Genomic DNA, 50,886 nt, shown 5'->3' on the forward strand with positions numbered 1-50,886 from the left:
GATCGTTCGGGTCAAAACACCATTGCATGGTCTATATGGTGTCCGATGCATCCAGCGTTCCGGATGACACCGAACTACCAAGGCTCACATCAGATCTCCTCTTACGCCGGAGCGCAGGGGGCGAGACCCTCATGTCGGTGAATCGGCGTGGCCGATTCGGCGAAACCGGGCCGAGTTGAACGGCCCGAGTTCGCGGATGCGTTCTTCGCATTACCTCCGAACCCCGTTATACACTTAAGGGCGTCGGAACGGTTTCGCCGGCCCCGGTGGCCGGGCGTCGCCCCCCACGGTGGGAGGCACCTCGCATTTGGATCGAATCCCGGGATGTACTTAATCCCGTCGAACCATCGCCGCCACGTCACGGGGTTTCACGGACCGTGGTCGATCCGCTTCCATGGGGCCACCGTGGAACTCGTGGGTGGGTAGCTTCCGATATTCGTGGATCACAGCCGTAGCGCGTGGGTGAAAAAGCGTGAACGGTAGTGCGTTCGAGGACGGGTCGCGTCCCTGAGTGTATCGATGGCGCCTCCGGACGGGTCGGCGGTTATTCCTCGTCGAGGTACTCGATCCCCTGTTTCGAGACGTTTGCCTTGGTGATCGAGTCGAGATCGTTGAGCCAGAAGTCGTCGTCGGTCTCGTCAACCTCCGGCGCGTCGTCCTCCCACGCCCACGCCTCGTACTCGTGAACCTTCTTCGTCCCCTTCTCACGGAGTCGGATCGTCGTCCGGTCCGCCTCGTCCTCCGAGGATGCCGGGTCAAGCGTCCGGGCGGCTTTCAACGCGGCCTGTCGGGGCATGTTGCCGGAGAACTCGCTCGGTTCGGACCCGTCCTCCTCGCGGAGGGCGAAATTTCGTTTACCGTCTTCACGTACCATGGTTTTGCCTCCATGTCAATCCAACACATAATCCGTTATAAATATATCGGAGAAATGAAAGCTAACCGGGAGGTCGTTTATATACTACCCCGGAGTGGGCGTCCGGTTTTCACGGGTTTCGTCGACCGGTTCGGTGGATCACGCCCGAAAACGACCGGCTGACGCTCGCCGATCCGGCCCGCGCGCGGGGGGTTTCTCGTCCCCAAACGGAGCGGTCGAGCGTATTCTGGAGCACATCGATCCCCAACCCATTCGGTAAAGCCGATCGGAACCGGGCGAAACCGAGCGAGATCCACCCGGATACGACACACGCCGTTCCATCGAGTCGGTCGCGACATCAGCGATGGGAACCGGTAAACAACACTTATGTACCTCCTGCGGTCAAGTTCGACCCAGATACCGGCGATGGTCCGCAAGAAGAAGCTCAGCCCGAGTGGCGCCAAAGACGAGGACGGCGAATATCACAACGTCCACGTGAACCTCCACGAGGACGAACTCGCCGTCGCCGGCATGGAGATCGGCGACGAGGTGTTCGTACGGGTCCGTGACGGGAAGATCATCATCCAGAAGGCCCAGTCCGATCCCGAGGATCTGGAACACGACTTTTAAACACGTCCGCGGGCCGGGGCGGAAATTAGCTGATAGCAGGCGCTAAGCCCCCTCCCTCAAGGAGCCGCCAACGGCGGCGAGTAGGCAGGGGTAGTTCACTACTCCGGGGTGGAGGAATGGACGACATCGGGGTGGGCGGACGGACTACTCCGTGGTAGGCGGACGGACCGCACGTCGCCGGATTGATACACATCCGGAGCGTCGACCCGACGATGACCGTCTACGACCTGGTAAAACCGGCGCTGTTCTCGTTGCCGCCGGAGACCGCCCACGGCATGACCCACCGCCTGCTCCGTGCCGCACAGGGAACCCCCATCGAGGACCGGGTCCGGAACCGCTACGTCGTTTCGGATCCCCGATTGGCGGTGAACGCGTTCGGGCTGACGTTTCCGGGGCCGGTGGGCGTCGCCGCCGGGTTCGATAAGAACGCGGAGATCCCTCGAATGCTCGCGGCGCTCGGGTTCAGCCACGTCGAGATCGGCGGCGTTACCGCGGAAGCCCAACCGGGAAACCCCAAACCACGGCTTTTTCGCCTCCGTGACGATCGCGCGCTCATCAACCGCATGGGCTTCAACAACCACGGAGCCGACCGGATCGGCCGGCGACTGGAATCGGAGCCCCATCCCGGGGTCCCCCTCGGCGTGAACATCGGGAAATCGAAGTCGACGCCGCTCGCGGAGGCACCCGCCGACTATCGGTACACCTACGAACGGGTGGCCAATGCTGGCGACTACTTCGTCGTCAACGTGTCGAGCCCGAACACGCCGGGGCTTCGGGAGCTCCAGAACCGCGACGCGCTCGAACGGATCATCGACGAGCTCGTCGATGCCGGCGCAAGCCCGCTCCTTATCAAGCTCTCGCCGGACCTGCCGAAGCCGGCCATCGAGGACGCGCTGGGCGTCATCGACGAGTTCGACCTCGACGGCGTCATCGCAACGAACACGACCGTTTCACGCCCGGACACGCTGCAAAGCCCGGAGCGTGCCGAGCGGGGGGGCCTCTCCGGGGATCCGATCGAGGAGACCGCCACGGAACTCGTCCGATTCGTCGCCGAACGAACCGACGTGCCCGTGATCGGCGTCGGCGGCGTTTCGGATGCCAACGGGGCCTACGAGAAGATCCGTGCGGGCGCGTCGCTGGTCCAGCTGTACACCGGACTCGTCTACGAGGGACCGGGACTGGTCCATGACATCCACGAGGGGATACTCGACCGGCTCGACCGCGACGGATTCGATTCGGTGACCGACGCCGTCGGGGCCGATTTATAACTAATCAACCGCAACCGCCCGAAACCGATCTACGGCTCGTTCCGGACGATAACGACCACGTCGTCGGCTTCGAGGAACGCACCCTCGCCCTGATACCGACGCTCCTTTTCGACGGTGAACTCCTCGCCGCTCAGCGTCACGTCCGCGACGTGCAGGTCGTCGCCGTCGATCTCGTAGGCGCCCTCCGCGAGCGCACCCTCGATGGTCCCGACCTCGTTCCCGTATTTCGGGCCGACGGTCGCATAATCCAGATCGATCCCGGAGACGACGGTTTCGACCGGCGGCTCCGCGTCCGGATGGACCGTCAGATCCGAGACGTGCATCACCCCGGTGATGTCGGCTTCGAACCCGCGGACATCGGCGTACACCTCGACCGCATCGAGGTCGGCGTTGAGCGGGAGTTGGTGTTCGCTTTTATATCGGCGAAGCGCACCGACGACGGCGATTGCGGCCGCACCGCCCGCCCGATCCGCTTCAAGCCCGAGGGGCGTTGGCCAGTCGGCCAGGTGAACCGAGTCCGCTGCGTCGCCGTCGGCCCCCTCGGCGTACATCTCGTGCCAAAGCTCCTCGGTGACGTGTGCGAGGAGCGGCGCGAACAGTTTGAGGAACCGGCGGTGGGCGGTTCGCAGGGTGTAGGCGGCGGCGTCGTCCTCGCGCGCTTTGGCGATCTCGAGGTAGTCGTCACAGAACGTCCCCCAGAAGAACGACCGAAGCCCGTCACGAGCCTTCGAGAACTCCCGGTTTTCCAGTCTGGCCGTAACCCGTTCGATCTCGTGATCGAGTTCGGCGAGCAGCCAGCGATCGATCGCCTGCAGCTCGTCGGAGTCGGGCGCTTCCGGATACGGATCGGGTGCGAGCGACTCGACGAGTTTCGAGGCGTTCCAGAGCTTTCGTATCAGCTTCTCGCCCGCACGAAGCCCCTTCTCTTGATACGGAAGGTCGTCGCCGATGGCGGAGCCGGCCGCCCAGTATCGCGCGGCGTCGACGGGATACTTCTCCATGACTGCGTCCGGTTCGACGACGTTCCCCTTCGATTTCGACATCTTCTCGCGGTTCTCATCGAGCACCATCCCGTTGATCATCGTCGAGTCGAACGGGACCTCCCCGGTGTGTTCATAACACTTGATCACCGTGTGGAACAGCCAGAAGGAGATGATGTCGTGCCCCTGTGGCCGGACGTCCATCGGATAGATCTCCGGCCGTTCCATGGTGAACTCCTCGGCGGCGGCGTCCCAATCCCAGCCGGCGTTGATAAGCGGCGTCAGCGACGACGTCGCCCACGTGTCGAAGACGTCGTTCTCGGGGACGAATTCCTCGCTTCCGCAATCCGGACACGCGTCGACGGGCGGGTCATCCGAGAGCGGGTCGACCGGGAGGGCCTCCTTTTCGGCGAGTATTTCGCGATCGCAGTCCGCACAGTACCACACCGGGAAGGGGATCCCAGAGGACCGCTGTCGGGAGATGAGCCAGTCCCATTGGAGCCCCTCGACCCAGTGTTTATATCGTGTGAACATCTTCTCCGGGAACCACTCCATCTCGCGGCCGGCCTGCAGGTACTCCTCGCGCTTGTCGAGCACCTCGACGTACCACTGTTCGGTGACGAGGAACTCGACGCTCGTCCCGCACCGTTCGTGGACGTTGACGGCGTGTGAGATCGCCCGTCGGTCGGCGAGCGCGTCCGCGTCGTCGAGGTCCGCCACGATGGCCTCGCGTGCCTCGCCGGCGTGCAGTCCCTCGTATTCGTCGGCGACCGCGGTCATGTGTGCGGACTCGTCGATAGCGACCCGAAGATCGAGGTCGTGGATCTGGTACCACTCGATGTCGTTCTGGTCCCCGAATGTACAACACATCACGATGCCGGAGCCGGTGTCCATGTCGACACGCTCGTCGGCGAGGATGGGAACCTGGTGGCCGAAAAGCGGGATCTCCGCGTGGTTTCCGACCAGATCCTCGTTGGATTCGTCGTCCGGATGGACGAAGACGGCGACACACGCCGGAAGCAACTCGGGACGGGTGGTCGAGATGATGAACGGCTCCTCGGTCTCTGCGACCGTGAACTCGATGTCGTGGAAGTGTGAGTCCTGCTCGTCGTCCTCGGTTTCGACCTGCGAGATGGCGGTTTCACACTCCGGACACCAGATCGCGGGGGCCTCCTCGCGATACTCACGGCCCTGTTCGTAGAGGTCGATGAACGAGAGCTGTGAGACGCGTTGGACCTCCGGCGAGATCGTCCGGTAGGTGTTGTTCCAGTCGATGGAGAGGCCGACTCCCTGCATCTTCTCGGTGAACTCCGCCTCGTACGCCTCACACACCTCCCGGCACATCCGCTGGAACTCCCGGCGCTCGAAGTCCTGATGGCGGACGTCGAGTTCGCGCTCGGCGAGCCGTTCGGAGGCGATCCCGTTGTCGTCGTAGCCGAACGGGTAGAACACCTCGCCGTCGTGCATTCGGTGGAACCTGGCGACGACGTCCTGAAGGATGGAGCCGTAGACGTGTCCCCAGTGGAGGCTGCCGGAGACGGTCGGTGGCGGGGTGTCGATGGCGAAAGCGGTGTTCGGATCGACTGGCTCGTCGGGGTAGGCGTAGGTCTCCTCGTCGACCCAGCGACGCTGCCAGTACGGCTCTGCGGCGTCGGGGTCGTACTCTCCGCTGGGCATTATTGGATACGGCTTCCGGCGGTTCCCCCTTAACGGCCTCGGTTGTGTGGGGAAGCCGGTCGGTGATACCCAACGTTTCCAAACGGGTACCCCGTTCATTTCAAGTGGAGATCGGTTAGTGGGCAGTGGTCGCGAGGGCAGTTCGATGGATCGGACCCGTTACCCCCGGGAGAACTGGCGGACGGTCATCTCGAGCGTGTCGAGGTCGAGGATCGGCGCGAACCCGGCGTCGGGATCGATGTTGACGGATTTCTGGAAGTCGGTCTGTGCCTGCCAGCAGCCGGAGTTCACCGCGAGAACGTTGTGGTACTTCCGCCAGCCGAGTTTGTGGACGTGGCCGGCGTGGAAGACGTCGGGGACGTTTTCGATGACGAGGTAGTCGCGCTCCTCGGGCGCGACCCGGGTACGACCGCCGAACTGCGGCGCGACGTGGCGCTTTTTGAGCAGTTGGCACATCGCCTTCTCGGGTTCATCGTAGCTCGCCTTCTCCGCTGGAAGTTCGGCGATCACCTCATCGAGGGAGACGCCGTGGTACATCAGGATCTCCACCCCTTCGAGGCTGACCGTGGCCGGGTTCGAGACGATCCGGGCGTCGTGGACGTCCATGATCGACCGGAGTTCGTCGTTGAAGCCGGGCTGTGGCTCCGCGAGCCTGACGGCGTCGTGGTTGCCGGGGATCATGACGATCTCGGTGTCCCCCGGAACGTCCTTGAGGTGCTCGGCGAACGCCTCGTACTGATCGTAGATGTCGACGATCTCGAGCTCCTCGTCCTGGTTCGGGTAGACCCCGACGCCCTCGACCATGTCGCCCGCGATGAGCAGGTACTCGACCGGCGCGGCCTCCGGCGTGTGTAGCCAGTCGGTAAAGCGGTTCCATGCCTCGAGCATGAACTCGTCGCTGCCGACGTGGACGTCGGAGATGAGCGCCGCCTGCACGTGGCGGTCCGCGAGGGTCGGCCGGCGGCTGTGTGGGACGTCCGGGAAGTGAAGCGAATCGACGAAGAGGATACCCGCGTCGTCCGCGAGCGTTCCCTCGACCGCGATACACTCGTCCGTGAGGATCTCGTCGACGACGTCCGCGAGGCCCTTGTTTTTCATCACGAGCGCGGGGAAGGTTCCGGTCGTGTCCTCCAGTTCGATGAGCCAATGGCCGGATTTCGTCGAACGGACGTCGTTCACTAATCCGATCATCGCGGCGTCGCTCCCCCCCGGCATATCCGCGATCGCCGTCGCCGGTCGATGGTTGACACGGCCCCGAAGGATCTTCGAGAGCCGCTCGTATCGATCCCGGAACGTCCGAACGAAGTCGTCGTACTCGCCGGTGCCCGTGCTCCGGCCGGTCATGTCGTTGCCGATCTCGAGCTCCCGAGCCGATGGATCCCGTCGATGTTCGGAGCGACACCGATCGGGGGAGTCACCGACGGAGTCGGCCTCCTGTTCGCTTTCGGTCCCCTGTTCACTTTCCCGCTTCGACCCCTTCGTTTCGACTGGAATTTCCCCCGATCCATCCCCGCCGGTCTGCCCACTGTCGTCGGGTACTTTACCTCCAGTTGAAACGGAGGGGGTGTCGGTGGAGACGGAGGAGGTGTCGGTGGGGACAGAGGACGTATCGGTGGGGACAGAGGACGTATCGGTGGAGTCGGTACGAGCGCCGGGATCCGCGGGTCCGTCGTCGACATCGTCGATATCGGCGACAGTGGATTCGAAAGAAGGGGATGGATCGCCCCCTTCGGATCGCCCTTCGATCACCGATCGGACGTGATCTGCGGTGATCCGAAGGGCGTGATCCGGCGCGTGTTCCACGACGGCGTCGATGGCGTCTCCGGGTTGTTCGGCGTTCGCGAGCAACGTGACGGCCTCACGTTCCGCGTTGTATCCACGTTCGGTCAGCTCGCGAACGATCCGAACGGTTGACTCCAGCGGCACAGTACCGCGAAGGTCAGCCGGCGTCAAAGCCGTTCCGGACGCCGGCCGGGAAGCTGACCACGATCCGTGAAACCGCGACCCGGAGACTTATCAACGGAACCCGCCAAATCCGGTGCAATGGACCCTGCCGATCGGTCGCCAGCGGATGACGAGGCGGCCGAGGGGACGGACGGAACCGATCCGGATGAACGGTCCGATCGGTCGACCGCTTCTCCCGACAAGCATGAGGGCACTGCGTCTCCCGACAAGCATGAGGACACTGCGTCTCCCGACAAACATGAGGACACTACGGCGAAACCCGGACCCGACCAGCGGGCCGAACGAACGGACGTATCCGATCGAACCGACGTGGTCGCTGGGGACGACGGTCGGGAGGAACCCACCGGGAGTAGTGACTCGGTAGAAACGATCGGGAGCGACGATCCGAAATCTTCCGAGCGTATGCCCGTCGAGCGGCGCCGCCTGTGGGAACGGTTCCGGCATGACGCTGAAGGGCCGTTGATGTGGTTCCGCGAGATGCTCTCAAGCGCGCTCATCGTGCTGCTCATCGGGCTGGTACTGTTCGGGCTGAGCGGCGTGTGGCCACCGATGGTCGCCGTGGAGTCGGGAAGCATGGAGCCGAACCTGGAGATCGGCGACCTCGTTTTCGTGACCGAACCCGGACGGTTCGCACCCGATGCCGCGGACAACGATGTCGGGGTCGTCACATATGAGGTCGGTCAAGAGGCCGATTATCGGTCGCTCGGGTCGTATGGCTCCGTGGTCATCTTCCAACCGCCCGATCGGGTCGGATCGCCGATCATCCATCGGGCCATGTTTCACGTCGAGGAGGACGAAGACTGGTATGATCGGGCCGATGAGGAGTTCCATCAAGCCGACAACTGTTCGGAGCTTCGCAACTGTCCGGCACCCCACGACGGCTACATCACGCTCGGGGACAACAACGCCAGATACGACCAAGTGACCGGCCTAACCGAGCCCGTCAAAGCCGAGTGGGTAACGGGCGTCGCGAGGGTTCGCGCGCCGTACCTCGGCTATATCCGACTCATCGCGACCGGCCAGGTCGCGATCGGCGACCTCCTCCCCGGCAGCCTCGTCATCGATCCGGCCCTCGAACGTCCATCGCCGATCGCTCAGACCGCACCTGATCGAACCGATGCCGGCTTCGTGAGCGCTTACCAGAACGCCGTAGAAACCTGTGCAGTCAACGGGGGCGGGTGAGGATCACGGAGGTGACGCCACGGGCGAGTATCACGGAGTCATCGAAACGGTCGATCTCGACCCGCAATCGAGAGCATTACCGTCCTGACTCTTCGTTGAATTCGCGTAGGTGAATTGAACCGAGAAGGTCGATCGACGGGATTAGTTGTCGAACCGAGCCTGCACGAACGGCTGGGCGTTCTCGATGTCGCCGAGGCGAGAATCCGAGAGGAGCACGGCCTCCGTCTCCTCCACGGGAACCGAGAGCCCCATCTCCTTGGTGCGGCCGTATCGTCCCTTCGAGACGACGACCGCGTTCACGATCCCGAGCATGTCGAGTTCGCTGATGAGGTCGGTCACCCGTCGCTGGGTGAGTACGTCCGCATCGATCTCCTCACAGAGGCGTTTGTAGATGTTGAACACCTCCCCGGTGTTGATGTTGTGTACGCCGTTCTTCTCGAGGAGGATGACCGCGAAGAGGACGATCTTGCTCTGTGTCGGAAGGGTTCGGACCACCTCGACGACGCGGTCGAGTTCGATCTTGTCCTGTGCCTGCCGGACGTGTTCCTCGCTCACCGTCTCCGCCTGTGACCGTTCCGCGAGTTCGCCTGCCGTCCGGAGGAGGTCGAGCGCGCGCCGCGCATCGCCGTGTTCCTGTGCAGCGAAGGCGGCACAGAGCGGGATCACGTCGTCGGTCAGCGCGTCCGGTTTAAACGAGATGTCAGCGCGATGTTGGAGGATGTCACGGAGCTGGTTCGCGTCATACGGCGGGAAGACGATCTCCTCCTCGCCGAGACTGGATTTCACCCGTGGATCGAGAAAGTCGGTGAACTTGAGGTCGTTCGAGATCCCCATGATCGAGATCCGCGAGTTGGTCAACTCGGAGTTCATCCGTGAGAGGTTATAGAGGGTGTCGTCGCCGCTTTTTTCGACGAGTTTGTCGATCTCATCGAGCATGATCACGACGACCCGTTCGTGATAATCCACCGCATCGAAAAAAGTCGAGTACACGCGGTCGGTCGGCCAGCCGGTCATCGGTACCTCCTCCATGTCCTCGGCGTCGGCCTCGAGTTCGGCGATCCGTGATGCGACCGCCTCGGCGGTGGAGAACTCGGTTCGATCGAGGACGTTGGGATCCTCAAGCGCGTTCGAGTGAAGCTCACGGTAGGTGTCGAGTCGGTCGGCGATCACCCGCTCGTTCTTCTCGATGAACTTGTTTGCGAGTTGCGCGAGGACCCGGTACTGCGTGTCGGTGACCTCGCAGTTGATATACTCGACTTCGCACGGAACGTCGTATTTCTGTGAGGTCGATTCGAGCTCCTGTGAGACGAACTTCGCCGAGGCCGTCTTTCCGGTCCCCGTCTTTCCGTATATCAGGATGTTGGAGGGCGTTTCACCGCGGAGCGCGGAGACCAGGATGGTCGCCATCTGGTTTATTTGATCGGTGCGGTGGGGAAGTTCGTGCGGGGTATATGAGGGGCGAAGTACCTCCTTGTTTTCGAAGATCGGCTCGCCGGAAAGCAAGTCATCGAAGAGCCCCTGGGTGTCACTTTCCGCCTCCAAAACGACGTCTTCGAGATCCACTGCTGGGGAGGATCGATCGCGTGCATTACTGTGTGGATCCGCCGAGTCGTGTGAATCCGCCGAGTCGTGTGAATCCGCCGAGTCGTGTGGATCCGCAGACGTTTCCGGAGTCCCATGAGGCGGTCGTGTCTTCGATCCCTCTGCCCGTCGTTCGTCGCCCTCGTCTGTAGGTTCCGAATGGTCCATACTTTATGTGTGTGTCTTCGTCGGCCGCGCGACCGGATCCGGATCGATGGTGTCCCGATCGTAATCACCGGATGCCCCACTATTCGGTGGGGTCGATGAGATGGAGGACCCCCCTCCTCCAGCAGCGTCCGCACGGGTCTCAGATGGGGTCATGTCGGTAGGGCCAGTTATGTCGGTAGGGCCAGTCATGTCGGTAGAATCGGATCCGCCGAGTGGATCCTCGCGGGGTGTGTGAGGTTCGTCTCCGTCGGTTTCGGACGTATCGTCCGACGACGTTGTGTGTTCGTCCATTGTGACCCCTTTGTTTCGAGTGGAACTACATCTAAACCCGCGATCGAGGCCCGTATGAGCCATGAGGCGGCGAGATATCGCCAAGAGAGGGGAAAGATGTGTCCAATTGATGCACTCGAAGTAGACGGTGAGGTGGCACAAAAGTGTTCCTCTCTCTAACTGAAACAACGGTGTGCCGACAGCTGGACCAACGATGTATCGAGAGGGAGAGCACCACGAATCATTCGACGAGTAGTCATCCGGGTGGAGGAACCGTTATCGTAGCTAGTCATCGGTGATCGAGGGAGCCATCTCAACGGAACTGAAGTCGACCAACGGAACCGAGGCACATCAGCAATAATCGAGGATTATCACGCTGCCGGTCGTGCGTGACCTCCTCCTCGCCGTAAACGGCGAGGCTTCCCACGGCACCGCACCGCTAGGTTGGGATAGTTGCTGGTTTACGACCTGTCGGCATGACGGACCGATGGCGGGGCCACGCCGTTACTCCTATCCCGGCAGGGGACTCGGAGGTATCTCGACCGAGACACCACAGCGGTTCGAGAGGGTATCTCGAACGTTCTGGGCCTCGGAGTCCCGATATTGTGCATTTGGCGGGGCGGGCGATCGCCTCGGTGTACGTCATGCTACGTTACGATTTCAATTAAATATCCGCATTGTTGTTGAACCATGATTGTGTCGATGGTGTCGGATTCACGCCCGCCGTGAACGGCGGGATCCTCTCCTCGAAAAAATAGGAACGCTGCCCGAAGTAGTCGTTGCAGCGACATCTTCTCGATATCCCTCGATAACCTGCTCTTCAACCTTCTCGATAACCAGCTTTCCTCGATGGCCCGTTTATTTCGGTACCCCCCTACCCCTTTGTTTCGGGTGGAGCGGCGCGGAGGAGGGGGTGGGGGGAGGCGTTTCTAATACCGGTGGTTTTATCATCTCACCAGTTGAACAGCACCCTCGGTCCTCTTGTTCAGTATATTGCATAGAGGTATTGTATGTTTTTAAGCAGGAAGCTGTTCCGAGCCGGTAATATTCTCCGCCGAGTGATCCGCTCCGAACATCCAACCCCGACAACATAGTTCTGGTTCCACCCGAAACAAAGGGGTGGGGGCCACTACCGTGAATCAAAAATCACAGGAGAATAACTAGTAAAATATTGTAATGTTGATGGGTCTGCGACTCAACTCCAGTTTCGACCTGGCCGAATCGCGACGATCGTGACAATGAGCGTGATGGAACATCGTGACAATGAGCGTGATGGAACACCCGATGGACGTTCTAACGATGGCTCTCTTCGGCGATCTCTCTCGCTTGAAACCGTGATAACACGTCTGACGCAGTTCTTAAGTGACAGGGGCGTGGAAACGTATATAATCCCCCGCGCACACGCGGGGAGAACCAACATATAGTGGAGGCCAGGATGGGACTGCTTACAAATCTTAGAGACAGCATTTCACGGGTCACGGACGGACTATTCGCCGCCGATGAGCCCAAACGGATCGGGATCTACGGGCCGCCGAACGCCGGGAAGACGACCCTCGCGAATCGAATCGCACGCGACTGGACGGGCGACGCCGTCGGGCCGGAGAGTCACATCCCACACGAGACCCGTCGGGCTCGGCGGAAGGAGAACGTCGCGATCGAGCGAAACGGTCGTAAGGTCAATATCGACATCGTCGACACGCCTGGAGTTACCACCAAGGTCGATTACAAGGAGTTCCTCGAACACGACATCGACAAGGAGGATGCGGTCCGCCGATCCCGGGAAGCCACCGAGGGCGTCGCGGAGGCGATGCACTGGCTTCGTGAGGACGTCGACGGGGTGATCTACGTCCTCGATTCCACGACCGACCCGTTCACTCAAGTGAACACGATGCTCATCGGGATCATCGAATCACAGAACCTGCCCGTCCTCATTCTCGCGAACAAGACGGACCTCCCGGAATCGGACGTCAAGCAGATCGCCAACGCGTTCCCACAGCACGAGACGATCCCCCTGTCGGCACTGGAGGGCGAGAATATGGACGAAGTGTACACGAAAATCGCGGAGTACTTCGGATAATGCCGGGCGCAAAACCAGATGTCGATGGACCGGGTGACGGCGTTCGTATCGATATGATAAGCGGGGCTCGAATGGAGGGACTCACCGGGATGGAGAAGATCCGGCTGATCCTCGATGGGGTCCGGGAGGGGAATATCGTTATCTTGGAGGAAGGGCTCTCACCGGAGGAGGAGTCCAAACTCATCGAGGTGACGATGACCGAGATCAGCCCGGACGATTTCACCGGCATCGAGATCGAGACGTATCCCAAAGCCGAGGCGACCAGCCAGAGTTTCATCGATAAACTGATCGGTCGCGAGACGACGAAGAAACTCACCGTCATCGGTCCGGCAAACCGGATCGAGACGTTACATAAAGACGAGAACCTCATCAGCACGCTCGTCTCACACAAGTAGGAGCAACCTCGATGCCACATCAGTGTACCTCCTGTGGGCGGACGTTTCCCGATGGCTCCAAGGAGATGCTTTCGGGCTGTCCCGACTGTGGAGGAAACAAGTTTCAGTTCAAGCCTCGAGGTCGAACCGAACCCGATGATCCCGCGGGTCGAACCGAACCCGATGATCCCGCGGATAGATCGGGCGATCAGGACGATCAAGCGGAATCCGTGTCCACAGGACCTGTATCCCAGGAATCTACGCCCACGAAACCGAACGCGGGGGGGACTGAGTCAGACATCCCGAAGCGGAAGCAGCCCGATAACCGATCGACGGCACAACAGTCGGCTGAACGCACGGAAGCACGTTCGACCGCCTCGGGACGTTCCACCCGAAACAAGGGCGTTTCCGAAGATGTCCCTGCCCGCGAACCGGAATCCACCCCGGAAGCAACTTCCGATGCTCAAAGAGAGGAGCCCACCGCTCAGGGGACAGATCCCACTGTCCGGGAGTCCGATTCCACTGCCCGGGAGTCCGATTCCACTGCCCGGGAGTCCGATCCTTCCACCCACCGCTCAACCGACTCAGCTACCGATACGGAGCAGGTGGGGGGGAGGGAACATGAGGACACAGCTCAGGCAAGCGCCCGAACCGACGTGGTCACACCGGATGAACTCGATCGTGCCAGCCAACCGGTTGCGACCCAGGATACCGACGATCCCGACGCCGATTCAGGGGAGCGTCCGGACATCGAGGAGTTGCGTGATGAACTGAACGAGCAGTTCGAGAGCATCCGAATCGTGAGTCCCGGTAAGTACGAACTCAACCTGATGGAGCTGTACGATCGTCAGGAGTATATCATTTCACTGCAGGAGGACGGCAGGTACGTCATCGAAATGCCGGATGCTTGGGGTATCGACGGGGAGTAAGAGGGTATCGACGGGGTGAGATCCTACAAAGATCACCCATCTCTACGCATACAAATTCGTTTCCGCGTATAAACAAATCAGATATATTGCTGTTTTCGAAGAGGACACAGTTATGCGGCTCCCTGTGTTACGGGGGCGCATGTCTACTGACCTTGGCGACGGCGCTGCCTTCGATGGTAGCGTTACCGTCCTTTGTTTCGAATCGAATTTAGGGCTTCATCCGAACTCCGGAGGATTCCGATGCGCGTAGTCGCGAAGTTCGGCGGAACCAGCCTCGGAAGCGGGGATCGGATCAACCGCGCGGCCGACTCGGTCGCGAACGCAGTCGCGGCGGGACACGAGATCGCGGTCGTCGCCAGCGCGATGGGGTCGACGACCGACGAGCTCCTTGACGACATTACTTTCGAGACGAATGAGGTGGATCGGGCCGAGATCGTCTCGATGGGTGAGCGGACGAGCGTCCGGATGCTCAAAGCGGCGCTCTCGGCTCGCGGGGTCGACGCGATATTTCTCGAACCCGGTCATCCCGATTGGCCGGTCATTACGAACGAACTCGGGGAGGTAGATATCGAGGAGACCCGACGGCGTGCCGAGGCGATCGCCGCACGGCTCGATGGAACCGTTCCGATCATCACCGGCTTCCTCGCGGAGGATTACGAGGGAACCGTCACCACGCTCGGTCGCGGGGGATCGGACACGACGGCGGTCATGCTCGGCAACTACATGGCCGCTGACGAGGTCGTGATCGTGACTGATGTCGAAGGTGTGATGACCGGCGATCCGCGGGTCGTCGAGGGGGCACGTAACGTCGGCCGGATCACGGTTGATGAGCTCCGAAACCTCTCGTTCCGCGGAGCGGAGGTCGTCGCCCCATCGGCACTCTCATACAAGAGCAAGGATCTCGGGGTCCGTGTCGTCCACTACCAACATGGAGATCTGCTGACAGGGGGTACCCGGATCGAGGGCCAGTTCGAGAACCTGATCGACATGCGTGAGGAGCCGCTGGCGTGTCTCACCGTCGCCGGCCGGGCGATCCGCAACCGGCCTGGGATCCTCTCGGAGCTCGCAAACGCCCTCCGAAGGGAGGAAATAAACGTCGACGCCGTCGCTTCCGGGATGGATTCGGTGACGTTCTACGTCGACGTCAGCGTGGCTGAGACGGCTGAAGCCATGCTTCACGAGGCAGTCGTCGCCGACGAGACGCTCTCGTCGGTTACCGTCGACGACCCCATCGCCGTGATCCGCGTGACTGGCGGCGAGCTGCCGAACCAGCCGGGCGTCATTCAGGAAGTGATCGCTCCGCTCGCGAAAGCCGGCATCAACATCATCGATCTGATCACGTCCGCGACGTCCGTCGCGGTCTTCATCGACTGGGAGGACCGCGAGAGCGCACTCGAGATCGTTCAGGACCAGTTCGATTGACCGAGGCGGATATCGGGATCGCAGTGAGGAAGGGCCCTATTGCATCCCAACACGATGCCCGGTATAGACCTCAAGCAGCTCAAAGCAGTACCGATGTAGATCCCAACACGGTATCGGTATCGAGTTTCATATTCGGCGTCGTCAGTAATACTGTGTAAGCCCTAGCCACGACAGTGAGTGTCACACGGGGTCAAGGAGAAAGCCCACGATCTCAGTCGTGGGATGAATTTGACCCGTTAGGATCGGACGTTTTCCCGTTGAGTTCGAGTCGAAACCGGGTGGTCGGTCGACCCTGAAAACGTGGCCCGTCACCGATCGAGTCGAACCCGAGGAATTCGATCACGTCGATGCGGTTGTGTTCGTCGTTCTGAATAACCGTTTCGACGTCCATTCCTTCGTTCTGTGCGAACCGTTGTGGACTTTTGAGAAGTCGTTTCATCGCTTTCTGCGTGCCATTGAAGTCCGTCACATGCACGACTCCAGTCCGGACATCGAACGTGACGAACCCGACAATCTCATCGGAGCGGGCATCGGAATTACTCGCATCCGCATCGGATCTTTCACCCTTCGTTTCCATTCCAGGATCCTCCATGTGATCCTCCGTTTCCGATCGAGGATCATTCATGTTATGTCCATCCACGTCAGGGTCGTTCCGACACCCTTCATCGACTCCAGTGATTGCCACACGAACGGATCGCTCGTGTATCATATCCCGTGTCGCCTCGACCGGGCGGTCGGCGAGCGATGCGAGCGCCTCCGCGTCCGATTCGAGAGCATCACGGATCTGCATGGTTCCCGCTCTCGGCGAACTCACTTAATGATCCGGAACGAAATCGACGCGACGAAACCGGAGCGGATTAGCGTGGAATACAACAAAGATCGGTCCTGCGTGATGCCGACTTTTACGACGTCGAATTCAACGTCGGCCTCGACTGAATGGATTTAAGCGGTCGGGGGACACAGCGGCTCATATGAGCAAGGCCACCAAAATCGTCCTCGGAACGGTCGGCGTGTCAACGGTTCTTTCAGTACTCATCATCCTCTCGTACGTCTTCGGCTGATGTTTTCCACACGAGCGCTGGATGACGACTTGGAACGGATCCGGTCGACACACGCCCCGGATTCACCGGTGCTCGATGTGGAGGCGGATTTCGAGACGCTCCCGCCGGCAGTCGCGGAGGACCTCGGGTTTTTCGTCGAGAAGCTGGCTCCCGCGACGTATCCCGCCGACTGGCTTCCCGAGGAGGTCCCGACCCTGCTCCGACGATACCGTGGTTCGGATTTTACCATCGGGCTTCCGGGGGATGGCACCGTCGTCCGGACCACTCAGACGGTTCCGGACGCGCTTCTCGTCAAACGCCGCGCGGAGGGGACGCCCGAGGATTTCCTCGCGTTTCTGATCGCGGACCGTCTCGTCCGGGTCGGGGTCGATCCGACGCCCTCCCCGCTCGTCGCCGATGGCATCCCATCCGATCGACTGCCGGAGTCGTTCCTCCCCTTCTTCGGCCCGTTATATCGGGACCTCGACGCGGCGATCCGTGATCCGGCGCCCGGCGGGTCTTCGTCCACGTCGGTCGGGGTCGGTCCGAACGGGGTGTTTCAGATCGCGAACGCGCTCTTCGATGCGTGGGTCGGGCTTCACACCCGGGACACGTTCTCGGAATGGCAGGGCGAGCATCCGCGGCTCTTCGAGGCGTGGATGGATGCGGGAACGAGGCTCGAAGGACGGCTCGATGACCTTCCTGGTGAAGTCGCTCGGGGTGAGACGGGATTCGCGAGCGCGACGGAGTATGCGTGTTCGGCGATCCGTCACGGGCTTGACCTGCCGGCACCCTTTTCGGCGCTCGATACGACCGCGTATCGTGATCGAGGGGCACCCTATGCGGTGAAGTGGGCGGAAAAGACGTTCGCGGCGATGGCCGAGTCGTAGGTCCTCTTGTGCCGAGTCGTAGGTCCTCTTGGGTTCGGCGACTTATCCAAAGCCAAAGTCAGTCCTTCGAGGTCACTCCATACGAACTTCGACGCTCACGGTCCCGTCGTCGTCGAGGTGGATGACGCCGTCGAAGAGGTCGCTGAACCGGTCGAGGGTTGCGACCTCGTGGACCTCCTCGGAGAGATGAAAGATCCCGACCGCGTCGTGTTCTTTGAGCAGCTCGAGGATCTCCGAGGCGGCGTTATATACCGCATCGTCGTCGGCGTAGTAGGCCATCTCGGTCAACGAGTCGACGGAAACCCGCCGTTTCCCCTCGCTCTCCTCTAAAAACCGCGCGACACGGTCGACGACGCCGTCGAGGTCATCGGGCGCGGAGACGTAATAGACGTCATCGGCGGACCGACGTGAGTAGCCACGCTCGACGGAGAGGGTGTCAAGGATCGTCGCCTTCGTCTCGTCGACGTCGTAGTACTCGATCTTCTGTTCGACCTCCCGGGCGGTCGTGCGGGTGGAGACGACGAGGAACGCATCCGTGTCGGTCTTCAGGAAGTCGGTGTCGATCCGATCCGTCTCGCCGATGCTTGGGTGGACGAGGAGGAGGCCGGTGCCCCCGGGGATCGTCTCCGGTCCGTTCTCGATGGCGAGCGTGTAGTCCATACAGGCGGGACCGGCCGGATCGACTTAACGCTGCGGGGAATCCGCGAACGGAACCGCCCCTAATTGCGGATGAAAATACCACCACTTCGCTCCCGATCCGGTTTTCACCCACCTCCACGTGTGTCGTCCCATGAGCGTTCGCGAGGAGTTCGACGCGTGGGCGACGGCGGGGAAGGACCGTGGGATGGAGGATCGACACTGGCACACCGCGAAACACGTTCTCGCTCGGATGCCGGTCGAGGCGGGCGAGACGGTCGTCGACCTCGGCACGGGATCGGGGTATGCGCTTCGGGCGCTTCGCGAACGGGGGATCGGCCGCGGCTACGGGCTCGACGGCGCGCCGGAGATGGCTCGAAACGCGCGACGCTACACGGACGATCCGGCGATCGGGTTTCTCGTCGGCGACTTCGACTCGCTTCCCTTCGCCGAGAACTCCGTCGATCACGTCTTCAGCATGGAAGCGTTCTACTACGCGGCCGACCCACACAACACGCTTCGGGAGGTCCGCCGGATCCTGCGACCTGGGGGGACCTTTTATTGTGCGGTGAACTACTTCGCCGAGAGCGAGTCGACCCATGCGTGGCAGGAAAACATCTCCGTTGAGATGACGCTCTGGGACCGCCCGACGTATCGCGAGGCGTTCCGTGACGCCGGGCTGTACGTCGCCGAACAGGACACGGTTCCCGACCGCGAGATCGAGATCCCGCCTGCGGAGGCGTTCCCGACCGACGACTGGGAGAGCCGCGAGGCGATGGTTGACCGGTATCGCACGTGGGGAACGCTGCTTACGGTCGGCGTCGCGCCGTAGCGTTTGGGATCCGATCGACGCGTCGGCGTTCGGTTTATCAATGCGGTTGCGGATGACGCCCTCCAACGTCGGCCGTGTGTCGCCTCACACCTCCCCAGCCTCGCCACGGCTGGCGGTCCCGCCAGCCGTGGGCTCCCTCGCGCGCTCGCCTCGCGCCCCCTAGGCGCTCGGCGGCGCGCGCCGACTACTTTTACGCGGATCATTTCGCTTGGTAGGTTCGGTCGCGGTCTTGGTCGTGGAGTTTCGGTCGTGCAGCCGTCCACCCGCGCATCAGCCGTCGAGATGGCGGCCGGTGAGCAGGATCGCCGCCGAGCAGACGAGCGCGACCGCGAGCACGTGGCCGACGACCGCACCGAGCAGCAGGAGGTCGTTGAGGAGGAACGGGACGAGCACCAGTTGCAGGACCGAGAAGCCGATGTTCTCGGCGTCGATCCGCCGCGCACTCGCGGCATCGGCCGGCGAGAGGTCGACGTGGACCGCCCGCCACAGCGCGACCACCGCGCTCCACCACGACGTGCCGATCCGGTAACAGAGGTCCCAGAGGACGAGCAACGAGAGATAGACGACCGCGATCGGCGGATCGACGCCGAAGAGTCGGTCGAGGAGCGTCCCGTCCCACACGAACAGGTACGTGACGAGCGCGATGAACGCGAGCACCCCCAACACGATCTCGATGCTCGACCCGAACAGGAGCCGTTTGTGCGCCGGCGGGGTCGAGAGCCGACGATTCCCCTCGCCGAGGCGATGCATCTCGACGCTCCCCGCCGCCGCGACGAGGACCGCAACCGTGCCCGCGAGGATCGCGTTCGTGAGCCCGTAGTAGACGCCGAGCACGAGCACCCCAGTCTGAAAGATCGCGATCTGGATCGCGACCGCCGCGGTTCGGGAGATGTCGAGTCCAGGGATCCCCCCGACGAGGCTCTCGTACACCCAGGTCTGTCCGAACTCCGTGGGCCTCCCCCGGCCCGGATGATCGACCCCTCCGTCGCTCATTCCTCGGACCCCTCCTCGGCGAGCGCCCGCTTGACCGCCAGATCGAAGGGGGTGCGATCGATATCGACGATCGAGGTGATGGCGTCGTCCCTGACGATGACGGTGTTTCGGAGCCCCTCGACGAGCGCACCGGCGAGATAGGGATCGACGTCGGTGACGAGCCGTAGCCACATCGCGGAGAGGCCGGGGCTCAACACCGGAACCCGAACGATCCGAAGGCCGTGACCGAGTTGGCTCCGGGTGCGACGGAGGATCTCCGCGTAGGTCAACACGTCCGGGCCGCCGATCTCGTAGGTGTTCCCCGCCGTCTCGGGCGCGTCAAGGACCCCGGCGAGGTAGTTCACCACGTCTCCGATCGCGATCGGTTGACAGAGCGTGTCGACCCACTTCGGCGTGACCATGATCGGAAGTCGGTCGGCGAGCCCGCGGATCACCTCGAAGCTCGCGCTGCCCGCACCGATGATGATCGCCGCCCGAAGCGTCGTGAGGTCGTAGCTGCCCGCCGTCAGGATCCGCTCGATCTCCCGACGCGAGCGGAGATGCTCGGAGAGTTCATCGCGATCCTCCCCCAGCCCGCCGAGATAGACGACCCGAGCGGTTCCGGCCGCGGCGGCCGCTTCGGCGAAATGCTCCGCACATCGCCGATCCCGCTCCTCGTATCCCGGGCCGCCGTCCATCGAGTGAACGAGATAGTAGGCCGCCTCGACCGGCTCCCCGTCGACCGTGAACGCGGGCGGAAGCGAGGCCGGATCGAGGAGGTCGCCCTCGACGACGTGGACGCCATCGGGGCCATCGTAGCTGCTGGCGTCACGAACCAACGCGACCACGTCGTGGCCGCGGGCACGGAGCGCCGGGACGAGCAGGCTCCCGACGAAGCCGGTCGCGCCGGTAACGAGAACGCGCATGGAGACCCGACGTTCGCCAGAGGCATAAGTAGCGACCACGAGCACCCGGATATGAACCCCCACGAGTTCGAGGCAGTCCGCGGCGTCGCGGATCTCTACGTTCACGACACCGGTATGTTCGACACCGCCGGATACGGATCGGTGTACGTCTACGATACCCCGAATCCAGCCGTGATCGACACCGGAACCGGCGCGAACGTCGACGCGCTCGTCGACACGCTCGATTCCCTCGGGATCGAGCGGTCCGATCTCGCGTGGATCCTTCCGACCCACGCCCACCTCGACCACGCGGGCGGGGCCGGGCATCTCGCGGACCGCTATCCGCACGCGACCGTCCGGGTCCACGAGTATGGGGTCAGACACCTCGTCGATCCGGACGCGCTCGTCGCCGGCACGAAGGCGGCCGTCGAGGAGCAGTGGGCCTACTACGCGACGCCCGAACCGATCCCTGAGGGACGGATCGATGGGCTCGCCGACGGCGATCGGATCGACCTCGGTGACCGCGAGCTGGTCGTCCACGAAGCGCCCGGCCACGCCCCGCATCACACGGTCTTTCACGTCCCAGACGACGACGTCGTCTTCACCGCCGATGCGACCGGGATCTACGTGCCGAGCGTCGACGAGGTACGGGTGACGTCGCCGCCGCCGCAGTTCGACCTCGATCGCTGTCTCGCCGATATGGAGCTGGTCGCCGACCTCGACCCCGACACGCTCTGTTTCGGTCATTTCGGCCCCCGCTCGTATGACCGTGCTCTCATCGAGTCGGCCAAGCGGGCGTACGTCGAGTGGATCGAGGCGGTGCGGGCGAAGCGGGCCGAACTCGAGGACGACACGGCGGTCGTGGATCACTTCGAGGAGGCGAGCGCCGACGTCGACTACTGGAATCCGGAGCGCGCGCGGGCCGAGGCGAGCCTCAATACCCGTGGCGCGTTGACGTTCTTGGACTCGCACGAGGACTAATGGTGCCACACGGACTGACGTTCGCTCTCCGGACTGACCGCGCCACACGGACTGACGTTCGCTCTCCGGACTGACGTTCGCTGTCCGGACCGACGCCGGCGCGGTGGAGCCGGAAACCTCCTAAACCCCCGACGACGTAGTGTGGCACAACAGATGGGTATCTTCGAGACGATCCGGGCAGTGCTCGGGACGAACGCGGAGGCCGACGCCACCCGCGATGCCGATCCGGAGGACCTGTTCGGGATGTCAACTGCATACATGACCATGCAGGCCGACCTCGGATACGACCACTGCGGGGAGGCCGCGCTCTGTTTTTCCGGGGTGGACAGCACGCGATTCGACGAGGCGGTCGAGACGGTCGAGGCGATCCTGGAGGCCGGCGAGATCGAGACCGGGACCGGCTTCCATCGCTATGAGGACGACCACGGCTACCAGTGGTTCGTTCTGGAGGATGACGACCCCGAGGACCTCGTGACGAGCATCCACTTCGCGGCCGACCAGTTCATCGAGGAGGGGTTCGGCTCGCGGCTGCTCGCGGCCGTCTTCGGGTTCGAGGACGCCGACGGCCCCGCCTACTGGATCTACTCGTTCCGTCGCGGTGCCTACTACCCGTTTGCGCCGGCCGGTGGACACGAACGAAACCAGCGCGTGGAGTTCAAACTGCAGGCCGTCCTCGACGGTGAACTCGGGATCGAGTCGGACGAGTCCTACTGGTACCCGTTGTGGCCCGACGGACCCGGGAAGCACCCGTGGGAGTGAGTCATCGACGGAGCATGGGGGACGACAGCCATCCACGAAGCACGGGGGACGACAGCCATCCACGAAGCACGGGGGACGACACGTGGCACTGACCGAGGAGACCGGACGGAACGCCCCGAAAAAGCGGCTGCTCCGGGCGGTCGCCGCACAGGCGGCCGTGTTGACCGGGGCGGTCCATCTCCTGTGGGCGTGGCCGCGGCTCGGTGCGTCGGACCCGCGACCGTACGTCTTCGTGCTTGTCGGGCTGTTCGTCGTTCTGATCGCGGCCGCGACGTTGAAAGCCGACGAGTACCGTCGGATCTACGCGCTCGGCGCCGGGACGCTCGGAACCCTCCTCGTCGGCTATCTCGGTTGGTACGGAGCGAGCACCCCGGCGGTGTTGGCGACGGACCCGCTCGCGATCGTCGCGAAGATCGCTGAGGTCGTCGGGATCGTCGCGTTCGCCGCGCTTTATAAGCTCTCGCCGCCGACCGCCGTCGTCATCGAGCGACGGAAACAGCGCGGTGAAACCGTCTTCATGCCGGACCCGGTGAAGGAGGCACGGAAGGCGAATTCGAACGGTGATGCACATGAAGCTGAACCCGAAGACGGCGAGAACCGGGATGGGGATGACGGCGCGGATCGGAACGGGAAGGGAAGCCGGGATGGGGGATCGAAACCGTGAGCGACATGTATCGAACGGTGGCGGAACGGGCGACGGCGACCTTCGAGGTACGGGGCTCGGAGTTCCTCGGTCACGTCACGCCCGCCGACGGGATCGCGGAGGCCGAGGCGTTCATCGAGTCGGTACGTGAGACCTACGCCGATGCGACCCACAACGTCCCCGCCTATCGGGTTCCGGCCGGCGAGCCGTCCGACCGAACGCCCGGGGACGACGTGATGTTGCGTGAGTACAGTTCCGATGACGGCGAGCCCAGCGGGTCGGCCGGGAAACCCGCACTTAACGTCCTCACCGGACGGGACGTGCGAAACGTCGCGGTCGTGGTCACCCGGTATTATGGCGGGACGAACCTGGGGGTCGGCGGGCTCGTTAGCGCGTATTCGCGGGCCGTGAAGGACGCGCTCGATGCGGCCGGCGTCGTCGAGGAGCGACCGCATCGTCGCCTCGGCGTGACCGTCGAGTACGACGACTCCGGCACGGTTCGGAGCGTGATCGAGTCCGCCGGCGTGGAGTTCGAGGCGACCTACGACGAACGGGTCCAATTCGACCTGCGGGTCCCCCTCGTGGAGGTCGAGGAGGTGATCGACCGGCTCAACAGCGCGACGAGCGGACGCGTCGAGATCGAACGGTGACCCGTCGTCTCGCCGCCGACTTCCGGGACGGCATTCGTGGATGAACCGCTTCCCGGCACACCGTTCGATCGACACACCGTGTTGCCACACCGACCGATCGACTATCATCCATCGGCCGTCCAATTATAAACCGGCGACCGATCGCTTATTCGGTCGCTGCCTCGATGGCAGCCTCCAAGTCGGCAACGATGTCGGCGGGATCCTCGATGCCGACGGAGATCCGGACCAGATCGCCCGTGGCGCCGGCGGCCTCCCGTTCTTCCTCGGTGAGCTGCTGGTGGGTCGTGGAGGCGGGGTGGATGACGAGCGTCTTCGCGTCACCGACGTTGGCGAGAAGCGAGGCGAGTTCGGTGTTTTCGACGGTCGCCTTCGCGGCCTCGAAGCCGGCCTCCAATCCGAAGGTGATCATGCCGCCGTAGCCGCCGTCGAGGTACTCGGTCGCCTCCTCGTGCGTCTCGTGACTTTCGAGACCGGGGTAGTTCACCCAGGCGACGTCGTCGTGTGATTCGAGGTACTCGGCGACGACGAGCGCGTTCTCACAGTGGCGCTCCATCCGCAGCGGGAGCGACCCGACCTGTTGGAGGGTGTTCCACGCGTCGAAGGGTGCCTGTTGATTGCCCAGATCACGAAGCCCGCGGGTGACCGCCGCGAAGGTGAACGCGGCGTCGCCGAACGCCTCCGCGAAGTTGATCCCGTGGTAGGCGGGATTCTCTGTGGCGACCTCCGGGAACTTCTCGGGATACTCGGCCCACGGGAAGGAGCCCCCGTCGACGAGCACGCCGCCGATGGTGGTGCCGTTACCCGTGAGCCACTTCGTCGTCGACTCCCAGACGAGGTCCGCGCCGTGTTCGAGCGGCCGACAGAGGTACGGCGTCGCGAACGTATTGTCGACGAACAGCGGGACGCCATGGTCGTGTGCGATGTTCGCGATCCGCTCGATGTCGGGCGTGACGAGCGCCGGATTGCCGATCGTTTCGAGGTGGACGTACGCGGTGTCCTCGTCGATCGCCTCCTCGTACCCGTCGTAATCGAGCGGGTCGACGAACCGGGTGGTGATGCCACGCCGCTCGACGGAGTGGGTAAGATACGTGTAGGTGCCGCCGTAGAGCGCCGAGGAGGTGACGATGTTGTCGCCGGCGGACGCGAGGATGAACGTCGCCAGGTCGAGCGCGGCCATCCCCGAGGAGGTGGCGACGGCGCCGACGCCGCCCTCGAGCGAGGCGAGCCGCTCCTCCAGAACGGCGTTCGTCGGGTTCATGATCCGCGAGTAGACGTTTCCGGCCTCCTCCAAGCCGAACAGCCGCGCGGCGTGATCGGCGTCGTCGAACACGTAGGAGGTCGTCTGGTAGATCGGCGTCGCCCGGGCGCCGGTCGTCGGGTCGGGGGTGGCGCCCGCGTGAACGCTACGGGTACGGAACCGGTGAGGGGTGTCGTCGTCTTCGCTCATGTATCCACATGCGACCGGGACGCTGATAAAGCCGGCAGGCACGGACGGAATCTACCGCTACCGTGGGTCGAAGCGGGGATGGCGGCGGACGCGGTGGATTAGACGGCGTCGTAGTCGACGACCGGCCGATCGACGTCGATATCGAGATCGGCGAGCGCCGCCGTCGCCGCCGTGATCGGGGCCGGGTCGGCGCGGTCATGTGGGTCGGCGGTCGCGGACGCGAACCGAACGGTCCAGTCCGAACCGAGGACGACCGTTGCCCGGCGGGGAATCTTCGAGTGTGCCTCCCATTCGTCGGCGAGCAGGTCGTACGAATCGGCGACCCCACCGTGGAAATCGGAGACGATCGGAAACGGAAGGTCATACCGGTCGGCGTACGCGAAACCGGCAAACAAGGAGTCGCCCGTGACCGCGACGACGGCGACGTCCGCGTGATCCGCCCAGCCAGCGTCGCGAATCGCGAGGAGCTCCGCCGTTGGGGCGGGTACGAACGTCGCCGGCGCGAACGCGAGGACGACCGCCCGATGCCGCTCGACGAGCCGGAACAGTTCCACCTCGACCGCCGTCCCGTCGGAGACGGCGGGGGCGATGAAATCGGGGGCCGTCATGCCGCGTTCGATCATGGTCGTGGCTTCGCGGCGGGACCGATAAAAGGGCGGGCTCCGGCTCGGGGCGTCACCGGATAGACCCCGCCGACGGAGGTGAGCCTATCAATCCAGAAAAACGGGCTAGAAGACACTTAAGCGATGACGACGTACCCCCGAATATGGAATCGATCGCGGCGACGTTGCTCACGCTCGTCGAGAGCTACGGCGTCGTCGTCCTGCTGGCCGTGTTCATCCTTGAGGGGGCGCTCGTCGGGAAGTTGATCCCGACGCGAACCCTCTTCGTCGCGGTCGTGATCGCGGTGGGCTCGGACGCCCTTGCGTTCCTTCCCGTCGTCGCAGCCGCCGTCGTCGGGGCGACGATCGGTCAGTGTCTGCTCTTCGTCTCCATCCGCCGGTATGGGATCGACCCGACGGAGGTGGACCTCATCCCCGTCACCGAGGAGCGGATCGATGGGGCCGATCGCTGGTTCGACCGCTGGGGATTGCCGGCCGTCGCGATGACGAACGCGCTGCCGGGCGTTCGCGGGTGGCTCGCGCTGCCGACGGCGACATCGTCGGTGTCGACGTCGCGGTTCGCCGTCGCCTCGTTGACCGGGACGGCGGCGTACGCGGGCGGCCTCGTCGCGCTCGCGGTGCTCCTCGACGGGGCGATCACCACGCTCGCCGGCGGGGCGCTCGCGTTCGCGTAGATGAGGGTCACACGGGATACACGGGAGCCAAACGGTGCCGTTCAGCGCCGGTGAAATCCTCGAATGGAGCCGGGCCAAGCGATCGCGAATCCGATCGGTCGCTTATAAACCCCACCAACCGGGTGGCGAGAGCACTTATATACGATCCATGGCGGTCGGCGCGCTCCGGTGAGCGCCCGAAGGGCGCGAAACCGAGCGCGAGGGAGCCCACGGCTGGCGTCAGCGCCAGCCGTGGCGAGGCTGGGGAGGCCTGAGGCTGCGGTGGGGTGTGGATACGGTGCGGTGCGAGTGCGGTGCGAGTGCGGCGGTGCGAGTGCGGCGACGATGTTCGATCCTCGCACCTCGCTCGTCGCTCCACCGAACAGGGCTCGCCGATCACAACACCGTCCCGTGTTTCTTTTCGGGAAGGTCCTTCCTGACATCCTCATAGAACTCGAACCGTGCCGCGAGCTCGGCACGCAGCGTCGAGGGGGGCACGATCTCGTCGATGACGACCTCGCTCGCCATCCGATGCACGTCGATGTCGCGGCGATACTCCTCGCGGAGCCGCGCCTCGGTCTCGGCGCGCTCGTCGGGGTCGTCGATCGCGGCGAGCTTCCGGGCGTACACGGCGTTTATTGCCGCTTCAGGGCCCATGATCCCGATCTCCCCGGAGGGTAACGCGATCGTGGATTCGGGGTCATAGGCGGGCCCGCCCATCGCGTAGATCCCCGCCCCGTACGCCTTGCGGACGACGACGGTCTGTTTCGGGACCGTCGCCGAGGAGGTCGCGTAGATCAGCTTTTTGCCCTGTTCGAGGATGCCGTCCCGTTCGACCTGTGAGCCCGCCATGAACCCCGGTGTATCACAGAGGTATAACAGGGGGATCTCGTAGGCGTCACAGGTCCAGATGAACTCCGCGGCCTTCTCGGCGGCATCGGGGAAGATGGCTCCCGAACGTTCGGTCGGCTGGTTGGCGACGACCCCGACCGAGCGCCCGTCGATCCGACAGAATGCGGTGACGATCTCGGGGCCGTAGTCGGGTTTCAACTCGAGAACGGACTCGGCATCGGCGATCCGATCGAGGAGGTCGTGGACGTCGTACGGGCGGTTCGGCGCGTCAGGGATCAGTTCGTCGATCCCAGCCGGCGGACGTTTCGGCGGTGTGGACTCCGCACGGGGCGGTTTCTCACCTGCTTTGTCCGGGAGGTAGCCGATCAGCGTCGCGACGAGTTCGCGGGCGTGCTCCTCGTCGCGGGCGACGAGGTCGGCGGAACCGGAGTGTTCGGCGTGGATCTGCGGGCCCCCGAGGTCCTCCATCGAGATCTCCTCGCCGGTGACCATTTCGACCATCCGCGGGGAGGCGATCGCCATCGCGGACATCCCCTCGACCATGACGGTGAAATCAGCGAAGACGGGGGTGTAGGCCGCGCCGGCGATACAGGGGCCGTAGAGGACACAGATCTGCGGGACCGCCCCCGAGAGCATCGAGTGGTTGTAGTAGTACTTCCCGATCCCCTCGCGGTTGGCAAAGAAGCCGCTCTGCTGGTCGATGCGTCCGCCGGAGGAGTCCATCAGATAGAGGACGGGCCGGCCGGTCTTCAGCGCGCGCTGTTGCATCCGGAGGAACTTCTCGACGCCGCGGGCGGCCATCGAGCCCGCCTTCACCGTGAAGTCGTTGGCCATGAAATGGACGTCACGACCCTCGAAGGTCGCCGCACCCGTGAGGAGGCCGTCGGCCGGAAGGCGGTCCCCCTCCTCGTATTCGTCGCCGTCGGGTGCATCCGGGTGCCAGTCGTCGAAGGCGGCGAACTTTCCGTCCTCGAACCGGACGCTCTCGGGAAGGCCCCGACCGGTATCTCCGCCCGGCGGATCGCCGCTGTCGGCCGAAGCATCTCGGCCGGCCGGGTCCCCGCGCGTGCCGTCGGGGCCGCCGAACCAGAGCTCGAGCCGGTCGCGGACGAACAGCTTGCCCTGTTCGGCAAGGCGCTCGCGGTAGCGCGCCGGACCACCTCGACGGATGTCCTCGATCTCCGCCCGGAGGTCGCGCTCGCGGTCGGTCGGCCCGAGGTCGTCCGCGATGGGATACTCGACCGCGGGTGGATCGGCGCGTGCGGCGGGTTCGTCGTCGTCACCGACGTGGACGGCGACGGCGACACCGAGGTGGTCGGCGAGCGACCGGGCGATCGCCTCGGCCTCCTCCGCCGTCGCCGCCGGACCGACGTGGACCTTCATATCCGGGAGATCCGTGGAGGATCCTAAACAGTTTTCCATGCGGGATCGGGACGGCCCCCGAAGCGACGGATCCGAGAGGGGCGACCGGTGCCGAGGATCGGGGAGTCACGAGGGTTTCGCCCCAAGTCCACCGGATGTGTACGATATGTCGATCGAGCAGTCGAATGTGTACGGTATGTCGATCGGCCAGTAAAGATATATACGTATGTGTGATACGTCGGCCATGAATCGGTTGAGAAGTGAACATACACGCCGTCAGGAGGGGACGAGCGGGGACGGCCGATGAGAACGGCACGGCAGGGATGAGCCGAACGCTCCTCCTCGGCGTCTGTCTCGCGGTGTTGTGTATCGCGGCGGCGACGGGGATGAGCGTCGCCCAGGACGAGGTCCAGTTCGTGCGCGGGGAGCCCGACCTCGACGTGTACGTCCCCGACGCAACGCTCACGCCCGGAACCACGACGGAGTTCACAGTACAAATCGCCAATGACGGGGAGGTTCGTGCCGGAGCCGTCGCACAGCGGGAACGGGTAACGACGGCCCGAGCCGTCACGGTGGAGGTGAGGGAGCGCCGGAGCCCGCTTACCGTCGAAACACGACGGCAGTCGATCGGCTCCGTCCCCGACGGGGAGATGCGTGAGGTCCCGATCACCGTCACCGTCCCGGAGGATGCCGAACCGGGCGAGTACTCGCTCGACGTGCGGCTTCGATATTCACATACCTTCCAATACTCGCCACGTGGCGGCGTTACACAGGAGCGAACGCGGACCACCACGGAACGAATCGACGTGACGATCGATGACAGCCCGCGGTTTGATCTGCGGACCGTCGACAGCGACGTCCAAGCCGGCGACTCCGGAACGGTCGTGACGGCGGTGACAAACGTCGGGGGCGAGCCTGCACGCGATATCACGGTCGATCTCGAATCGGTCAGCGACGACGTCACCCTCGGGCAGACGGGACGGAACGCCGCCCGGATCGACCGGCTCGATGCGGGCGAGAACGCGACCCTCAGCTACGACGTGACCGTCCGGGCCGACGCATCGATCCGCAACCTCACCCTCGACGGTGCGGTCCGATTCACCGATGCCGACGGCATTCAGGGGACCCAAGACGGGCTGTCGGTCGGACTGCTCCCGGAGGCCGAACAGGCGTTCGCACTCTCCGTGGACGAATCAACGCTCCGGGTCGGTGAGGCCGGAACCCTCCACGGAACGGTTCGAAACGATGGCCCCGCCGACGTACACAACGTGGTCCTCGATCTCGGTGAGGCCCAGTTCGAACCGCGGAGCGCCACGTACGCGATCGGTGACCTCGCGTCCGGAGAGTCGGCCGACTTCCGGTTCCGAGGAACGGTCCCGACCGAAGCCGACGCGGTTCCACAGCGGTTCGATCTGACGACACGATACCGAACGACTGCCAACAACGATCGCACGGCAGACGACGCGATCCACGTTCCGGTCGCCGAGCGTCGGGACGCGGTCGTGGTGACGGCCACCGAGACGGAGTTCGTCGCGGGTGAGGAGGGCGTCCTCGAACTGGCGGTGACGAATCAGCGGGACATCGACATCCGGGACGTGCGGCTCCGGCTCACCGCGGAGGAGCCCGTCTCGAGCGAGTTTCGCACGACGGTGATCACCTCGCTCCAGCCCGGAGCGACCGATCGCGTCGCGTTCGACCTCGAGATCGATAGCGACGCCCCACGGAGTCAGTTCCCGGTGACGGTGGATGTCGACTACCTCGATCACGAGAACGAGCAGAACACCGCTCGATCGTCGACGGTCGCGGTCGTCGTCACGGAGACCGATCGCGACGACCTCCCGGTTGAGCTGGTTATCTTCGGGGTGTTGGTGATCCTCGTCGCCGCCGGCGGCTGGTGGTTCTATGCGAGGTGAGCGCTGACGATGGCGCCGATCGAGGTCACGGAGCTGACGAAGGAGTACGGGGACGTGCGGGCGAACGACGCCGTGACGTTCAGCGTAAAACCGGGGGAGGTGTTCGGCTTTCTCGGCCCCAACGGGGCCGGAAAGTCGACGACGATCCGGATGCTGCTCGGGTTGCTCACGCCGACTGCGGGAACGGCGACCGTCCTCGGCGCGGACATCCACGACGAGTCGGCGTTGATCGACGCGAAACGGCGGATCGGCTACCTCCCGGCGCACCTCGGATTTCCCCCGACTGCCACGGGTGAAGCGGTGCTCGAATACCATGCATCGATGAAAGGGGACGAACGCCTCGACGAGCTGCTCGATATCTTTACTCCGCCCATCGAACGACCGATCCGGGAGTATTCGACGGGAAACAAGCGCATGCTCGGGCTGATTCAGGCGTTTATGCACGATCCCGACCTGGTGATCATGGACGAGCCGACGTCCGGGCTCGACCCGCTCAAACAGGAGGAGTTTAACGGGTTTATTAGGGCCGAACGGGACCGCGGAATGACGGTGTTCCTCTCCTCACACGTGCTTAGCGAGGTGCGACGCGTCTGTGACCGTGTCGGGATCATTCGGGGTGGTGAACTCGTCGAACTCGAAGACATCGAGACGCTCCTTCGTCAGGGGGGAAAACGGGTGCGGGTCACGACGACGGACGACACCGGCGCGCTCCTTTCGACGCTCGATGGGGTGGTCGATGTGCAACCGTTCCCGGATGGCGTGCAGTTCATCTATACCGGCGAGTACAACGCGCTGCTCCGGACGCTTGCCCGCCACGACGTCCGCGAGATCGATATCGGCGAGCCGCCGCTCGAGGACGTTTTTATCCACTACTACGGGCAGGAGGACACGTCGTCCGAATCGGGGACCGGATCCGATGCTTGAAACCGCCCGATACGAGGCCGGCCGTCGGGTGCGGGGATCGGTGGTGCTCTCGATCGCGGTCAGCTGTTATTCGGGGTTTATCATCTGGTACTTCACCGTCCTGGAGGGGGTCGCGATCGAGGACGTCTTCGAGGATCTCCCGCCCGCACTCCTCGAGGCGTTCGGGGTCCAAGACCTCGCGACGATCGAGGGCTTTCTCGGCGCACAGATCTACAATTTCGTGTGGCTGCTCGGGTTGGGGTTGTATTTCGCCTACGTCGCGGGGGGAACGATCGCCAACGACATCGAAAGCGAACGGATGGACCTCCTGCTCTCGTTTCCGATCTCCCGATCACGGCTCATCGCCGAGAAGTGTCTCTCCCTGTTCGTGCCGTTGGTCGTCGTGAACGTCGTCGTCGGGACCGTCATCTACCTCTTTGCCTCGTTCGTCGGGGAGTCGATCGATCCCCTCCATCTCCTGTTGGTTCACCTCCTGTCGCTCCCGTACCTGTTGGTCTGTGTGGGGATCGGACTGGTTTGTTCGGTCGTCGCCGATCGGGCGGCGATCGCGGAGCGGGCGGCCGTCGGCGTCGTGTTCGTGTTGTATCTCGTGGAATCGGTCGTCGGCGGGGCGGACGAGTACGACTGGATCCAGTATTTCAGCCCGACACACTACTACGAGCCGACGCCGCTGCTTATCGACGGGACCTACGACCTGATCGACAGCGGGATCCTGCTCGTCTCGTTCGTCGGCCTCCTGCTTCTCAGCCAGATCCTCTTTCATCGACGGGACATCTGAAACACGATTACCGTCGGGTAACCTATGCCGTATCTTCAAACTCACCTACTGGTATATTGGCGTTTAAGCGGAACGAGAGCATGAGAGACAATGTCATCCGAGAGCACGGCTTCCGGGGAGTCGAGAGACGGGGACACGATCGAGGGGAACGGGATGGATGGAGACGAAGCCGACGTTGCGGGAGAGACAACGACCGAGAGCGATACGGGATTGGCGTCGAACGTCGCGGGTGCGCTCACGTATCTCCTCGGACCGATCACGGGGATCCTGTTCTACATCATCGAGACGGAAGATCGGTTCGTTCGCTTCCACGCGGCCCAGAGCATCGTGGTGTTCGGCGGATTGTTTGCGCTCTCGATCGTGTTTACGGTCGTGGGGGCCGTACTCGCCGCGGTCCCAGTTATCGGCTGGGTGGTCGGGATCGTATTAGGGCTCGTCAGCCTGCTGCTCGCGCCGATCGGGCTGGTTCTCTGGTTGCTACTCATGTACAAGGCGTACGTCGGCGAGGAGTACGCGCTGCCCGTCGTCGGAGGCGTTGTCGAGAACAACATGATGAATTGAACGGCGATAGCGACCAACCGACGGCCCTCAGTCGTCCGCGAGCGACGTCTCAAGCCGGTCGACGAGTTCCGTGTTCCCGACGTATAGCGGGACGCGGTCGTGAAGTCCCTCCGCGTCGATCTCGAGGATCCGCGAGGCTCCGTCGGAGGCGGCACCGCCCGCCTGTTCGATCACGTACGCGATGGGGTTCGCCTCGAAGAGGAGCCGAAGCTTGCCGTCCGGGGCATCACGCAGCGCGGGATACGCGAAGATCCCGCCGTAGGTGAGCACCTGATTGACGTCGCCGACCATCGACCCGCCGTACCGGAGTTTGAGCTCGTCCTCGATCTCACGGACGTACTCTCTGAAGGGATCGGTCCAGTCGGGGACCCGTCCGCCGAACCCGTAGACGGTCGGCTCCGCTGGCAGTTCGAGGTCGGGAACGACGACCGACCGGGTGACGCCGTGTTCGGCGTCCGGATCGGGCTCGACGACCTCCTCACGAACCCCATCCCCGTCCGCGATCACCGCCGTCGTGATCGGGCCGAAGAGGACGTAGCCGGCCGCGACGAGGTGCTGCCCCGAGGCGGGAAGCGGCGCGTCATAGATCCCGACGACGGTCCCCATCACGTTGTTCGATCGAAGGTTCGAGGAGCCGTCGAGGGGGTCGACGGCGACCGCGTAGGCGTCCTCGGAGACGTCCTCGCCGGCGTCGAGCGCCTCCTGTCGCTCCTCGCTGACGTAGGATCCGACGCCCTCGACGGCCGAGAGCGCCTCCGCGAGCAGCTCGTCGGCGTAGAGGTCGCCCGCCATCACCGTCTCGCCGGAGGGATTTTCCGCCGCGTCGCTCTCGACGCGACGGTGGGGCAACTCGGCACGGATCGTCGGCGCCGTCGCCGCGATCGCATCGAAGATCGCCTCGACGACGGGATCGGAGCCGGGGGAAACGGCGTCGTCGCGTGCGGTGGGAGCCATCAGTTCGCGGCCTCCGCAAGCGCGAGCGCCTCGTCGGCCGTGGCGCCCTCGAAGACGACCGCCTCCAGGGCATCGAGGATCTCCGTCGGGTTTTCACGCTGGAAGACGTTGCGGCCGACCGCGAGCCCGTCGGCGCCGGCGTCCATGGCGGCCTCGACCATCTCCAGGAACGCGGCATCGTCCGTCTTCGACCCGCCGGACATGACGACCTTCGAGCGCGCCGCCATCTCGACGGCGTGTGCCATCGCCTTCATCGACCCCGGATACTTCACCTTCGTGACGTCCGCGCCGAGCTCCAGGCCGAGCCGCGTCGCGTAGGCGATCGTGTCGGCCGCGGTGTCGTTTTTCACGCCCTGTCCACGCGGATACGACCACATGACGACCCCCATGTCGTGCTCGCGAGCGCCCTCCTGCACCTCGCGGAACTCCTCGGCCATCTCGACCTCGTGGTTCGATCCGCCGTAGAGGGTAAATCCGACGGCGGACGCGCCGAGATCCTTCGCGTACTCGGGCGTGCAGTTGATCGGCGAGTCCGGCTCGCCCATCCAGAGGTTCGACGTGCCGTTCATCTTCAAAAGGAGGTTCACGTCGTCGGCGTAGTCCGGGTAGTACGCCTCCGCGATCCCCTTCTGGACGGCGACCGCCGTCACCGCGTCGTGGGTCCCGAGCTCGAAGATGGCCTCCGGGTCGGCGGTCTCCGGGTTCGGTTCGAAATCGACCGGCCCGTGTTCCAAGCCGTGATCATACGCCAGGATGAGGATCTTTCCGTCCCGCGCAATGGAGTCGGCGGCGTGTGGGAGCATCGTGTGTATAACCAGTTACATCGATAAAAAGGGCTGTGGTCAGCGGAGGGATGGCTCGTCGGCTGACGGGCCGGAAGCACGGGCGAGCGCCACCGTTGGGCCGTCTCCCACCAATCGAGTACTACGGCAGTAGTTAATCATCCGCGATTGAATCGGGGGTGGGCCGGATCACTCGTAGGCATCCCGAGCCGCCGCATGCCAGCGTTCGACGCGTTCGCGATCGAGACCGAGTACGTCGGCGACGTGCTCGTAATCCGCGGTGGCGAGACTCTTGACGGAGATGATACCGGCCTCCGCGAGCAGGGCTTCGGCCCCCGCGTCACCGGTCTCCTCACCGGTGTCGTCCGCAACCGCCGGAAGCGTCGAGATCGGGGTCGGTTTCGATCGCTCCCGCCACGCGGCCTCCGCGGCGAGCGGATCGCCGCTCCCGTCGGCCGTCGCCGCGGCAGAGCCGCTCCCCGAGGTGACCGAATCGTCGGTCGTCGCATCGTCCCGTTTCGCAGGGACGGAGTCCTTCGGGGAGTCTCCAGGTCGCTCCGTCGCCGTCTCCCAGTCGCCGGCGCTCGCGGCGACCCACGCCGCCTCGGCTCGGCCCAGACCGCGGACCTGCGTCGAGCGCCGGTCGAGCCCCTCGCCCGCCTCGAAGGACCACGAGAGCGAGTGCTCACGGCGGATCTTCGCGGCGACGCCGGGGTTCACCCCCGCATCGACGAGCTGTCGGTAGGAGACCCGTTTGCTTCGGATATCGGCCGCCGACAACGACGAGGCCGAGAGGGTTTCGGCCGTCGCCTCGCCGACCCAACGCAGGCTGATCGCTGCGGGCTCGTCGGACCCAGCGACGGAGTCCTCGGGGGACTCGTCCGCGTCGGCGTCTGCCATCGCTTCTCACCTGAACGAAACACGGAGCGGATACAAGAACGTTCCCCCGCCGGTTCTCGACCGTGAGTGTCGATCGCGCCGTCACGCGACGGCAGCGAAAGCGTCCCTTCCGCAAGGTTTACGCGCTCGCCCTCGCCAGCGGTTCGCATGCGCGAGCTTTCGGAGATCGACGTCGTCGGTGTCGTCGGCGCGGGGACGATGGGGAACGGGATCGCCACGGCCGCGGCCGCCGCCGGCTACGAGGTCGTCATCCGCGACATCGAGCAGGCGTACGTCGACCGCGGCCTCGCGGCCGTCGAGGACAGCCTCGATCGGCTCGCCGGGAGCGACCGGCTGGCGGAGGACCCGGAGACGGTTCGCGAGCGGGTACGCGGGACGACCGAGTTGTCCGACCTCGCGGACGCCGACCTGGTGATCGAGGCCATCGTCGAGGACCTCGACGTGAAACGTGAGGTGTTCGCCGAGTTGGACGCGATCGTCGCCGACGGCGTCGTCCTCGCGAGCAACACCTCGACGCTCTCGATCACGACCATCGCCGCCGCGACCGACCGCGCGAGCGACGTGGTCGGGATCCACTTTATGAACCCCGTCCCGGTGATGAAGGGGGTCGAGATCGTCGTCGGCGAACGGACCCACGAGGCGGTCGTCGCGCTCGCACACGCGTTCGCGGCGGATCTCGGCAAGGAGACGTGGGAGTCCGACGATAAGCCCGGCTTCGTCACCAACCGGATCCTCATGCCGTGGATCAACGAGGGCGTTCGCGCCTACGACGAGGGCGTCGCGACGAAAGCCGACATCGACCGCGGGATGAAACTCGGCACCAACGTCCCGATGGGGCCGCTCGAACTCGCCGATCACATCGGGCTCGACGTGGTGCTCCACGCCAGCGAGACGCTGCACGCGGAACTCGGCGACCGATACACGCCCGCCTACCTCCTGAAACGAAAGGTGGAGGCGGGTGATCTGGGCAAAAAGACCGGACGGGGATTTTACGAGTACGACTAGGCTGTATTCAATTACGAGGGTGACGAGGCCGTGTTCAATTACGCGTACGACGAGGCCGTGTTCACAGCGTCTCCACCCACGCCCGCGCCAGCGTCGCGACGATCACACAGATGACGACGCCGAGCACACCCGTAACCATGGAGGCCGCGAGGGTGCCGACGATCACCGCCGCACCGCCGCCGTACTGGCGATTGCGGATCGCGGTGGCATCGGGTTCCTCCGGGTCGTCCGGCTTTGTGGTAGCGTTCCCGCGGGACATCGTTCCGTCGAGCCGGATCGCCCGCCGCGGGGCGGCGACGCTCACGACGCCGTAGGCGACGATGGCGGCGAAGACGAACGTTAACGCGAGCGCTTGCACGTCGTCCCCGAGTCGCCGCGCCGACGTAACCCTTACCCACCGTGACCGCCAACCCGGGGTATATGACTGATGAGCGGGAGGAACGTCGACACGAGTTCTCCGCCGGGCAGGGGGTCGACGCCGGCTACGACGAGTTCACGCTGGATCCGCCGGAGCTATCGGTCGACCCGACGACGGTCGATCCGGTCGACTCGCGGGTCCTCACCGATCTCCTGGACGAGCGAAACGTCGGATCGGACGCCGTCGACGTCGATCAACTGCTGGAGGTCGGCTTAGAATACATGGGGATAAACCGGTTCGAGGAGGCGACCGAGACGTTCGAGCGGGCCGCCCGATTCGCCGAGGAGGACTCACTCGACGCACAGGAGGCGTGGACGAACAAGGGGGTCGCCCACGCCGAGTTGGGCGAGTACGACGAGGCGATCGGCGCCTACGAGGAGGCGCTCCGGATCGACGACGACTCCGAACACGCCGCGACCGCGGAGACCAACCTGGCGTACGCCCTCTGGGAGTTCGGGCGACACGAGCAGGCGCTCGAACACGCCGAGCGCGCCGTCGAGATCGACCCCCGGTTCGCACAGGCGTGGTACAACCGCGGCTTCTTCCTGATCGAGCGGGGGCTCGCGGAGGACGCCGTCAGCTGCTTCGACAACGCGCTTCGACTCGGGTTCCGGAACGCCGAGGTGTTGGAGGAGAAAGCGCGCGCATTGGAGGAGATGGGCGAACACGAGCAGGCCGAGGCGGTCGCGGAACGCGCCGAACAGGAGCGCCGCGAGCAGGAGGCGGCACTGGTGAACGAGCATGCAGGAGGTGCGAGCGGATCGGGAGCCGCCGCCCCGCCGGAGCGCGAGCTGCAGGGGGAGGGCCCCGAGGGCTTTTAACTCATGTTGCTTCGCGAGCGCGAGACGAAGGAGGGGCTTCTCGTCTCCGTCTGTGACCCCGACTGTCTCGGCGAGACGTTCGAGAACGGCCGGGCGAGCATCACCGTCTCCGAGTCGTTTTATGCGGGTGAGGACGCCGTCGAGGCGACCCCCGAGGAGGTCGTCGCCGGATTGCAGCGCGCACAGGTGGCGAATATCGTCGGCGAGGAGGCGGTCGGTGTCGCCGTCGACGCCGGGCTCGTCGATGAGGAGACGGTCCTTGAATTCGGCGAGACGCGACATGCACAGTTGCTCTGGCTCTAGGTTGGGATCCTCGATCACCGACGTCACGTAACGCTTTTATACGACGTGCGGACTCGTATGAGGTAATGAGCGCGTGGACTCGTCGCGTCGCCGCCCTTTTCCGAGAGCGACGAGTCGTTCGAGCGCGACGAGTCGTCCGACCGCGACGGGATTCCGGCGCGGCGCGACGACGGCCCCTTTCGGGCCACTAACACATCCCTCGTCGCGTTCGCGCCGTTTCGTCCCGCAGAGTCATCACGCCGTCCGGACCCCCGGGCGGAGAGCGCCCGCCCCGCGATTTTATTACAAATACGAAACCGCTGAATTTAATACCGTGACCCTGTTTTACTCCGATAATGGCGAAAGCAGCACTCGCGTTCAGCGGGGGACTTGATACGACCGTCTGCGTGCCGATCTTGAAAGAGGAGTACGGCTACGACGAGGTCATCGGCGTCAACGTCGACGTCGGCCAGCCGACCGAGGAGTTCGACGAGGCCGAGGAGACCGCGGAGGCGCTGGGGCTCGAACTCCACGTCGTCGACGCCAAAGCGGAGTTCGCGGACCTCTGTTTCGACGCGGTGAAGGCGAACGCGACGTATCAGGGCTATCCGCTCGGAACCGCGCTCGCCCGCCCGGTGATCGCCGAGGCGATCCTCGGGGTCGCAAAGGAGGAGAACTGTGACGCGGTCGCGCACGGCTGTACGGGGAAGGGCAACGACCAGCTCCGCTTCGAGACGGTCTGGCGCGGCTCCGACCTCGAAGTGATCGCGCCCGTCCGCGAACTCGGACTCACCCGCGAGTGGGAGATCGAGTACGCCGCGGAGAAGGACCTGCCCGTCGAGACGGGCGACGGCGGCGTCTGGTCGATCGACGAGAACATCTGGTCACGCGCGGTCGAGGGCGGGAAACTCGAGAACCCGAACTACGTCCCCCCGGAGGACATTTATAAATGGACCGCCGAGCCGTCCGGCGAGACGACCATCGAGATCACCTTCGAGGCGGGCGTTCCCGTCGCCGTCGACGGCGAGGAGATGGACCCCGTCCCGCTCATTCAGCATCTCAACGAGTACGCGGGCGAGTACGGCGTCGGCCGCACGGACGTGATGGAGGACCGCATGCTCGGGCTGAAGGTTCGCGAAAACTACGAACACCCGGCCGCGACGGTCCTGCTCACCGCCCACGGCGCCTTGGAAGACCTCGTGCTCACGAAGAACGAGCGCTCGTTTAAGAAGGGGATCGAACAGGAGTGGGCCGAGAAGGCCTATCAAGGGCTCGTCTTCGCGCCCCTCGTCGACGCGCTGGACGCGTTCATCGACGAGACGCAGGACGTCGTGACGGGGACGGCGACCGTGAGCGTCGCCGGCGGCAACTGCCGCGTCGTCGCCCGCGACTCCGCGTATGCGGTCTACTCCGAGGAGATGGCCTCGTTCAACACCGCGGACGTCGCCGGCATCGCCCAGGACGACGCGACCGGCGTCGCGAAGTACCACGGCCTGCAGGAGCGTCTCGCGAACTCCGTAAAGGCGGGCGTCTCGAAGCCCGAGTTGGCGACGGACGGCAGCGGGAACGAAGCCGACGACGCCCAGGACTAAGACGATGACCGGCGACGACCCCGAGACGGCGATCCGACGCGACCGCTTCAGCGGCGGTCCGGCCCGCGGGTTCCTGTCGAGCCTCGCGGCCGACGCGGCGATCTTCGAGGCCGACCTCGCGGTCGACCGCGCCCACGTGGTGATGCTCGCGGAGCAGGGGATCATCGAGGAGGACGTCGCCGGCGAGATCCTCGCGGCCCTCGCGGACGTGGAGGCAGCGGGACACGACGCCTTACCCGACGGCGAGGACGTTCACGAGGCGATCGAGACGGCCGTGATCGAGCGCGTCGGCCCCGACGGCGGGCGGATGCACACGGCCCGCTCGCGCAACGACGAGGTCGCCGCCTGTATCCGCTACCGGCTCCGCGAGGACGTGTTGGCGGCGATCGAGGCGACGATCGCGCTGCGCGAGTCGCTTTCGGCGGTCGCCGCCGAGCACGTCGAGACGCTCATGCCGGGATACACCCATCTCCAGCCGGCCCAGCCGACGACGGTCGGGCATTACCTCGCCTCCTACGAGGGAGCGATCGCCCGCGACACGGGGCGGCTGTTCGACGCGTATGACCGCATCAACCGGTCGCCGCTCGGGGCGGCCGCGTTCGCGGGGACACCGTTTGAGATCGATCGAGACCGGACGGCCGAGCTGCTCGGGTTCGACGGGACGGTCCGCAACTCGATGGACGCCTCCTCCGCGCGCGACTTCCTCGCGGAGACGGCGAACGCGTTCGCGACGCTCGCGACGACGCTCTCGGGGCTCGCGGAGGACCTGATCCTCTTCGCGAACAAGGGGTATCTGGATCTGTCGGACGACTACGCCTCGACCTCCTCGATCATGCCCCAGAAGAAGAACCCCGACACGCTGGAGCTGACCCGTGGGGTCGCCGGCGACGCGATCGGGGAGGCGACGGGGACGCTGAGCCTCTTAAAAGGGCTTCCCCGGGCGTACAACCGTGACCTCCAGCGCGCTCACGCGGGCGTGTTCGAGATCGCGGACGACGTGACGGAGGCGACGGGGATCGCCGCCGGCGCGCTCGCGACGGCGACGTGGAACGTCGAGGCGCTCGCGACGGCTGCCGGCGAGGGCTTTTCGACGGCGACGGGTGTCGCCGACCTGCTCGCGATGGCGGGGCTGCCCTTCCGAACGGCACACGAGATCGTCGCCGCGGCGGCCCCCACGATCGAGGACGGGATGGAGCCGGCGGCGGCGGCCGCGATCATCGACGAGGCCGCACGTGAGGTCCTGGACGAGCCGCTCGCGTCGTACGTGGATCCCGCCGACGTCGAGGCGGCACTCGATCCGGCCGCGAGCGTCGCGGAGCGGGACTCCGCCGGCGGACCAGCGCCGGTAGCCGTCGAGGCGGCGCTGTCGGATGCGACGGAGACGCGTATGGCGGACGCGGAGGCACTCACGAACCGCCGTGAGGCGCTTGCGTCGGCCGGGAAACTGCGTGAATCGGCGGTGGCCGACCGTGTGTGAGGGATGCCGATGAAACAATGATACGAAATCAGACATACTGACACGCAATATTTGCTTTCAGACGCATATGGGGCCGTTAAAGGCATTTTTAGTACATGACTGTTTTAATATATTTTCGATGCTTTTATACGCATGTAGGTACGAGTGGCGAGTACAATGACGAACGACACCGATGCGCTGATCGCGGAGGACCCCATTACGGGCGAGGAGATCGAGCTGCCGGCCGACGTCGAGGTCGGCGAGATCATCGACAGCCCCGTCACGGGCGCGGAGCTCGAGGTCATCTCGCTCGATCCCGTCGTGTTGGAGGAGGCACCCGAACTCGAGGAGGACTGGGGCGAGTAGATGACGACGACGGGCACGGAGTGGTGCGAATGAACCCCGCATTGGAGCCACAGCGATGAAGGTCGGGATCCTCTACTCGCGGATCCGCCGCGACGAGAAGCTGCTGCTCGCGGAGCTCCGGGAGCGCGGCCACGAGGTCGAGAAGATCGACGTCCGGAAGGCCCGGTTCGGGCTGGAGGGAACGACGGCGGCCGTCGAGGACCTCGACATCGTCGTCGACCGCTGTCTGGCGACGAGCCGCTCGCTCTACGCGACGGAGTTCCTCGCGTCCTACGGCGTGCCCGTGGTGAACGGCCCGGAGACGGCCACGATATGTGCCGACAAGGTGAAGAACTCGCTGGCGCTCGCGGACGCTGGGCTCCCGACGCCGAGGACCGAGGTCGCGTTCACGACGGACGCCGCCCTCGAGATCATCGAGGCGTTCGGCTACCCATGCGTGCTCAAGCCCGTCGTCGGGTCATGGGGCCGGCTGATGGCGAAGATCGACTCCCGGAACGCCGCGGAGGCGATCCTCGAACACAAAGCGACGCTCGGTCACTACCAACACAAGATTTTCTACGTCCAGGAGTTCGTCGAGAAACCCGGCCGCGACATCCGCGTCCTCGCCGTCGACGGCGAGCCGATCGCCGCGATGACGCGCACGTCGGACCACTGGTTGACGAACGCCGCGAAGGGCGGGAAGACCGCGGAGTTCGAGATCACGGATGACGTTCGCGAGCTGGTCGAGCGCGCCTCCGAGGCGGTCGGCGGCGGCCTTCTCGGGATCGACCTCATGGAGATCGGTGGCGCGGACTCGGGCAGCTACACGATCCACGAGGTGAACCACACCGTCGAATTTAAGGCGCTGAACGATTCGGTGGCGACGGACGTGCCGGCCGCGGTCGTCGACTGGCTGGAGGCGGTCGCTGAAGAACACACGACGGAGGCGACGAACGCATGAGCGACAACGCGAAAGCGGACGGAGGGACGAGCGACGACACCTACACGGCGAGCGTCGTGGGTGGAACCGGCTTTACCGGCGGCGAGCTGCTTCGGTTGCTCGCCGGCCACCCGAACTTCGAGGTCGTGCAGGCGACCTCCCGCTCGAACGTGAACAAAACGGTCGGTCGGACACACCCGAACCTGCGCGATCTGGACCTGCGCTTTTCCGACCCCGACGACCTCGAATCCGTCGACGTGCTCTTTGCGGCGACGCCACACGGCGTCTCGATGGAGGCGATAGATGAGTTTTTCGAGGCCGCGGACACGGTCGTCGACCTCTCTGCTGACTTCCGGCTCCCGGACGCGGCGGGATACGACGAATGGTACGACGGCCACGTCTCGCCGGAATACCTCGACCGCGCCGAATACGCGCTCCCGGAGCTCAACGGCGAGAACCTTCCGGGGGCCGAGCTGATCGCCGGCGGCGGCTGTAACGCGACCGCGACGATCCTCGGGTTGAAACCCCTCGTCGACGAGGGCGTCCTCGGCCCCGAAACGGGCGAGGTCGTCGTCGACGTGAAGGTCGGCTCCTCCGAAGGTGGGGCCGGCGGCGGTGCGGCCTCCTCACACCCGGAGCGCTCGGGCGTCGTCCGACCCTACGCGCCGACCGGCCACAGGCACGAAGCGGAGATCGAAGCCTACCTCGGGCTCTCCGTCTCCTTCACCGTCCACGCGGTCGACATGGTCCGTGGCGCGAGCGCGACCTGTCACGTCTTCCCCGAGGAACCCGTCTCGAAACGGGACCTCTGGGGCGCATACCGTGGAGCCTACGCCGAGGAACCGTTCATGCGGATCGTCTCCGGCGGCGGTGGCGTCTATCGCTACCCCGAGCCGAAGGCAGTTGCCGGCACGAACTACGGCGAGGTCGGCTTCGAACTCGACCCCGGCAACCGCCGGATCGTCGTCTTCTCGGCCATCGACAACATGATGAAGGGATCGGCCGGGCAGGCCGTTCACGCGACCAACCTCGCGCTCGGGTTGCCCGAGACGGCCGGCCTTGAATTCGGCGGGCTTCACCCGGTGGGGTCGCCATGAGCGGAGCGAACGGCGGCAGCGACGCGGATTCCCCACCCGTCGTCGTGAAAATCGGCGGCGCGAAGGCGGTCGATCCGGCCGGCGCGATCGGCGACGTCGCCGACCTCGTCGCCGACGGGCGGCACGTCGTGGTCGTTCACGGCGGCTCGACCGTCGTCGACGAGACGATCACGCGGCTCGGGATGGAGCCGGAGTACGTCGAATCGGCCTCCGGCGTCACCGGCCGCTTTACCGACGCCGAGACGATGGAGGCGTTCACGATGGCGATGGCCGGCAAACTCAACACCGAGTTGACCGCGCTGTTCCGGTCGGCGGGCGTCGACGCGGTCGGGCTGAGCGGCGTCGACGGCGGCCTGCTCTCGGGCCCGCGGAAGTCGGCCGTTCGCGTCGTCGAGAACGGCAAAAAGAAGATCCGCCGTGGGGAACACTCCGGGCGGATCGAATCGGTGAACGCCGACCTCCTCGACGGATTGTTGGCCGACGGCTACACGCCGGTCTGCTCGCCGCCGATGGCGGGCGAGGAGTCCGATGACACGATCACGCCAGTCAATACGGACGCGGACCGGGCGGCGGCGGCGGTTGCCGGCGCGCTCGACGCCGAACTCGTGTTGTTGACCGACGTCGCCGGGGTCTATGCCGACCCCGACGATCCGGAGACGGTGATCGATTCCGCGGCGACGCCAGCGGGGTTTGAATCAGTGAAATCGGCCGCGGAAGGCTTCATGGGCAAGAAGGTGATGGCCGCACGGGAGGCGCTAACGGAGGGCGCACCCCGCGTTATCGTCGCCGACGCCAACGTGGAGAACCCGATCGTCTCCGCGCTCGACGGCACGGGAACGACCATCGAGCGTGCTGCCGTGGTGGAGGACGGAGCGAGTGGAGCGGACGGAGAAAATGGAGCGGACGAGAATGCCGAAGCGAAGGCGGAGGTGGACGGATGAGCGGCTTCGTCTTCTCCGAGAAGCCGATCGAGATCGTCAGCGGCGACGGCGTCTATCTGACCGATACGAACGGGAACGACTACCTCGATTTCGGCGCGAGCTACGCGTGCACGCCGGTCGGCCACTGTCATCCGGAGGTCGTCGACGCGGCGACGAGCCAGCTGGAGGAGCTGATCTACGTACAGGCCTCCTATCCACACGCCGCACGCACGGCACTCTATGAGCAGCTGGCCGAAACCGGCCCGGTCGACATCGATCACGTCTGGCTCTGTAACTCCGGCACGGAGGCGAACGAGGCGGCGTTGAAGTTCGCGCGGTCCGCGACGGGCCGTGAGAAGATCATCGCCACGACGCAGGGCTTCCACGGCCGGACGATGGGCGCGCTGGCGACTACCTGGAAACGGAAGTATAAAAAGGACTTCGAGCCACTCGCCGGCGGTGTGGAGTTCGTCCCCTACGGCGACGCCGAGGCGATGCGCGAGGCCATTGACGAGGAGACCGCCGCCGTGATCCTCGAACCGTTGCAGGGGGAAGGGGGGATCAACCCGGTTCCGACCGAGTACCTCCAGACGGTCCGCGTCGCGACCGCGACGAACGGCGCGGCGATGATCCTCGATGAGATCCAGACCGGGCTCGGACGGACCGGGTCGATGTGGGCGGCGGAGACCCACAACGTGGTCCCGGACATCCTCACGACCGCGAAGGGACTCGGGAGCGGCCTCCCGATCGGGGCGACGCTCTGTCGCGGCTGGATCGCGGAGAGCGCCGGCGACCATGGATCGACGTTCTCCGGCGGCCCCGTCGTCTCGGCGGCGGCGGGCGCGACCCTCGACGTGATCGAACGCGAGGGCCTCGCTACGAACGCCGCCAAAGTCGGCGCGTACCTCCGCGAGGAAGCGGAGCGTCGGCTCGGCGACGACATCCGTGAGGTTCGCGGATCCGGCTTGATGATCGGCATCGAGGTGAAGCGCGGATCGAATCGGCTGTTGCGCGACCTCGCGCTTACTCACGGAATCCTCGCGCTGCCGGCCGGTCGGACAGTCCTGCGGCTGTTGCCGCCGCTCACGGTCACCCACGAGCACGCCGACGAGGTCCTCGATGCGATCGAGGAGGTGATCGGATGACCGCCGCACCCGAGGGAACCAGTCAGTCGGATGATGTCGACGGCACGACCGGCGACGAAGCCGCCGACAATGTGGAAGATTCGGTCGGCCGCGGCGTGACGGACGTCCTCGCCGGCGGCGGCTATCCCAAAGCCTGTGACACGGCGGGGCGGAAGCTCCTGTACGACCTCGTCTCGATCCCCTCACCCTCCGGTGAGGAGACGGCCGCGGCCGAGCGGCTGGTCGACTTCTTCGAGGTGAACGGTCGGGAGGCGTGGATCGACGACGCCGGCAACGTTCGCGCGCCCGCGAACGACGCCGTCCTGCTCACCTCGCACATCGACACCGTTCCCGGTGACATCCCGGTTGAGGTTCGTCCAGCACCCCCGGAGGGTGAGATCGAGGGGACGACTGGGGTTAGGGTCGGCGAGCCCGGCGAACCCGTCCTGTGGGGCCGTGGCTCCGTCGACGCGACCGGGCCGCTGGCCGCGTTGGCGGTCGCCGCGGTGAAGACCGGAACCTCGTTCGCGGGCGTCGTCCGAGAGGAAGTGGACTCGGGCGGAGCGCGGCATCTGATCGCCGACCGCGACGCACCGAAGGCCGTTATAAACGGCGAGCCGTCAGGCTGGACGGGGATCACCCTCGGATATCGTGGCCTGCTCGAAGGAACGTACGTGAACACGAGCGAATCAGGCCACTCCTCCCGCCCCGAGCCGAACGCGATCCAGCACGCGATCGACTGGTGGCACGGGGTTGAAGAGACGTTCACGCCGGCCGATCCGGACACGGCGGTCTTCGATCAGGTGACGACGAAGCCCATCTCGATCGACGGCGGGTTGAGCGACGATGGCCTCGCGGTGGAGACGACGATGGAGGTCCAACTTCGCGTCCCGCCCTCCCGACCCGTCGACGAGATCCACGAACTCGCCGAAGCGGAACTCACGACGGGGTCGGTCCACTGGGGCGACCCGATGCCGCCCGTGATGGAGAGTCCGCGTACGGACCTCGCGCGCGCATTCCGCGTCGCGATCCGTCGTGAGGGCGGCGACGTCCGCTTGCTCCGGAAGACCGGGACGAGCGACATGAACCTCTTTGCAGCGGCGTGGGACTGCCCGATGGTCACCTACGGACCCGGAAACTCCGAACTGGATCACGCGCCCGATGAACGGCTCCCGCTGTCGGATCTCGACCACGCGATCGCGGTGCTGACCGATGTCTGCATGACGCGGCTGGAGGACTGAGAGATAATGGCACTCGAAACCGACGACTTCCTCGATATCGACGACGTAACGCCCGCGGAACTCGATGCGTTGCTCTCGCGTGCCGCCGCGATGAAAGCCGGCACGGACGACCCACGATTGACGGACGCGACGCTCGGGATGATCTTCGAGAAGCCGTCGACGCGGACACGGGTCTCCTTCGAGACGGGAATGACCCGCCTCGGCGGCCACGCGATGTTTCTCGGCCCCGACGACATCCAACTCGGACACGGCGAGCCGCTCAGGGACACCGGCCGGGTGTTGGGCCGCTACGTCGACGTGGTGATGGCACGGCTGTTCGATCACGCCGACGCGGAGACGCTCGCCGAGTACGCTGACTGTCCGGTAATAAATGGACTCACCGACGACGCACATCCCTGTCAGACCCTCGCCGACCTGCTCACCATCCGTGAGACGGTCGGCGAGGACGCACACGTCGCGTGGATCGGCGACGGGAACAACGTCGGCCAATCGTTCGTCGTCGGTGCGGCGATGGCCGGGATCGACGTTTCGGTCGCCACGCCCGCGGAGTACGGGATGGACCCGAGCGTGTTCGAGCGTGCGGCCGCCTTCGGGGTGGAGATCGAGCCGACGACCGATCCGGAAGCCGCCATCGAGGGCGCGGACATCATCTACACCGACGTCTGGGTCTCGATGGGACAGGAGGATCAGCGCGCTGAGAAACTCTCGGCCTTCGAGGGCTTTCAGGTGAATCGCGAGTTGCTCTCCGGGACGGACGCGAAGGTGATGCACTGTCTGCCCGCCCATCGTGGCGAGGAGATCACCGACGACGTGATGGAGTCGGACCGCGTGCTCGTCTGGGATCAGGCCGAAAACCGGATGCACGCACAGAACGCGCTGCTCGTCGAGTTGCTCGGGGACACGTAGGCGACGTTTTTTTGACGGGTCGTGGCCACAGATCGTCGAGTGCGACAGACGTGACCGTCAGGGCAGTCGCTCCGCGTGTTCGACGACGACGCGCCCGAGCGTCTCCGTTCGTCGCCTGAGGTCCTCGTCGGTGATGTCGCCGTCGCTCACGACACTGGAGGCACCACGAATGCCGACCTCGTGTGGGACGACCCACGCGTGAACGTTCCGGAAGGTGGACCGAAGGTGTTCGAGCGCCGCCCCGTAGGACCCCCCGCCGGCGGTCACGAGGAGGCCGACGGCGGTGTACTCGTACTCGTCCGAGCCACAGAAGTCGTGGAAGTTCTTGAACGTCGACGAGAAGGAGCCACGGTACACCGGCGACCCGGCGAGCACGCCATCGGCCTCGCGAACGATCCGTTTCAGGCGCTCGCTGTCGCCCTGTTCGTCCACATCGGGATGATAGAGCGGGAGGTCGACGGTCCCGAGGTCGATCAACTCGGTGTCGGCGCCGGCGTCCTCGGCGGCCGCGAGCGCGACGTGGAGCGCTGTCCGTGTCGTACTGGTGTCTCGGCGACTGCCGGAGATCGCGACGATTCGAACCATGGCCGGTCTCCGTGACGTGCGTGGAAAAACGATCTGAGATTGCCTGGCGATATCTATCGGTTGAGTGGCGAACAGGCGGCACATCCCGTTTTCCACGCCGGCGTGCCGCACATCCGCCGTGACCGACGTGGAGCCGTCGTCAACGCATGGGTGGTTTGGCCTCGGTATCGTATATAAGAGATCGGCAGGGAGAAGACGCTTGAACGTCGTGTACGACGGCGTCGTCGGTGGGGAGGGAACGTGAATTAAAAGCAGGCCAACGCGTCCGTCAGTCGCGATCTTTTCGTACTAGGCGATCTTCCCGCACTAGGCGATCTTCTCGTACTGTTCGGAGAGCTTCTCGGCCGCCGCATCGAGCAGGTCGGCTTCGTAGTCGTCGAGGTCCCACTCGATCACTTCTTCGACGCCGTTGGAGCCGAGTTTGGCGGGGACGCCGATGGCGGTATCGTCGTAGCCGTACTCGCCGTCGAGCACGACGGAGCAGGGAAGCACCTCGCCGGTGTCGTTTACGATCGCCTCGACGGTGTGGGCGACGCCCGTGGCGGGCCCCCACTGGGTGGCCCCCTTTCGGCTGATAACGTCCATCGCGGACTCCGTGAGGTCGTCGAGGATCTCCGCTTTTTCGTCCGCATCGAACGTGGGGTCACGACCGTTCACGCGAACTTTCGAGAAGACCGGCGCCTGTGCGTCGCCGTGTTCACCGAGGATCGTCGCCTCAACGTTTCGGACGGGGGCGTCGAAGCGCTCGGAGAGGACGTAGCGGAAGCGCGCGGAGTCGAGGCGGCCGCCGAAGCCGACGACCTGATACCGGTCGCGATCGCCCGCCTCGTAGAGGTGTCGGTTGAGCAGGTCAACCGGGTTCGAGGTGGTGACGGTGATGAAATCGTCGTTATACTCGGCCAGTTGGGAGCCGATATCCTCCATGATCGGCGCGTTGTCGCCGGCGAGATCGATCCGCGTCTGTCCCTCCTGGCGGGGGATTCCCGCCGTGATCACGACGACATCGGAGCCGGCGGTGTCGGCGTACTCGCCCTGCCTGACGGTCGTGTTCGAGTCGTACGCGACCCCGTGGTTCGTGTCGGCCGCTTGGCCGATCGTCGTCTCCCGCTGGTCGGGAATGTCGACGAAGACGAGTTCGTCCACGACGTCACGCAGTGCGAGGTTGTAGCCGGCCGCGGCACCGACGGTGCCCGCGGCGCCGACGACGCTAACTTTCGTCATACAACGTGAACACCCGGCCGGCCGCCGAGTAAACGTTTCGAAACGCGGAGTGTCATGTCCGTTCGTCGGTGTGTGGGTCCGTCGTTCGTCGAACCTGTATCGTCGAAACGATCGCCGCACGTCGCGAAACGCATAACTGCGGCCGCCGCCGACCGAAAACCGTGCCGACGTTCCGCTATCCGTGTCCCGATTGCCGGACGACAAACAGCCTCCACGATGCGGATTGTGAATTCGAGGGGGTGAGCTGGCCGACCATCGAGAACGCGTACACGGATCTGCTTGCGGTTCTCACGCGCCGGTCCGACGGCCTCACGGAATCGGCGCTCAGGTCGGCGGTACATGGCGAGTGGGGCGGGATTCATAAGGCAGCTCTCGGTGCGTTAGAGCGTGAACAGCGGATCGCGCGCGAGGACGACGTCCTCCGGCTGTTGACCGCGGCGGAGTTCAAAGAGCTCATCTCCGAGCCGACACGCGAGCCGATGCGAACCGTCTACACACATGGCTCCGTTCCCGGCTGTCACGACAACGCCGTCTTCGCGATGATCGCGTGGTACGAGATGGTCGGGCTCTCCTGGCCCGAGACGAAAGAGAACGTGATCGAGTGGCTCCGGGACTCCGGCGCGTGGGATCGCGGCGGGTTCGAGGAGTCGAGCCCGGAGGAACTCGTCGAGCGAAAACGACACGTCTACGAGCAGGGATACGGCTGGAAGGAGAAGGGACAGGCCGCAAAGCGGGTTATCGAGCGGCATCGGTGACGGATCCCGCGCGACAGTGACGAGGAGTTTTGACGGCGGCGAGGGTCCCGGGCGGAGACGGCGAGAGTCCCGGCGGAAGCAGCGACGACTGCACGACAGGTTTAGAACGCCAAGCATCATTATCAGCCACGTATGCTTCCGGTCCCCGTCCCGCCGTGGCCCGTGCTCGGATCGCTTGCGGGCGGGGTGGGTGCGGTATGGCTCGCATGGACGATTCGGCAGTACCGCGGCAAGCCGGGCGTTGATTGGTTCCTACTCGTCTTCGCTGCGCAGGCGCTCTGGTGTTTCGCGTATGGCACCGGACTGCTCGTAACCGATCCGCTTCTCCGAAAGGTACTCGAAGGCGCGACGTGGCTCGGCATCATCTGGACGGGGATCGCGTTCCTCGGCTTCGCCCTGGAGTACACCGGTCGAGGGGAGGTGATCCGAAGCCGGCTCTTCGTTGGGAGCGTCGGCTTCGGCCTGCTCTCGACAGCATTGCTCGTGACGAATCCGGCACATGGGGCCTTCTGGACCGGATTTACCCACGATCCCATCTTCGGGGTTGCCACCGTCTCGTACGCATTCGGTCCGTGGGCGTATGTGGTCGTCGCCGTGGGGAGCGTGTTAGTCGCCAGCGCGGTGTTTCTGCTCGTCGATACGTTGCTCAGTTACGGAGAGTCAAGGAGAAAGCCTCGCCGTTCACGGCGGGGATGAATCCGACAAAAACATACGCAAACCACCGGTCGATAGCACGGCAGGATAT

49 protein-coding genes and 1 pseudogene are annotated in these 50,886 nt (G+C 64.7%); 33 read left to right on the forward strand and 17 right to left on the reverse strand.

The genetic code is table 11. The features are described 5' to 3' along the window. Nucleotides 1-544: 544 nt before the first annotated feature. A complete protein-coding gene (locus tag CHB65_RS13375) occupies nt 545-874 on the reverse strand; it encodes a non-histone chromosomal MC1 family protein (RefSeq protein ID WP_089385561.1) in 330 nt (109 codons plus the stop codon). A gap of 405 nt (nt 875-1,279) precedes the next feature. On the opposite strand from CHB65_RS13375, the gene CHB65_RS13380 reads away from it, so the two are divergent. Next, the gene (locus CHB65_RS13380) at nt 1,280-1,483 is read left to right on the forward strand and encodes an AbrB/MazE/SpoVT family DNA-binding domain-containing protein (RefSeq protein ID WP_089385562.1); all 204 of its coding nucleotides are present in this window, start codon (nt 1,280-1,282) and stop codon (nt 1,481-1,483) included. Nucleotides 1,484-1,695: 212 nt separating this feature from the next. Further along, a complete protein-coding gene (locus CHB65_RS13385; RefSeq protein WP_089385563.1) occupies nt 1,696-2,751 on the forward strand; it encodes a quinone-dependent dihydroorotate dehydrogenase in 1,056 nt (351 codons plus the stop codon). Nucleotides 2,752-2,780: 29 nt separating this feature from the next. Here CHB65_RS13385 and CHB65_RS13390 read toward each other — a convergent pair whose 3' ends face one another. Continuing rightward, nucleotides 2,781-5,408: a valine--tRNA ligase gene (locus tag CHB65_RS13390; protein WP_089385564.1), complete on the reverse strand. Its 2,628-nt coding sequence runs from the start codon at nt 5,406-5,408 to the stop codon at nt 2,781-2,783. Between the two features lie 159 nt (nt 5,409-5,567). Continuing rightward, nucleotides 5,568-7,334 (reverse strand): DNA-directed DNA polymerase II small subunit, encoded by a 1,767-nt coding sequence (locus CHB65_RS13395; protein ID WP_089385565.1) that lies wholly within the window; start codon nt 7,332-7,334, stop codon nt 5,568-5,570. A gap of 117 nt (nt 7,335-7,451) precedes the next feature. Here CHB65_RS13395 and CHB65_RS17805 point away from each other — a divergent pair, with 117 nt between their 5' ends. After that, nucleotides 7,452-8,555: a S26 family signal peptidase gene (locus CHB65_RS17805; protein ID WP_245809983.1), complete on the forward strand. Its 1,104-nt coding sequence runs from the start codon at nt 7,452-7,454 to the stop codon at nt 8,553-8,555. Nucleotides 8,556-8,696: 141 nt separating this feature from the next. Here CHB65_RS17805 and CHB65_RS13405 read toward each other — a convergent pair whose 3' ends face one another. Then, nucleotides 8,697-10,304: an orc1/cdc6 family replication initiation protein gene (locus CHB65_RS13405; protein ID WP_321166754.1), complete on the reverse strand. Its 1,608-nt coding sequence runs from the start codon at nt 10,302-10,304 to the stop codon at nt 8,697-8,699. Between the two features lie 1,705 nt (nt 10,305-12,009). On the opposite strand from CHB65_RS13405, the gene CHB65_RS13410 reads away from it, so the two are divergent. The 4 genes from CHB65_RS13410 (at nt 12,010) to CHB65_RS13425 (ending at nt 15,376) form a co-directional block, all read left to right on the forward strand. Next, a complete protein-coding gene (locus tag CHB65_RS13410) occupies nt 12,010-12,651 on the forward strand; it encodes an Era-like GTP-binding protein (protein ID WP_089385566.1) in 642 nt (213 codons plus the stop codon). After that, complete coding sequence (locus CHB65_RS13415; RefSeq protein WP_089385567.1) at nt 12,651-13,046, forward strand: DUF2073 domain-containing protein; 396 nt, start codon at nt 12,651-12,653, stop codon at nt 13,044-13,046. Before CHB65_RS13410 ends, CHB65_RS13415 begins: the two co-directional genes overlap by 1 nt. 65 nt (nt 13,047-13,111) lie before the next feature. After that, complete coding sequence (locus CHB65_RS13420; RefSeq protein ID WP_245809985.1) at nt 13,112-13,954, forward strand: OapC/ArvC family zinc-ribbon domain-containing protein; 843 nt, start codon at nt 13,112-13,114, stop codon at nt 13,952-13,954. Nucleotides 13,955-14,194: 240 nt separating this feature from the next. Next, nucleotides 14,195-15,376, forward strand: coding sequence for an aspartate kinase (locus CHB65_RS13425; RefSeq protein ID WP_089385569.1), 1,182 nt, complete (start codon nt 14,195-14,197; stop codon nt 15,374-15,376). Nucleotides 15,377-15,587: 211 nt separating this feature from the next. On the opposite strand, the gene CHB65_RS13430 is transcribed toward CHB65_RS13425, so the two are convergent. Then, nucleotides 15,588-16,166 carry a hypothetical protein gene (locus CHB65_RS13430; protein ID WP_089385570.1) on the reverse strand — a complete coding sequence of 193 codons (579 nt, stop codon included), beginning with the start codon at nt 16,164-16,166 and terminating at the stop codon, nt 15,588-15,590. Nucleotides 16,167-16,347: 181 nt separating this feature from the next. Between CHB65_RS13430 and CHB65_RS18075 the strand changes: the two genes are divergently transcribed. Then, nucleotides 16,348-16,437: a hypothetical protein gene (locus CHB65_RS18075; RefSeq protein WP_449404576.1), complete on the forward strand. Its 90-nt coding sequence runs from the start codon at nt 16,348-16,350 to the stop codon at nt 16,435-16,437. Further along, nucleotides 16,437-17,306, forward strand: coding sequence for a DUF7089 family protein (locus CHB65_RS13435; protein ID WP_089385571.1), 870 nt, complete (start codon nt 16,437-16,439; stop codon nt 17,304-17,306). The genes CHB65_RS18075 and CHB65_RS13435 overlap by 1 nt, the downstream gene beginning before the upstream one ends. A 72-nt stretch (nt 17,307-17,378) precedes the next feature. Here CHB65_RS13435 and CHB65_RS13440 read toward each other — a convergent pair whose 3' ends face one another. Then, complete coding sequence (locus CHB65_RS13440) at nt 17,379-17,966, reverse strand: DUF7090 family protein (protein ID WP_089385572.1); 588 nt, start codon at nt 17,964-17,966, stop codon at nt 17,379-17,381. A 130-nt stretch (nt 17,967-18,096) separates the two neighbouring features. Here CHB65_RS13440 and CHB65_RS13445 point away from each other — a divergent pair, with 130 nt between their 5' ends. Beyond that, nucleotides 18,097-18,774: a class I SAM-dependent methyltransferase gene (locus CHB65_RS13445; RefSeq protein WP_089385573.1), complete on the forward strand. Its 678-nt coding sequence runs from the start codon at nt 18,097-18,099 to the stop codon at nt 18,772-18,774. Nucleotides 18,775-19,044: 270 nt separating this feature from the next. On the opposite strand, the gene CHB65_RS13450 is transcribed toward CHB65_RS13445, so the two are convergent. Together CHB65_RS13450 and CHB65_RS13455 are read right to left on the reverse strand one after the other, a co-directional pair. Further along, nucleotides 19,045-19,767: a DUF7530 family protein gene (locus CHB65_RS13450; protein ID WP_089385574.1), complete on the reverse strand. Its 723-nt coding sequence runs from the start codon at nt 19,765-19,767 to the stop codon at nt 19,045-19,047. After that, on the reverse strand, nt 19,764-20,672 hold the full coding sequence (locus tag CHB65_RS13455) for an NAD(P)H-binding protein (protein WP_089385575.1): 909 nt from the start codon (nt 20,670-20,672) through the stop codon (nt 19,764-19,766). The genes CHB65_RS13450 and CHB65_RS13455 overlap by 4 nt, the downstream gene beginning before the upstream one ends. A 51-nt stretch (nt 20,673-20,723) precedes the next feature. Here CHB65_RS13455 and CHB65_RS13460 point away from each other — a divergent pair, with 51 nt between their 5' ends. The 4 genes from CHB65_RS13460 (at nt 20,724) to CHB65_RS13475 (ending at nt 23,684) form a co-directional block, all read left to right on the forward strand. Then, the gene (locus tag CHB65_RS13460; RefSeq protein WP_089385576.1) at nt 20,724-21,632 is read left to right on the forward strand and encodes an MBL fold metallo-hydrolase; all 909 of its coding nucleotides are present in this window, start codon (nt 20,724-20,726) and stop codon (nt 21,630-21,632) included. Nucleotides 21,633-21,785: 153 nt separating this feature from the next. Next, complete coding sequence (gene pspAB, locus CHB65_RS13465) at nt 21,786-22,391, forward strand: PspA-associated protein PspAB (RefSeq protein WP_089385577.1); 606 nt, start codon at nt 21,786-21,788, stop codon at nt 22,389-22,391. An 82-nt stretch (nt 22,392-22,473) separates the two neighbouring features. Beyond that, the gene (locus CHB65_RS13470) at nt 22,474-23,055 is read left to right on the forward strand and encodes a hypothetical protein (protein WP_321166755.1); all 582 of its coding nucleotides are present in this window, start codon (nt 22,474-22,476) and stop codon (nt 23,053-23,055) included. Continuing rightward, nucleotides 23,052-23,684 (forward strand): IMPACT family protein, encoded by a 633-nt coding sequence (locus tag CHB65_RS13475; RefSeq protein WP_089385578.1) that lies wholly within the window; start codon nt 23,052-23,054, stop codon nt 23,682-23,684. Before CHB65_RS13470 ends, CHB65_RS13475 begins: the two co-directional genes overlap by 4 nt. 145 nt (nt 23,685-23,829) lie before the next feature. On the opposite strand, the gene CHB65_RS13480 is transcribed toward CHB65_RS13475, so the two are convergent. Both CHB65_RS13480 and CHB65_RS13485 read right to left on the reverse strand, forming a co-directional pair. Continuing rightward, entirely contained in the window at nt 23,830-25,131 is a 1,302-nt protein-coding gene (locus CHB65_RS13480; RefSeq protein ID WP_089385579.1) for an O-acetylhomoserine aminocarboxypropyltransferase/cysteine synthase family protein, read from the reverse strand. 98 nt (nt 25,132-25,229) lie between these two features. Continuing rightward, a complete protein-coding gene (locus CHB65_RS13485; protein ID WP_089385580.1) occupies nt 25,230-25,754 on the reverse strand; it encodes a redoxin domain-containing protein in 525 nt (174 codons plus the stop codon). A gap of 143 nt (nt 25,755-25,897) precedes the next feature. Between CHB65_RS13485 and CHB65_RS13490 the strand changes: the two genes are divergently transcribed. Further along, nucleotides 25,898-26,428 (forward strand): DedA family protein, encoded by a 531-nt coding sequence (locus CHB65_RS13490; RefSeq protein WP_089385581.1) that lies wholly within the window; start codon nt 25,898-25,900, stop codon nt 26,426-26,428. Nucleotides 26,429-26,803: 375 nt separating this feature from the next. On the opposite strand, the gene CHB65_RS13495 is transcribed toward CHB65_RS13490, so the two are convergent. Then, nucleotides 26,804-28,642: an acyl-CoA carboxylase subunit beta gene (locus tag CHB65_RS13495; protein WP_089385582.1), complete on the reverse strand. Its 1,839-nt coding sequence runs from the start codon at nt 28,640-28,642 to the stop codon at nt 26,804-26,806. A 302-nt stretch (nt 28,643-28,944) separates the two neighbouring features. On the opposite strand from CHB65_RS13495, the gene CHB65_RS13500 reads away from it, so the two are divergent. The 4 genes from CHB65_RS13500 to CHB65_RS13515 all read left to right on the forward strand — a co-directional run bounded on the left by CHB65_RS13500 (nt 28,945) and on the right by CHB65_RS13515 (nt 32,797). Next, the gene (locus CHB65_RS13500; protein WP_089385583.1) at nt 28,945-30,534 is read left to right on the forward strand and encodes a COG1361 S-layer family protein; all 1,590 of its coding nucleotides are present in this window, start codon (nt 28,945-28,947) and stop codon (nt 30,532-30,534) included. Nucleotides 30,535-30,543: 9 nt separating this feature from the next. Beyond that, on the forward strand, nt 30,544-31,458 hold the full coding sequence (locus CHB65_RS13505) for an ABC transporter ATP-binding protein (RefSeq protein WP_089385584.1): 915 nt from the start codon (nt 30,544-30,546) through the stop codon (nt 31,456-31,458). Further along, nucleotides 31,451-32,236 (forward strand): ABC transporter permease subunit, encoded by a 786-nt coding sequence (locus tag CHB65_RS13510; RefSeq protein ID WP_089385585.1) that lies wholly within the window; start codon nt 31,451-31,453, stop codon nt 32,234-32,236. The genes CHB65_RS13505 and CHB65_RS13510 overlap by 8 nt, the downstream gene beginning before the upstream one ends. A 90-nt stretch (nt 32,237-32,326) precedes the next feature. Further along, nucleotides 32,327-32,797, forward strand: coding sequence for a DUF4870 domain-containing protein (locus tag CHB65_RS13515; protein ID WP_218818951.1), 471 nt, complete (start codon nt 32,327-32,329; stop codon nt 32,795-32,797). 27 nt (nt 32,798-32,824) lie between these two features. On the opposite strand, the gene CHB65_RS13520 is transcribed toward CHB65_RS13515, so the two are convergent. The 3 genes from CHB65_RS13520 to CHB65_RS13530 all read right to left on the reverse strand — a co-directional run bounded on the left by CHB65_RS13520 (nt 32,825) and on the right by CHB65_RS13530 (nt 35,433). Further along, nucleotides 32,825-33,751, reverse strand: a complete 927-nt coding sequence (locus tag CHB65_RS13520; RefSeq protein ID WP_089385586.1) for a class 1 fructose-bisphosphatase — start codon at nt 33,749-33,751, stop codon at nt 32,825-32,827. After that, nucleotides 33,751-34,554 (reverse strand): class I fructose-bisphosphate aldolase, encoded by an 804-nt coding sequence (locus CHB65_RS13525; protein ID WP_089385587.1) that lies wholly within the window; start codon nt 34,552-34,554, stop codon nt 33,751-33,753. Before CHB65_RS13525 ends, CHB65_RS13520 begins: the two co-directional genes overlap by 1 nt. Before the next feature lie 168 nt (nt 34,555-34,722). Beyond that, nucleotides 34,723-35,433, reverse strand: coding sequence for a DUF7409 domain-containing protein (locus CHB65_RS13530; protein ID WP_089385588.1), 711 nt, complete (start codon nt 35,431-35,433; stop codon nt 34,723-34,725). Nucleotides 35,434-35,580: 147 nt separating this feature from the next. Between CHB65_RS13530 and CHB65_RS13535 the strand changes: the two genes are divergently transcribed. Next, nucleotides 35,581-36,438 (forward strand): 3-hydroxyacyl-CoA dehydrogenase family protein, encoded by an 858-nt coding sequence (locus CHB65_RS13535; RefSeq protein ID WP_089385589.1) that lies wholly within the window; start codon nt 35,581-35,583, stop codon nt 36,436-36,438. A 61-nt stretch (nt 36,439-36,499) separates the two neighbouring features. Here CHB65_RS13535 and CHB65_RS13540 read toward each other — a convergent pair whose 3' ends face one another. Then, nucleotides 36,500-36,796, reverse strand: a complete 297-nt coding sequence (locus CHB65_RS13540; protein ID WP_089385590.1) for a hypothetical protein — start codon at nt 36,794-36,796, stop codon at nt 36,500-36,502. A gap of 62 nt (nt 36,797-36,858) precedes the next feature. Here CHB65_RS13540 and CHB65_RS13545 point away from each other — a divergent pair, with 62 nt between their 5' ends. The 11 genes from CHB65_RS13545 to argF all read left to right on the forward strand — a co-directional run bounded on the left by CHB65_RS13545 (nt 36,859) and on the right by argF (nt 47,580). Beyond that, a complete protein-coding gene (locus tag CHB65_RS13545; protein ID WP_089385591.1) occupies nt 36,859-37,677 on the forward strand; it encodes a tetratricopeptide repeat protein in 819 nt (272 codons plus the stop codon). Nucleotides 37,678-37,680: 3 nt separating this feature from the next. Then, the gene (locus CHB65_RS13550) at nt 37,681-37,980 is read left to right on the forward strand and encodes a DUF424 domain-containing protein (protein ID WP_089385592.1); all 300 of its coding nucleotides are present in this window, start codon (nt 37,681-37,683) and stop codon (nt 37,978-37,980) included. Nucleotides 37,981-38,315: 335 nt separating this feature from the next. Continuing rightward, entirely contained in the window at nt 38,316-39,551 is a 1,236-nt protein-coding gene (locus tag CHB65_RS13555; RefSeq protein ID WP_089385593.1) for an argininosuccinate synthase, read from the forward strand. A gap of 4 nt (nt 39,552-39,555) precedes the next feature. Next, nucleotides 39,556-41,028 carry an argininosuccinate lyase gene (gene argH / locus CHB65_RS13560; RefSeq protein WP_089385594.1) on the forward strand — a complete coding sequence of 491 codons (1,473 nt, stop codon included), beginning with the start codon at nt 39,556-39,558 and terminating at the stop codon, nt 41,026-41,028. A gap of 156 nt (nt 41,029-41,184) precedes the next feature. After that, nucleotides 41,185-41,373, forward strand: coding sequence for a lysine biosynthesis protein LysW (gene lysW / locus CHB65_RS13565; RefSeq protein WP_089385595.1), 189 nt, complete (start codon nt 41,185-41,187; stop codon nt 41,371-41,373). 55 nt (nt 41,374-41,428) lie between these two features. Further along, the gene (gene lysX, locus CHB65_RS13570; RefSeq protein WP_089385596.1) at nt 41,429-42,313 is read left to right on the forward strand and encodes a lysine biosynthesis protein LysX; all 885 of its coding nucleotides are present in this window, start codon (nt 41,429-41,431) and stop codon (nt 42,311-42,313) included. Then, on the forward strand, nt 42,310-43,389 hold the full coding sequence (gene argC, locus CHB65_RS13575) for an N-acetyl-gamma-glutamyl-phosphate reductase (protein ID WP_089385597.1): 1,080 nt from the start codon (nt 42,310-42,312) through the stop codon (nt 43,387-43,389). Before lysX ends, argC begins: the two co-directional genes overlap by 4 nt. Continuing rightward, a complete protein-coding gene (locus tag CHB65_RS13580) occupies nt 43,386-44,330 on the forward strand; it encodes an acetylglutamate/acetylaminoadipate kinase (RefSeq protein ID WP_089385598.1) in 945 nt (314 codons plus the stop codon). Before argC ends, CHB65_RS13580 begins: the two co-directional genes overlap by 4 nt. Beyond that, nucleotides 44,327-45,454 carry an aspartate aminotransferase family protein gene (locus tag CHB65_RS13585; protein WP_089385599.1) on the forward strand — a complete coding sequence of 376 codons (1,128 nt, stop codon included), beginning with the start codon at nt 44,327-44,329 and terminating at the stop codon, nt 45,452-45,454. Before CHB65_RS13580 ends, CHB65_RS13585 begins: the two co-directional genes overlap by 4 nt. Further along, nucleotides 45,451-46,674, forward strand: coding sequence for a [LysW]-lysine hydrolase (locus CHB65_RS13590; RefSeq protein WP_089385600.1), 1,224 nt, complete (start codon nt 45,451-45,453; stop codon nt 46,672-46,674). Before CHB65_RS13585 ends, CHB65_RS13590 begins: the two co-directional genes overlap by 4 nt. 6 nt (nt 46,675-46,680) lie before the next feature. Continuing rightward, nucleotides 46,681-47,580: an ornithine carbamoyltransferase gene (gene argF / locus CHB65_RS13595; RefSeq protein WP_089385601.1), complete on the forward strand. Its 900-nt coding sequence runs from the start codon at nt 46,681-46,683 to the stop codon at nt 47,578-47,580. A 57-nt stretch (nt 47,581-47,637) separates the two neighbouring features. Here argF and CHB65_RS13600 read toward each other — a convergent pair whose 3' ends face one another. Both CHB65_RS13600 and mdh read right to left on the reverse strand, forming a co-directional pair. Then, nucleotides 47,638-48,165 carry an NADPH-dependent FMN reductase gene (locus CHB65_RS13600; RefSeq protein ID WP_089385602.1) on the reverse strand — a complete coding sequence of 176 codons (528 nt, stop codon included), beginning with the start codon at nt 48,163-48,165 and terminating at the stop codon, nt 47,638-47,640. A gap of 306 nt (nt 48,166-48,471) precedes the next feature. Further along, nucleotides 48,472-49,386: a malate dehydrogenase gene (mdh, locus tag CHB65_RS13605; protein ID WP_089385603.1), complete on the reverse strand. Its 915-nt coding sequence runs from the start codon at nt 49,384-49,386 to the stop codon at nt 48,472-48,474. A gap of 161 nt (nt 49,387-49,547) precedes the next feature. On the opposite strand from mdh, the gene CHB65_RS13610 reads away from it, so the two are divergent. Beyond that, nucleotides 49,548-50,141, forward strand: coding sequence for a DUF7474 family protein (locus tag CHB65_RS13610; RefSeq protein ID WP_089385606.1), 594 nt, complete (start codon nt 49,548-49,550; stop codon nt 50,139-50,141). Between the two features lie 132 nt (nt 50,142-50,273). Then, nucleotides 50,274-50,813: pseudogene (locus CHB65_RS13615) on the forward strand (histidine kinase N-terminal 7TM domain-containing protein); the annotation flags it as partial. Between the last annotated feature and the right edge of the window lie 73 nt (nt 50,814-50,886).

The sequence above is a fragment of the Halorubrum vacuolatum genome (genome assembly GCF_900188065.1).
GTDB lineage: Archaea > Halobacteriota > Halobacteria > Halobacteriales > Haloferacaceae > Halorubrum > Halorubrum vacuolatum.

Bases quoted from the DNA above. Each gene is read 5' to 3' on its own strand.
- CHB65_RS13375 (WP_089385561.1), bottom strand. From the start codon at position 874: ATGGTACGTGAAGACGGTAAACGAAATTTCGCCCTCCGCGAGGAGGAC.
- CHB65_RS13380 (WP_089385562.1), top strand. From the start codon at position 1,280: ATGGTCCGCAAGAAGAAGCTCAGCCCGAGTGGCGCCAAAGACGAGGAC.
- CHB65_RS13385 (WP_089385563.1), top strand. From the start codon at position 1,696: ATGACCGTCTACGACCTGGTAAAACCGGCGCTGTTCTCGTTGCCGCCG.
- CHB65_RS13390 (WP_089385564.1), bottom strand. From the start codon at position 5,408: ATGCCCAGCGGAGAGTACGACCCCGACGCCGCAGAGCCGTACTGGCAG.
- CHB65_RS17805 (WP_245809983.1), top strand. From the start codon at position 7,452: ATGGACCCTGCCGATCGGTCGCCAGCGGATGACGAGGCGGCCGAGGGG.
- CHB65_RS13405 (WP_321166754.1), bottom strand. From the start codon at position 10,304: ATGGACCATTCGGAACCTACAGACGAGGGCGACGAACGACGGGCAGAG.
- CHB65_RS13410 (WP_089385566.1), top strand. From the start codon at position 12,010: ATGGGACTGCTTACAAATCTTAGAGACAGCATTTCACGGGTCACGGAC.
- CHB65_RS13415 (WP_089385567.1), top strand. From the start codon at position 12,651: ATGCCGGGCGCAAAACCAGATGTCGATGGACCGGGTGACGGCGTTCGT.
- CHB65_RS13420 (WP_245809985.1), top strand. From the start codon at position 13,112: ATGCTTTCGGGCTGTCCCGACTGTGGAGGAAACAAGTTTCAGTTCAAG.
- CHB65_RS13425 (WP_089385569.1), top strand. From the start codon at position 14,195: ATGCGCGTAGTCGCGAAGTTCGGCGGAACCAGCCTCGGAAGCGGGGAT.
- CHB65_RS13430 (WP_089385570.1), bottom strand. From the start codon at position 16,166: ATGCAGATCCGTGATGCTCTCGAATCGGACGCGGAGGCGCTCGCATCG.
- CHB65_RS18075 (WP_449404576.1), top strand. From the start codon at position 16,348: ATGAGCAAGGCCACCAAAATCGTCCTCGGAACGGTCGGCGTGTCAACG.
- CHB65_RS13435 (WP_089385571.1), top strand. From the start codon at position 16,437: ATGTTTTCCACACGAGCGCTGGATGACGACTTGGAACGGATCCGGTCG.
- CHB65_RS13440 (WP_089385572.1), bottom strand. From the start codon at position 17,966: ATGGACTACACGCTCGCCATCGAGAACGGACCGGAGACGATCCCCGGG.
- CHB65_RS13445 (WP_089385573.1), top strand. From the start codon at position 18,097: ATGAGCGTTCGCGAGGAGTTCGACGCGTGGGCGACGGCGGGGAAGGAC.
- CHB65_RS13450 (WP_089385574.1), bottom strand. From the start codon at position 19,767: ATGAGCGACGGAGGGGTCGATCATCCGGGCCGGGGGAGGCCCACGGAG.
- CHB65_RS13455 (WP_089385575.1), bottom strand. From the start codon at position 20,672: ATGCGCGTTCTCGTTACCGGCGCGACCGGCTTCGTCGGGAGCCTGCTC.
- CHB65_RS13460 (WP_089385576.1), top strand. From the start codon at position 20,724: ATGAACCCCCACGAGTTCGAGGCAGTCCGCGGCGTCGCGGATCTCTAC.
- pspAB (WP_089385577.1), top strand. From the start codon at position 21,786: ATGGGTATCTTCGAGACGATCCGGGCAGTGCTCGGGACGAACGCGGAG.
- CHB65_RS13480 (WP_089385579.1), bottom strand. From the start codon at position 25,131: ATGAGCGAAGACGACGACACCCCTCACCGGTTCCGTACCCGTAGCGTT.
- CHB65_RS13485 (WP_089385580.1), bottom strand. From the start codon at position 25,754: ATGATCGAACGCGGCATGACGGCCCCCGATTTCATCGCCCCCGCCGTC.
- CHB65_RS13490 (WP_089385581.1), top strand. From the start codon at position 25,898: ATGGAATCGATCGCGGCGACGTTGCTCACGCTCGTCGAGAGCTACGGC.
- CHB65_RS13495 (WP_089385582.1), bottom strand. From the start codon at position 28,642: ATGAAGGTCCACGTCGGTCCGGCGGCGACGGCGGAGGAGGCCGAGGCG.
- CHB65_RS13500 (WP_089385583.1), top strand. From the start codon at position 28,945: ATGAGCCGAACGCTCCTCCTCGGCGTCTGTCTCGCGGTGTTGTGTATC.
- CHB65_RS13505 (WP_089385584.1), top strand. From the start codon at position 30,544: ATGGCGCCGATCGAGGTCACGGAGCTGACGAAGGAGTACGGGGACGTG.
- CHB65_RS13510 (WP_089385585.1), top strand. From the start codon at position 31,451: ATGCTTGAAACCGCCCGATACGAGGCCGGCCGTCGGGTGCGGGGATCG.
- CHB65_RS13515 (WP_218818951.1), top strand. From the start codon at position 32,327: ATGTCATCCGAGAGCACGGCTTCCGGGGAGTCGAGAGACGGGGACACG.
- CHB65_RS13520 (WP_089385586.1), bottom strand. From the start codon at position 33,751: ATGGCTCCCACCGCACGCGACGACGCCGTTTCCCCCGGCTCCGATCCC.
- CHB65_RS13525 (WP_089385587.1), bottom strand. From the start codon at position 34,554: ATGCTCCCACACGCCGCCGACTCCATTGCGCGGGACGGAAAGATCCTC.
- CHB65_RS13530 (WP_089385588.1), bottom strand. From the start codon at position 35,433: ATGGCAGACGCCGACGCGGACGAGTCCCCCGAGGACTCCGTCGCTGGG.
- CHB65_RS13535 (WP_089385589.1), top strand. From the start codon at position 35,581: ATGCGCGAGCTTTCGGAGATCGACGTCGTCGGTGTCGTCGGCGCGGGG.
- CHB65_RS13545 (WP_089385591.1), top strand. From the start codon at position 36,859: ATGACTGATGAGCGGGAGGAACGTCGACACGAGTTCTCCGCCGGGCAG.
- CHB65_RS13550 (WP_089385592.1), top strand. From the start codon at position 37,681: ATGTTGCTTCGCGAGCGCGAGACGAAGGAGGGGCTTCTCGTCTCCGTC.
- CHB65_RS13555 (WP_089385593.1), top strand. From the start codon at position 38,316: ATGGCGAAAGCAGCACTCGCGTTCAGCGGGGGACTTGATACGACCGTC.
- argH (WP_089385594.1), top strand. From the start codon at position 39,556: ATGACCGGCGACGACCCCGAGACGGCGATCCGACGCGACCGCTTCAGC.
- lysW (WP_089385595.1), top strand. From the start codon at position 41,185: ATGACGAACGACACCGATGCGCTGATCGCGGAGGACCCCATTACGGGC.
- lysX (WP_089385596.1), top strand. From the start codon at position 41,429: ATGAAGGTCGGGATCCTCTACTCGCGGATCCGCCGCGACGAGAAGCTG.
- argC (WP_089385597.1), top strand. From the start codon at position 42,310: ATGAGCGACAACGCGAAAGCGGACGGAGGGACGAGCGACGACACCTAC.
- CHB65_RS13580 (WP_089385598.1), top strand. From the start codon at position 43,386: ATGAGCGGAGCGAACGGCGGCAGCGACGCGGATTCCCCACCCGTCGTC.
- CHB65_RS13585 (WP_089385599.1), top strand. From the start codon at position 44,327: ATGAGCGGCTTCGTCTTCTCCGAGAAGCCGATCGAGATCGTCAGCGGC.
- CHB65_RS13590 (WP_089385600.1), top strand. From the start codon at position 45,451: ATGACCGCCGCACCCGAGGGAACCAGTCAGTCGGATGATGTCGACGGC.
- argF (WP_089385601.1), top strand. From the start codon at position 46,681: ATGGCACTCGAAACCGACGACTTCCTCGATATCGACGACGTAACGCCC.
- CHB65_RS13600 (WP_089385602.1), bottom strand. From the start codon at position 48,165: ATGGTTCGAATCGTCGCGATCTCCGGCAGTCGCCGAGACACCAGTACG.
- mdh (WP_089385603.1), bottom strand. From the start codon at position 49,386: ATGACGAAAGTTAGCGTCGTCGGCGCCGCGGGCACCGTCGGTGCCGCG.